The organism is Lysinibacillus sp. NPDC047702, assembly GCF_050272555.1.
Taxonomy (GTDB): domain Bacteria; phylum Bacillota; class Bacilli; order Bacillales_A; family Planococcaceae; genus Lysinibacillus.
On record NZ_JBNNMG010000016.1, the window covers coordinates 1 to 57,671 of the forward strand.

Consider the following 57,671-nt stretch of genomic DNA (forward strand, 5'->3'; position numbering starts at 1 on the left):
TTTAATGATGGTGAGTAACATACTTTTACTTTACTTTTGAAGGAAGAAAATATTTAAAGTTCTACACTATTGCTGATTGGAGTGCAAGGCTACTCAACTCCCGTGGGATAGCGAGACAGACGAGAATCTGAGGCCACAACACGATGTTGGTCACGAAGGCGTTGTCACAGGACTTGACGCACTTAGTCTTCGTTCCTCAGCGTATGAAGCGGCTCGTCGCTCGCCCACAGGAAGCCTTGCTCTGTGCGAAAGCGAAGCGTCAGCGGCAAAGCGAGTAGCCTGGAACGGAAATACCTTCATTTGACTTAGTAGGTGTTCACAAAGAGTCCCTTGACCATTTAGTTTTTCAACACGATATTTATATTTAGTTTGATTACTAAATATAAATTTCTCAGCTTGACGATGTTCTCGCTCTTTAGACATAAAAACACCCCTTTAGACCAATATAATCTAAAGGGATGTTTCGTCGTAACTTTATTTTAAACATCGCAACTTTATTTCAAATCTACAGTAGAGTTAGAAAAGGATAAGGTTCTAACTTTAAAAAGGTTAGTACCTAGGTTGAGAAATTATTTTCTCAACCTTTTTATTCGGTGTTTTTTTATTTTCACTCAATATCTACATTTAAACACTTAGTTTCACAGTAATAGCCTTTGCCGCCAACATAAACTTTTTCTATTTTATTCTTGCTATTGGTTGCTAATTTAACTAATATTTCGGAAGGCGAGTGTAAAGAATAACCTTGTTCAAATACATAGACTTCTTTTTGCAAGTATTGCTGTTCATAAAGGTAGCAAGCTAATGCACCGTTTGAAGTTCCAGTCGCTGCTTCTTCATTGATGTCGTATAGTGGAGCAAAATTTCTGCATATAATTCGATTGTCATTAAAAGTATATAGATGCATCCCGACAACATTATAATACTTGCTGATTTCTTTAATTTTTTCAAAATTAGGTTGCAGTTCATGTAATCGTGTTTCGCTTTTTATAGGAATTAAAATATCTTTTAAGCCCGTGGAGACAATTTGAATTGGGTATTTATTGTCTATAGCTTTAATGTCAAAACAGTCGATGAACTCGTTTGGAGATACAACATCATAGAATATCGGTTTGTTTTGTTCCATGAATATGATGTCATCTTTTATGGTAATAGTAAGAACACCGCTGTTCGTTTCAATCGTATAGCGATTCCTGAAAAGTTTATTTAAATGCATCAGTATCGCGAAAGAGCCAATTGTGGCATGACCACATAAATCAACTTCTTCTTTTGGTGTAAAATACTCAAATTTATAATCAGCAATTTTAGATTCTGATATAAATGCGGTTTCAGCATAGCCCAGTTGTTTGGCTATTGCCATTTTTTGAGTAGTGGTCAATGTATTCTCAATAAATACCACTCCTGCTTTATTTCCGCCTTTATGATCCTTGCTAAATGCACTTGCAACATAAACGGATATTTTCATAAGATACCTTCCTTCCTCACTTATAGTAAATTGTAGCATAGAAAGCACTACGTCAACACTTGTCGTTTATATAACTTGTAAATTTGGTTTTAACGTTTTAGTAGATTACGTTGCTTATTGTACTCTTTCTCTCTTTGTTCCATCATGTACACTACCAAATTAAAATTAGTAATGTACATTTTCATAATATGTGCAGCATTATAAAAAAGTAATTATGAAATAAATCATCATGTACAATTACTTATCTTTAATGTTACATAGTAGGGCACTTTTTTCTATTATATTGAAACTAATAAAGATGTTATTACGACTATAGTGTGACTGGGATTAGGAGGTGTTTGCTTGAGTGAGCATTTAGCAGCAATTATGGATGAGCATGGTGAATATTGCCTACGAGTGGCTTATCTTTACGTGAAGGACTGGGCTATAGCGGAGGAAATCGTTCAGGATGTATTTTTCGCCTATTATCGTCAACAGGAGCGCTTTGAACAACGATCCTCATTGAAAACATATTTAGTAAAAATAACTGTACATAAAAGTCATGACCATTTACGAAGCTGGAAAAATAAGCGACATATATTATTAGAAAAATTACATATTGGCGTGAGTAGGCGAACACCTGAAAAAGAATTAGTAGAGAAGGATGATCGTCGGATTTTGGCAACAGCTTTGTTTGAACTTTCATTACCTTATAGGGAAGTACTAATTCTTTACTATTATCAAGAATTAAAAATACGAGAGATAGCAGATATCCTAGCATTAACTGAAAACACAGTAAAAACTAGATTACGTAGAGCTAGACAAATGCTACAAGAAAAACTAGATAAAAATGATTGGGAGGTGTTAGGAGATGACATCCTTTAAGGACAAATTGGATAAAGAGCTTGGTGAAGTGCCACGGTTTTCACAACCATTACAAAAGCGTATTTTACAGCATGTTAAGCACAAAAAAAGAAGAAATCGGCAATATCCAACGATAACTTTTGGGGCAGTTGTGGTGACACTACTATTGTTATTCGTTATGGGTCCTTGGGGACAAGTGGAAACTACAAAACATGCTACGATAGTTGAATTAGCACAACAGGAAGCCATTAAACAGTTTACTATGGCACAAAATTGGGATGAAGATTCCTTTAAAGCCGGAAGAACTGGTTGGATTATAGGACAGCAAGTGTTTAAAGAAGAATCAGCAAGAGATATGCTGAAACAAATATTACAGCAGGCTACCGTTACACTGAAGGATAATAATTTTATCACTTTTGCGAAGAGTGATATATGGGTTGAGTTTGATAATGGGCAAGTCATAAAGCTGAAGATGTGCTTAAACGATACCGAATTAGTTTTCACTGATCAACAGACAAACATATCTTATAAAGTGAAGGATGAAAACCTAGCATCTGCTTATAAGAATTTTGTACAGAGAAGTGAATTCAATATTAATAGTTCGGATTTAATTACCTTTATAGTTGTTATTATCTTTATCGGGTGGTTAGTTGATAAACTTTTGCGAAGGAAGTTTAATATTCCAAAGGAGCCAAAATACGTAAGCTCAGGTCATCAGCGCTCCACATATATCGTGAAATTTCTGAATGCAATTTTTATTTTGGTATTTACAATAAAACAATGGTTTTTGTATACAATCGCTCTAAGTATATCGTTAGCAGTAGTAATAATAATTTCTACTATGATTGAGTATTACTATGGCCGCGAAGAGAAAAGACATTATGTATCAATTATTTCTTCCATTGTAATGCTTTTATTATTATTTATATTCCTTATGTATATTTAAAGTAGTATGCCATAAGCAAAATAGAAGATGAGCTAGTATTGAGCTCGATTGGAATCGAGCTCATATGTTTCTACTATCCATATTTTCAGTTTGAAGCAAGAATTGGGCTATACAAGAGATCATAAAGCTAACGGCTAGACCATATAAAAAGTTAAAGTATAATCCAATACCGATACCAATGACTATAGAAAGAAATAGTGCAAACCAACTATGCTTATGAATCGTTCTGTTTGTAAATAAAAGAATAATGATAAAGGGCAACATCGTGATATGAAGAAAGGCAAAGGTGTAAATAACGCCTAAAATTGTCATATCAATAGATAAAAACAAGGTAAGCAAGATTAGTATAAGACCTATCAAATAGTAATAATAGGGTTTTTTTGCGGAAAAGAAGCGTTTCGTTGCTCGCATTTCAACAAGTAGGGTAGTCACAATAGCTAAAAGTGTAAAGACAAAAAAGGCAAATGTAAGGAAACCCGGCTGTACCTCATATAAAAATGTAAGGACTAAAATTTGAAACTGTCCATAGGAGCCACCGTATAGGGCGATCATTAAGATAGCGGTAAATGATAGTGTTAGTAGAGCTAAAATAACGCCTGCAGAAAATAAACTCCGCCGTATTTTTTTAGGTTTAATAAAGGCAATTAGATACCATGTTGATTTATCAAACAATACTTGTCCTAAAATCGCTAATTGTAATACAACATAGAACAATAAGATTTCACTGTTTTTAAAATAAAACAAATATGGATGATATAATCGAATCCCTTCATATACAGTACTGGCACCATTTTGTACAAAATAAAAGATGGGGATAAAAATAAGAAGCGAAAAAAGCATGATGATAAATAGAATATCCATCCATAATATCCCTTTTATTGAAAGTACTCGATCCAATAATAACATGCCAATCAAAAACAGTGTCAGTGTTATCGGGACTGGTATATTTAACATAATAGTTGATAGTACACTAACGCTTATTAATTGTATAAGCCAAATTTCGATGCCTGTTATTAGATAGAATAATTGGATGAATTTTAAATTAATTCCACTTAATTTTTCCTGCATTTTCAGAATCAAAAAGCTTTGTTTGTTTTGGCTTTGTGTAAAGCCGCTTCTCTTTAAAAATGAACCAAGCACGATAAATGATATGGCTGTTGCTAGTGTGTAACAAATGCCCGCCATAAAACCATAGGAAATAAGGGCAGAAGGAGAGGACAATAATAAGTTTCCATTAATCCATCTAGCTAACAGAATAATGACCCCTGCTGCTGTGCTTAAACTTGCGAACGGTATGAGCAATGAATATTTCTTTAACATACAATCAATACCCTTTACTCATTTTAGAGGTTCTATATTGACGAGGTGATTGATTATATTTTTTCTTAAAAGCTACACTAAAATAGTGCTGACTATTGAATCCACAGCTCTCAGCAATTGCAGACATACTCGCGTCTAGATTCTCATTTATTTTCTTGACGGCCATCTCTAACCGATAATTATTAATATACTCATTAATGCCAATGGATTGCTCCTCCAAAAATTTGCGGCTTAAATAGCTTGGATTCAAATGAATCTTTTCAGCAATAATATTTAAACCAAGTTTTTCATGATAATTTTCATGAATATAAGAAAGAGCGCTTTGAATGGCATCGTGGTTAGAGCTCCATACTTTATATTTTTCCACAATAGCATCTAATTCACTAGCGATGACAGGCTTTGTAAGATAATCCTTAACCCCGATACGTAATGCTCGTTGGGCATATTCGAAGGTCTGATAAGCTGTTACCATAATAATATCTACTTCATAAAGTTCTTTTAGTTCCTTGCTCAGAGTGATTCCATCTTTCCCAGGCATTTGAATATCCAAAAAGGCGATAGTCATACGGTGCTTTTTAGCTAATTGCAGAGCTTGTGAGGCATCCTGAGCAGTATGGAATGTCCAATTAGGGAAATGCGGTTTTAATAAATAAATCATTTGCTCAAGCTCTAACGGCTCATCATCTGCGATTAATATATTCATGGTGAGATTCTCCTTTCACATTCAAATTTGTAGAAAGCCTAAGCGGGAACATGGATCGTAACAGTGTAAAACTGTTCATTATTTTGAATCGAGAATAAAATATTTTCGAGTCCATAAATAAGTTCAAGTCGTTTTTTAATATTTTCAAGACCGTAGCCTTGCTGCAATTCATCTTCTACCTGTTCAACAACAGTTTCTATTTTTTCCGATGGCTGTGTATTTTTAATTTCTATTAATAAAAACTTGTCCATTTTTTTGATAAAAATGGATAGCTCCGCAGGTCCTATATGTTTTTCAAAGCCATGTTTATACGCATTTTCAATAATGGTCTGGAGAATAAATGGAGGTATTTGCACGGATAGGGCTGCTTCATCAACATACTTGTGAATCGTTAAACGATGCCCAAAGCGTAGTTGTTGAATATTTAAATAGCTATCGACAAATTGCACCTCGTTTTTTAAAGCGATTAAAACCTCATGATTATTGTATTTAAATTTAAAAAACGTTGCTAAGGCCTCAATGCCCGCAACCAAATCTTCCTTCCGATTGATGCGGGCTAGGCTCAGTAATGAATTTAAAGCATTAAAAAAGAAATGCGGCTGTATTTGCTGATTTAATTGCAGAATATTGGCTCTTTGTAAATCTTGCTCAAGCTCTAAATGCCTTTTTTCTTCCTCAAGGCTGTCGATTTGTTTTTCAAAAATAAAAATAAACGTAAGCAGAAAAGCTCCAATAATTGGAGCAATTACACATAGGAGAATATATATGTTGAAGGTTTCTAGTTGTAACATAACGACCTCTCCATTTATTTTATAAGTGTAAGTTACATTAAACTAAATTTTCTGCAAAATGGCAAGCTACCTTATGCGTTGCAGAAATTTCTCGTAATGCTGGAACTTCTGCTTTACATTTATCTGTTGCGAATGGGCAACGTGTGTGAAAGCTACAGCCAGTAGGAGGATTAAGTGGGGAAGGCAGGTCTCCCTTCAAAATAATGCGCTCCTTGCGATGGTGCTTATCGATCACTGGAATCGATGAAAATAGTGCTTTTGTATAAGGATGATGTGGCTGTGTGAAAAGTGAATGCTTATCAGCGATTTCTACAACCTTTCCAAGATACATGACCATGATTCGGTCTGAAATATGGCGAACGACACTTAAATCATGAGAGATAAATAAAAAGGTTAAATCTAAATCTCTTTGTAGTTGCTTCAGTAAGTTTAAAATCTGTGCTTGAATGGAAACGTCTAAGGCAGAAACCGATTCATCACAAATAATAATTTTAGGATTGACAGCAAGGGCTCTCGCAATACCAATACGCTGACGCTGTCCACCTGAAAATTCGTGCGGATAGCGCTCTAAGTACTCAGGACGTAATCCCACAAGCGACATTAACTCAATCATGCGTGCCTCTTGCTGCTCAGGCGGTACTATTTTTTGAATAGACATGGCCTCCATCAACATTTTACGAATCGTTCGTCGCGGGTTGAGAGATGCATAGGGATCTTGGAAAATAATTTGTATGTCCTTGCGCGCAGCTCGAAGCTCTTTTTTGTTCATATTCACTAAATTTTTGCCAAATAATAATACTTCTCCATCGGTAGGCTCATCCAATCTTAAAATTGAACGACCTGTCGTTGATTTTCCACAACCAGATTCTCCAACAATGCTGAGCGTTTCACCAGGCATAATATCGAAGGAAACGCCATCCACAGCTTTAACAACCTGCTGTGGACCAAAGAGCTTTTCTTTTTTTAAGAAAAAATGCTGTTTTAAATTATTTACTTCTAATAGTGGTTGCTGCTTTGTCGTCATACTGTCATCTCCTTCATAAGTGTTTCTCCTTGCCACTCTTTGCTGTACATCCAGCATCGTACTTTTTTCTCCAGTTCGACAGTAAGGAGCTCAGGCTGTTTTTCATGGCATACATCTGAAGCAAATGGACAGCGTTCTGCATAACGACAGCCAGTTGGGTAATTATATGGACTTGGAACGGTACCATGAATAGTAGATAATTCTTCTTGATCTTCATATAGCTTTGGTAATGATTGAATTAATCCATTTGTATAAGGGTGTAACGGTTTTTCAAAAAGACTTTCTGTTGTGCCTTCCTCTACAACCTGCCCCGCATACATAACGGCAATTTTATCGCATATTTCTGCTACAACACCAAGGTCATGGGTAATGAAGATTATACTCATCCCTAATTGTTTTTGCAGATTTTGAATAATATCAATTATTTGAGCCTGAATGGTAACATCTAGAGCAGTCGTCGGTTCATCAGCGATTAACACATCTGGTGTACAGGCTAGTGCCATCGCAATCATAATGCGTTGGCGCATTCCGCCACTTAGCTGATAAGGCTCTTGTTTCGCTCTTTTTTCAGGTGCAGGAATCCCTACAAGGCGAATCATATCTACAGCCTTTTGCCATGCTTCTTTACGTGATAAGCCTTGGTGCAAACGAATGGATTCAGCAATTTGCTCCCCAACAGATAACACAGGGTTTAAGCTTGTCATCGGCTCTTGGAAAATCATTGATATTTTATTGCCCCGTATTTTGCATAATTCCTCATCTGATAATTTCAAGATATCTGTATTATTTAAGAGAATTTCACCATTGATAATTTTACCAGGGGGTGAAGGTACTAAACGAAGTAATGATAGGGAAGTCATTGATTTTCCACAGCCTGATTCCCCAACAATGCCTAACGTTTCCCCTTTTTGAAGTGTAAAGGATACACCGTCAACTGCTTTGGCGACTCCCTCACTCGAATAAAAATAAGTTTGTAAGTTTTTTACTTCCAACACTGTTTCTTGTTTCATCTGTTTTCCCTCCCTAGTTTAAATCCATTCGCTTATTAAAGAATCGGTACAAAATGTCTACGAAAAGATTAATGAAAACGAATATTAATGAGGCGACAAGAACGCCACCCTGAACGACTGGTATATCGCGTGTACGAATAGCATCTACAATCATTCGTCCTAATCCATTAACAGCAAAAACAGATTCTACTAAAACTGTTCCTCCAAGTAAACTACCAAACTGTAAGCCTACAACTGTAATAACTGGAATCAAGGCATTGCGTAATGCGTGCTTTAAAATGATAATGTAACCCTTTAAACCTTTCGCTTTAGCAGTACGAATATAGTCTTGGTTTACAACCTCCAGCATACTAGAGCGCGTCATACGGGCAACAATGGCAGCACCACCAGCACCAAGTGTGACAGCAGGCAGAATTATATGTTTGGCACTATCCCAACCTGCCACAGGAAGCCAGTGTAACTGCACCGAGAAAACATACATTAATAAAATACCTAACCAAAAACTTGGTAGGGAAATCCCTAATAATGCAACGACCATTAATCCAACATCCATAAATGAATAGGGACGAATTGCAGATATGATGCCGGCAATAAGCCCTAGAACAATTGTGATTAAAATACTATAAAAGGCTAGCTCAATTGTGATAGGTAAACGAGCAGTAATTTCTTCAAATACAGGTTGGTTATTTTTTAACGAGTTACCCATATCACCTTGTAGCAGATTTTTAATGTAATCTGTATATTGAATAGCTAAAGGCTTATTGAGCCCTAAATTTTCACGTAATTCTGCCACAGTTTCTTGTGAAGCGCCTTCGCCTGCTAAAATTATCGCTGGGTCGCCAGGAATCATCTGCATAATTAGGAAAACAACAAGCGTTACACCAAGCGTCACAGGAATAATTTGAGCAAGTCGTTTTAAGATAAATAATGTCATGTGTTTTCTCTCCTTTAATTTTTCATTCTAGGGTCTAAAGCATCGCGTAATCCATCTCCAAATAGGTTAAATCCTAGTACAAGTATAGAAATCATAATACCTGGGAATAACGCCATATAAGGAGCAGTAAACAGGAAATCTCGACCATTTGACAGCATAGCACCCCATTCAGGAGATGGTGGCTGTGCACCCAATCCTAAGAATGATAGCCCTGCTGCCGATAGAATAGCAGTCGCTAAGCGCATAGATGCTTGAACAATAATTGGTGATAAAATATTCGGAAAAATATGCTTGATTAATATGGTCATATCATTGGCTCCAAGAGTTTTGACCGCATCAATATATTCCAATTTTTTCACTTCCATTGTCGATCCGCGTACGATACGTGCAAACATCGGAATAGAGAAAAAGCCAACTGCAATTGTTACATTAATAAGGCTTGGTCCTAATGCACTGACAATAGCTAGAGCTAGTAAGATACCTGGAAAGGCTAGCATGATATCTAACATACGACTAATAATAGAATCAACCCATTTTCCATAGTAGCCAGAGATGAGCCCTAAGAGTGTTCCAATTGTCCCGCCAAACAACACAGCTGAAATACCAACACCGATAGATAAACGCGAGCCATATAATATACGACTTAAAATATCTCGTCCTTTGTCATCGGTACCCATTAGATGGTTTAAACTCGGTCCCTGTAATTTTTGATCTAACTGTACGTCGAAGGGATCATAAGGGGCTATAATTGGCCCGATGAGAAACATCAATATATATAGAAGAATGATAATGCCTCCTGCGACAGCTGCTTTATTTTTTTTGATTTTATTTAGGAATGAAACAAGATTCTTTTTTCTAGATGCCTTGCGTGCATTCACTAAAACAGAATGATCGATAGTAGTAGTTATTTTATCCATACCGAATGCTCCTTTTCTATTTGATGTGATTTCAATTTAGTGAAAAGCGTAAAGAATGTAAATATTATAGTGGCTATTAGTCAGAAAATTTAAAAAACACGTAAAAATTTTAAAAAACAAGTGAATTTTATTTCTTTATAATTCGAAATGTAAGTATCAAATCACACAAGGAGGAAATGTTTATGAAGAAAATGAAGCTGCTTTTATTCATGACACTAATTACTGTTCTAGTTTTGCAGGCATGCTCAACTGCTAGTAATAAAAGTGCAGAGGGTTCCAAAGAGGGAGCAAAAAGTGTAGGAGGAGAATTGGTTATTTTACGGGCATCAGATGCGACAAGCCTTGATCCTCACTTTATTACAGATATTCCTTCAGCGAATATTATTCATGGCAAGGTATATGAAACACTTGTTGCTTTTGATAGAGATCGCAAAATTACTCCATTACTTGCAAAAGAGTGGGAGCAAAAAGATGATGCTACTTGGACATTCAAATTGAATGAAGGCATTAAATTCCATGATGGAGCAGATTTTAATGCAGAGGCTGTAAAAGCTACATTCGATCGAATTTTAGATCCTGCAACTGGATCTCCACAGCGTGATAAATTATCAATGATTAACGAAGTAGTGGTAGATGATGAGTATGTTGTAACGTTGAAATTAAAAGAACCGTATGCACCGCTTCTATCTATTTTAGCGAGTCAAGAAGGCAGTATGATAAGCCCGAAAGCCATTGCTGAATCGGCTGATAAGTTGGCAACACATCCAGTAGGGACAGGTCCATTTGTATTTGAATCTTGGAAATCTGGACAAGAAATTACATTAAACGCAAATAAAGACTATTGGGGTAATGTACCAAAAGTAGATAAAGTAACATTTAAAGTTGTACCAGAGGATTCTACTCGCTTAGCAATGATTGAAAGTGGAGAAGCCCATATTGCTGAGCAAGTACCAGTAACAGAAATTAATCGCATTGAAAATTCACCGTCAATGAATCTTTTCCGTGCAGAAGGGCTTGCAGTAGAATTCATCGGTTTCAATGTGAAAGACGCATTATTATCTGATGTTAAAGTACGTCAAGCAATAAGCTATGCAGTTGACCGTGAAGCAATTATTAGCGGTATTTATGATAATGTAGGGACACTTGCGAATTCAGCGATGAGTCCAAAGGTGATTGGCTATTCAAGTGAAACGAAGGCGTATGATTATGATGTTGTCAAAGCAAAACAGCTTTTAAAAGAGGCCGGAATTAAAGAAGGAACGAAAATCAAATTACTAACAAGTGATCGTAAAGAACGAATTAATATGGCAGAGGTTGTGCAATCTCAATTAAAGGGCATTGGCTTAGATGTAGATATTCAAGTTATGGAGTATGGTGCATTTATCTCAGAAATCACGAAAGAACAGCATCAATTATTTATTAGCGGCTGGGGCAATGCTACTGGTGACGCTGATTATAACCAGTACAATCTGTTCCATTCAGCTTCTATGGGCGCACCAGGAAATCATTTCTATTACGGTAATCCTGAAATAGATAAGCTGATTGAAGAAGGACGCTCTGAATCAGATCAAGCTACTCGTAATGAAATCTACAAAAAAGCAATGCAAATGGAGTTAGAAGATGCTGTGTATATTCCAGTTCGAAACTATGAGCATTTGGCAGTCTACAGCAATGCTGTGAAAGGTTTCTGGTTAGATGCATCTAACTACACAATGATCAGTGGCGTTGAAATTGTAGAATAATCAAACTTGGTGATCGATAAAAATACAAATTAGGGAGGAAACTATGCGTAAACTACTGCTGAAAAATGTGAGACTAGAAGAAGCTTATGAGTACGAAAACGAACATATTGTCGGAACTCGTACAGCTATTTATGATGTCCTAATTGACGATGGACATGTCCAACAAGTGGATAAGAATATAGTGGTTGATGGAGATGTAGAGGTTTTAGATGCTAAAAAGCAACTACTGGTTCCTTCATTCCGAGAAATGCATATTCATATCGATAAAACTTATTTTGGTGGAGAATGGCAGGCACCAAGACCGATTACAAAAGGTATATTAACGCGTATTGAAGAAGAAAGAGCGCTATTACCGAAACAATTGCCAACAGCTGCCTATCGAGCAGAAGAAATGGTCAAGTGGCTCATTTCACAGGGACATACACATATTCGTTCCCATTGTAATGTTGATCCACAAATTGGGACAAAGCACATTGAAATTACGAAACAAGTTTTAGAAAAATATCAAGATCAGATCACCTATGATATTGTGGCTTTTCCACAACATGGCTTACTACGCTCCAATGTGGAAGGACTAATCCGTGAGGCGATGGCAATGGGGGCAACGCTCGTTGGGGGCGTTGATCCATCCATTGTTGATCGAGATATTGAAAGATCACTACAAACAACAATGCAAATTGCACAAGACTATAACGCTGGTATCGATATTCATATTCATACACCAAATACATTGGGAGAATTTGAATTTTATAACTTGATTGATTTGACAAAACAGGCCAAAAAAGAAGGACAGGTCACAATCAGTCATGCGATGGCACTAGCTGATTTACCACAGCCACAGCTAGAGAGTCTAGTACAAGCGATGGCTTCTGTACAAATGGATGTGACAACGACAGTGCCAGTCGCTATTAATCGCTCTACAATTCCAATTCCCTATTTATATGACAATGGGGTAAACGTTTCGGTAGGTCATGATAGCTTAACAGATCATTGGTCTCCTTATGGTACAGGTAACACAATTACAAAATTAAATATTATGGCAGAAAGATTTCGTTTCATGGATGAATACTCTTTAAGTCGTGCATGGAAATATGCCTCTGGCGGTATAACACCTCTTAATGATAAGGGTGAGCGTGTATGGCCGAAGGTTGGTGATGCTGCGAATATGCTTTTAGTAGATGGCGTGAGCTCAGCCCATGTTGTGGCTAGAAGATGCTCTATCTCTACAGTTATTTCACAAGGCAAATTGATTCACCAGCAGGAAGTGGGAGAGTTGAAAGGAGAATTCAGATGAAGCAATGGCTTACAAACGTTCTACTTGAAACAGGAGAGTATGTAAAAGATAATGATACAGTTGGCACAAAGGTTGAGCTTTTTAACCTTGAAATTACTGATGGTTTTATCTCACAAATTATATCTGCAGCACAACCCATTGATTCTTCACAACAGCTTACAGATATGAAGGGCAAATTACTCTTACCTGCTTTTAAGGAAATGCATAATCATTTAGATAAAACCTATCTTTCCTTACCTTGGAAAGCTGTAGTACCAGCAAAAAACCTAAAGGATCGGCTAGAGCAAGAAGCAAGAGAGCTGCCTATTTTAGCTGCTACAGGAAAACAGCGTGCTCTTGCTATGTTTGAAAAAATTATCAGCAATGGTACCAATCATATTCGTACACATGTCAATATTGATCCATATATAGGGTTAAAAAATTTAGAAGGTGTACTGGCAGCCTTAGATGACTATAAAGATGTTGTGACAGCAGAGGTCATTGCCTTTCCACAGCACGGCTTATTACGAGATGATGTGCCGAAGTTACTGCGTGAGGCATTACGTAACGGTGCTACGATGATTGGCGGGCTTGATCCAGCAGGAATAGATAATACCATTGAACGTTCTCTTTACGAGACAATGGATATTGCACATGAATTTAATGTTGATGTTGATATTCATTTACATGATGGAGGACATGTCGGCTATTATACAATTGATAAATGGATTGATATTGTCGAAGAGGCGAATTACCAAGGGCGAACAGCAATAAGCCATGCCTTCGCATTAGGAGATGTTTCTGTAATGGAGCAGCATACTATTGCTGATCGACTCGCACAGCAACAAGTAAAAATCATGTCAACCGTACCATTTAATATCAATCGTGTTATGCCGCCAATTGATTTATTATCAGAACATGGCGTCGATGTTCATTTTGGTTGTGATGGATTTTATGATTCATGGAGTCCATATGGTTCTGGAGATGTATTGGAAAAAGCAACTACTTTTGCAGATATAACTAGAAAACTAGATGAACGCTCCATTCGCCAAGTATTGAAATATATTACAAATGGTATTACGCCATTGGATACAGATGGTCAAATGGTTTGGCCAAATGTTAAAGACGAAGCGAGCTTTGTATTCTTTGACGCGGTATCAAGTGCTGAGGTCATTGCAAGAAGACCTTTAGATCGAGTTGTGATGTCTAAAGGGAAATTTATTCGCTAGAAATGTTGGAACTGCATATCGTGTAGTTGCCATTCAAATTATCCCCCCTTATACAAATTTATCTTCATTCAGCAGAAGACTCTCACCTCTACAGTTGGAGAGATGAATGCGGTTGATTCTTTTACAGTGGGTGTCCAAACACCTACTGAATGAAGATAAAGCCTCCAGCGGATGTCACGGATTTTCAAAGGAATGAATTGTGCGGGCACAATTCAAAATCCGGACGCAATTACGCCAAGGCGAAATTGATATAGATGAAAATCCGCTTACATTCCGTGCTTACGTTTCGCTTTCATTTGATTGCGCTACTTTGCACGGGAAGCAAAGCGGGTTTTTTCCATTGAAGCAAGTATTTTGACATTATCATGTGGAAGGTGCAACAAATGAAACAATTAACGACATACATGATTTTATTTAGTTGTGTATTTTTTTGGGCAAGTAATTTTATCATTGGTTCTATCCTTATTGAGCATTGGGAGCCCATAGCAATAGCCATTTACAGACTAATGATCATTGTTCTTTTTTTAGGGTGTATTCATTGGCAAGCAATTGTCCATGTAACATTTACACGTAATGATTTTATATTATTAATGATTGCAGGCATTTTGGGTGTTGCCATTAATCACTATAGCTTTTATGCAAGTCTTCAGCATACTTCTCCCATTACAGCTGCCCTTATATTAGCCTGTGCACCGATTGTTACGTCACTACTTAATAAAATGATTTATAAAGAATATCGAAACCGCATTTTTTGGATAGGTGCTATTATTTCGTTAATGGGTGTATCACTGATTATTACAAAGGGAGCATTGATTGTCATTTCAATTGGTAAAGGAGAGATACTAAGCTTGGTGACAATGCTAAGTTTCGCCCTGTTCCTTATTATTGTGAATCATCTTAGTCTAAAAATTACGGCTGAGGCCATTACGTTTTATACAAATTTAATAGGATTAATTGTGCTGACGCCATTTGGTACATCTATATTTATGCAGAAGAATATGCAAGTGGAATTTCCATATTGGGTACTTTTAGTCGTATCAGCCATAATTATTCATGGAATTAGTAATTTAATGTGGAATAGAAAAATGAAAGACATTGGTTCCACAAATGCATCACTTTTGTTAAATTTTGAACCAGCTATAGCTATGATTTTAAGTGCCATTGTTTTACATCAACTGCCTTCTATCATTCAGATCTACGGCTCTTTATTGATTCTCTTAGGTATTCTTCTATGTGTTTATTATAAAGAAATAAAAACATTTTCTTTTATTAAAAGAAAAGCGGGCTAAAAAGATGCTTGAATCGTTTCAGTGCATCTTTTTTGCTCGCTTAGCTTTGAAGTTTTTTGTGTAATGTGTAATTTAAAAAAGCGATATATAGTATAGGAAGAAGTATGGTAATCATAACAATTCCCTGCCATTTAAAATGCAGCCAGATTGGGCTGAGCAAAGTACTTCCGGATGCAACGCCAATATAATAAGAAACGAGATATAAGCTTGAGGCAAGCCCCTTTTGATGGATAGCTGTCCGACTAACTGTTGCAGAGGTTAAGGCATGAGCGGTAAAAAAACCTAAGCATGCAATACAGAGCCCAACAACAATCATAGTAAGAGAGGAACTTAGCGTTAATAAAATCCCAAATACTAATAAAAGCACCCCAAATGTTCGAATTTTATTGATACCGACTTTACCTGCAAGGGAATTAGCAATTGGCGAACCAATGATTCCTAAGCCGTATGCTAAAAAAATAAAGGAAATCGTTTTCAATGATAATAAAAATGGTGATTCAGCTAAATAGTATGGGATAAATGACCACATCCCTGTAAAAGATAGCTGCAATATGATCCCAAGCCCAAAAAGAATAAGTAAATTTGGATTTTTTAAATGGAGCCAAAAACCATGTAAATCCTTTTGAATGGTACGTTGGTGAACTGAAAAATTCCTTGATTTTGGTAGGGTAAGCCACACTAGAATGAAAATGACACCACCCAAAAGTGCTAAAGAGAAAAATGCAATCTCCCAAGATTTATATTCTGTTAGATAACCCATCATTAGGCGTCCAATTGTCCCACCTAGAGCATTACATGAAATATAAAGTGCTGTCGCAAACCCCATTGATTGCTGATTAATTTCTTCACTTATATAGGCAAGTGCAGCTGCAGGTACACCAGCAATCGCAAAGCCTTGGATAAAACGTAAAAGAATAATCATAGAAAAAGAATCTGTTAAGGGCATTAAGAGAAAAGGGACAATCGTTAGAATGATGGAAAATAGGATAAATGGTACTCGGCCATAGCGATCAGACAAAAATCCTAAAACGATTAACCCGATAATCACGGAAAGAGTTGTTACAGACATGGTCAGACTTGCAGTGGGAACAGAAATTTGAAATTGCTCTGTAAAGAAGGGGAGCAGGGGTTGTACCGAATACATTGCTGCGAATACAAACACCGAAGCTCCTCCCAAGCTAATCACGATTGTCCAAAATTGGCGGTCCTTAATCGAATATCTCTTTGTAAATGCTTCCATAGAGATGCCCTTATTTCATTTGCTCTGGTAACCAAAGTGATAATTGTGGCAGTAAAACCACTAAAGCTAAGAAAATAATCATTAAAACAATAAAAGGAATGACCCCTTTGACAACTTCTCCAAGCTTTTCTTTAGCAATCCCACTTACGACAAAGAGATTAAGTCCAACTGGCGGTGTAATCATACCAAGCTCCATGTTAATCGTCATAATAATGGCAAAGTGAATCAGGTTAATATCGAAATGTGCTAGAATCGGTAATAGAATTGGTAAAGTAATTAGAATAATGGATACAGCCTCTAAGAACATTCCCATAACAAAGAATAGAATATTAACAATTATCATGAATATCCATTTGTTCATATCACTTTCGGCAATCCATGCACCAACCTGCTGAGGTACTTGTGCATTTGTTAAATATAGTCCAAACAATGAAGCGGCACCGATAATTAGGAAAATCATAGCTGTAATATTAATGGATTCTACTAATACCTCACGGAAATCCTTTAGCTTCATTTCTCGGTAAATGAACAGGGATACGATAAGACCATAGAAAACGGCAATAACGGCTGATTCAGTTGGTGTTACAACCCCTGAATAGATTGTTCCTAAGATTAAGAATGGTAAAAATGCACCCCAAATTGCTTTTAAAGATTTACGACTACGCTCATTCCAAGAAGCTGGTTCATCTCCTTTAAAACCATTGCGTTTCGCATAGACGATAGCTGCCACAATTAATATTCCTGTTAATGCTAGTCCTGGAATAACACCAGCCATAAATAACTCACCAATAGATTGCTCTGAGGTAATACCATAAATGATTAACGGTACACTTGGTGGAATTAAAATACCTAATGTACCACCAGCGGCAACAAGACCCATAGAATAGCGCTTTTTATAGCCTGCAGAAATCATCGCAGGAATCATGATAGAACCGATCGCAGCTGCCGTTGCAGGTGAAGAGCCTGAAATCGCTGCGAAAATAGCACAGGCGATAATTGTTACAACAGCAAGACCGCCTGGGAGATGACCAATCCATGCACGTAAAGCTTCAATAAGATATTTTGAAATCCCACCGCGTGCCATTAATACCCCTGCAAGGACGAAGCCTGGAATTGCCATCATCGGGAAGGAATCCAGTGCAGTAAAAATACGCTGAGGAATCATATTCATATTAAAATCAATTTGGAAGAACACAAGAATTGTCGATAGTGCTAAACTAATCGCGACTGGTACTCGTAAAAATAGTAATAAAAAGAAACTAAGTAAGAGGATTAGCATATTCTTCGTCCTTTCCTCGTAGAATATTGATTAATCTTTCTACGAATCGTAGTAAAAATAAAACGCCTGAAATTGGTAAAACTAAGTATACAACCCACATTGGTATCCCAATATCAAGTGATACCATGCCTGATGTATAACGATTTTCTACTAAAACAAAGCCGTAATACGTATAAATCAAACAAAAGGCAATGCTTAATCCAGTTGCCACTATATCCAGTACACGTTTCATAGAAGGCTTTAATTTATCATATAAAATATCTACTTGAATATGTTGATTGTGGCGCAGAGCTAAGCCAAATCCTAGAAATGTACCCCAAATAATTGAATAACGTGCTAATTCCTCTACCCATGCCTGCGGTTCATTGAATATGTAGCGCATAATTACGCCATAAAAAATAAGAACTACACCAGCTACGAAAAAGATTCCAGCTAGGATTTCTTCTAAGTAGCCCCAGATTTTATGTAAGGCTTTCATTCAATTGCCTCCTTCAAGTGAATTTGAAAAGGGAATGATGATTATTCATCATTTAAATACAAACGGGTGCTGACTCTCTCACTATAGTAATGTTGCTGCTTGTAGTGAGCGTCTTAGCACCCGTTCGTACAGATTTCATGTAAGTGATTTACTAAATTTGATTCAGTTTACCTACAAGGCTCATCTATCCTATGAACCTTGTAGCTTATCCATGGAAATGAGCGAATTCTTACGTTAAACTATTTAATTCCCCGAATAGAAAGGTTTTTAATAACCCAAAGTTCGTTATTTTAGATCACGAATACCATTAATTAATTCTTCTGTGATAACTTCACCAAACTCTTCATACACTGGTTCAAGCTTTGCTTTAATAGCTTCTTTTTGCTCAGCCGTTAACTCAAGAACTTCAATACCAGAGTTTTTGATGTTCTCAAATGATTTTGCGTTTTCATCTGAAGCTAAATCCCAAGCTAGCTTCGTTGCTTCATCTAAAGATGCTTCCACTGCTGTTAATAGTTCAGCAGGGATTTTCTCCCAGAATGACTTGTTGACAAAGATTGCATAGTCAAGGCGACCATGTTCAGATACTGAGAAATATTTTTGAACCTCTTGATATTTTTGTGTATCAAAGTTGTTGAATGTATTTTCTTGTCCATCAACTGTTCCTTGTTGTAGGGCAGCGTATGTTTCACCAAATGCAATTGTTGCAGAGCCAGCATTTAAAGCTTTAAATTGTGCTTCTAATACTTTACCTGCTTGTGCACGGAACTTTAAGCCTTTAAAATCTTCTACTTTTTCAAGTGGATGCTTGTTATTTGAGAAATGCTTAAAGCCATTTTCCCAGAATACTAAACCTTTAATATCATTTGCTGCTAATTGATTAGATTCAAGAATTGTTTTTGCTACGTCAGAAGTAAAGAATTTACGTGCATGCTCTTCGTTTTCAAATAGATAAGGCATATCAACATATTGCCAACGTGGGTCGATTTTAACCATTTTTGTAACAGAAGGAGCAATCATATGAACATTCCCAGAAACTAGTGCATCTAGTTCATCATTATCCCCGTATAATTGAGAGGAAGGGTAAACTTCAACTTTTACTTTACCTTCGGTTTTTTCATCTACTAATTTCGCAAAAGCATCAGCTGCTTTTCCTTTTACACTATCGATTGATGTTACATGTGAAAATTTAATGACAAGCGGTTTATCCTTTGTATACCCACCATCACCCTCAGCTGCTGGAGCAGATGTTTCTTTTTTGTCGCCACCGCAAGCTGCAAGTGCTAGAACTAACACAGCCATAAGTGACATGAAGAGCCATTTTTTCATTACATATCCCCCTAAATGTTATGATTATAGTTAAAAGGTTAACCTTTTTAACCCATGCTAGTGATGTGATTGATTTTTAGGAAGTGCTTGGATATATCTTTTCCCATAGTTATCTGCATAATAGCGATAAACAGGCTCAAATGCAGATTCCCATTCTTCCTTCTCTTCATCCGATAAATTGTAAATTTTGATGCAATCACATGCTTTCATTTCTTCAAGTCGCTCTGCTGTTAAATTTTCTGCAAGCTGCCATTCCCATTCTTGAACTTCCTCTAGTGTTTCTATGAGCAGGGTTTGCACATCTTCAGGAAGTGAATTCCAAAATTCATGATTCATCAGCAGTAAATAACCAAGATAGCCATGGTTACTAATTGTTAAGTAGTCTTGTAGTGAATGTAGATTTTTGCTTGTAATGTTTGTCAGTGTATTTTCCTGACCATCGACATTGCCTCTTTGCAGTTGATGAAAAACAGTATTGAAGTCAATGCGTTTTGGATAGGCTCCAACAATGGAAAATTGTTCGGCTAATATATCACTTGGCATAATCCTCATACGCAAGCCATTCAAATCCTGAACAGCTTCTATAGGTCGAATACTATTGCTAAGCTGCTTAAATCCACTATCCCAAACACCCATGGAAAATAGATTATGGGCATTTAACTTTGTCATTAACGATTGACCAACATCACTGTTGACATATGTATGCACTTCATCTGCATATTTAAATGCATAAGGTAAATCCATAACTGACCACTCTGGTACAAGCGTTGTAATTTTAGAAATAGCAGGTGCAATCATTTGAATATCACCGCGTAATAAGGCATTCATTTCTTCTCCATCTTTATAAAGAACCCCGTTTGGAAATACTTGAATCTCGACGTGACCATTACTACGTTCTTTGATTAGCTCTGCAAATTTTACCGCTGCCATTCCTTTTGGTGTGTTTTCACCAACTACATGTGAAAATCGAATAACGATTTGCTCCTCATGACTTAATTGCTCATTGTCGGTAGGGTAAACGTCTTCCTGACATGAAACTAACAGAATTGTTATAAAAATGAGAACGCTAACAAAACTGCGTGCAAAACGATTACTCCACATACAAATTCACCCCTAATCTCTATAAGTTGTGAACGATTTTCATTGTAAATCATTTCAATAAATACTCAATATTATGGTTTTAATGGACATTTTGGTATTTATGGTATATAACAATTTATTATTTTAATAAACTGTTACAAAACAGATGTCCCGATGGATAAAAGTAAATGCTTATTAAAAATCTGTAATAGAAAAAGAATCTGCCTTATTCCTTGATAAAAGGGAATAAAATATATTTCAGCCTTAAGCAGGGACTGATATATACTCGTGGAAAGGGCAGATTCTTGTTATTTAGTTATTGAACTAAACCTTATTCTACTTAATGGTATAGTATTTCGTTGGACGACCAACAGTCCCATACTGTAATTCAATTGAGACAGTCCCCTTAGTAGCCAAGAAATCCAAATATTTACGCACGGTTACTCTGGCCATTCCGACATTTTGAGCTAGCTGCTCTGAGGTAATAGCTGCTCGGTGTGTCATTAGATAATCAAGAATCTGTTGCATTGTTATTGTGTTTAGTCCCTTGGGAAGCTCCATTGTTTCATGCTGTATTCCAAGCCATTTGTCGATGTCCTCTTGATTAAATGCCTGTGAACTTTGTAACTTTTTTGTAGAGCTTTTATATTGCTGCAATGCTTTTTCAAAGCGTTCAAAACGAAATGGCTTAATGAGATAGTCGATGGCTCCCAGTCGGAGGGCCTCCTGTACTGTAGGTGCATCTCTTGCAGCAGTAATCATAATAATATCCGAGGGGACACGCTCTGCACGAAGCTTTAAGAATAATTCCATGCCTGTCATATCTGGTAAAAACATATCTAGTAAAATTAGATTTGGTTTCTTTCTTATAATTTTGTCATAGGCATCACGTCCATTGACTGATTCACCCACGAGCTGAAAACCATTCAATTTATTTAAAAAACCTTTATTTACTTCAAGTACCATTGGATCGTCTTCTACGATAAACACTGAAAGATTACTCATTGTTCTTCAGTCACCCCTACTTCTATTGTAATGATTGTTCCAACATTCACGGTTGATTCTACTTGAATAATTCCATTGTTTGATTCCACAATCTGTTTCACAAGGGCAAGTCCAATACCATGACCATCCTTTTGCTTTGTACTAAAGCCATAATCGAAAATACGATTTGGCAGACCAGTAATTCCCTTACCACTATCCTGTACTTCAATGAATAAATGATGTTTATGACCAATCAAGGTAATATGAACATCTTTATGAGCGCATTCAAAGCATGCCTCCATCGCATTGTCCAATAAGTTACCTATAATAGTCACCATGTCTCCACTGGAAAAACCACTCATAAAATCAATGAGCTTTGAATCCTCATCAATTGTCAGCTCCACACCAAGTTCTTTCGCCCGTGAGAATTTACCAAGTAATAATCCTTGAATGGAATAGTCATGAATTTTATCATGCAAGCTTTGGATTATTTCTTCCTCATCTGTTATTTCATCAATAATCAAGCTTAAGGCATCGTCATCCCGTTCCAATTGTATTAATCCTGCAATACTATGTAAGCGATTCATATATTCGTGTTGCTGGGCACGTAATGAATCCACGAGTATTTTTATGCCCGTTAATTCTTCAGCTAACATATTCGCTTCTTTTCGGTCGGTCAGCATAATAAGGTAGCCAGCATTTTGTTCCATGATACGAATAGGAAAGGTGCGTACTAAGTACATTTGCTCAAACATCAATAGAGGTCTATATACTTCATGCTGTTGCAGTGTATCCTCTGCTAGCCAGGTGCCTTTAAACAAAGCCTTTCTAGAAATTTTATGTCCGAAGAAATGTGTATATTGCCTTGCTAAACGATTAATAAAGGTCACATTACCGCTTTCATCAGTTGCTAAAATGCCGATGTCCATCGCTTGAATAATACCAGAGCGTTCTTCTACTAAACGGGCTATTTCGTATGGCTCTAAATTAAAGGTTTGCCGTTTTAAATGATTGGCAACCCAAACGGACCCGCCTAAGCCGATTATTAATCCCCAAAAAAGAGACATGAGGATATCAAATTGATATTCATCTACAAGGTTATACCATTTTGGTGCAAGTAATCCGACTGTAATAACACCAACTTGCTTTGTACCTTCTTCATTCATAATAGGTACAAATGCTCTTATAGAATAACCTAGAACACCTCGTGCCTTCGATATATACTCATGCTGAGAAAAGGCCTCTATTTCGTCTCCACCCTCAAAGACTGTACCTAGCTTACTTTCTGAGGGGTGTGAGTAACGAATGCGATTCATATCAATAATCACAATATAATCTACATCAGTTGTTAAGCGAATGCGCTCTGCAATTGGTTGAATAATTTCAAAACCAGCAGGCTTGCCCACATTATTTTGAACATCTGTAAGCTGTGATACAGTTCTTGCAATAGCGATAGCTCGTGCACCAAACTCTTTTTCGAAAGCACCGCCAAGATTATGAATCATGATGGCTCCGCTTGTGGCAATCGAAAAAATAACAATTATGAACGAAAAAATGAACATTTTGAGTCGTAAAGAAATATTTTTCATAAGAATGTGAAAGGAATAGGAATACTCCTTTAATGAATTCTCCACCTCTTTAAATAAGATAATTGTAAGACAAAGAATCTTAGATTAACGATCAATCCTTGAAAAAAATGATAAGAGTACACATGAGAACCAAACTAGGAATTTCATTCTATTATAAATTAACATAAATAAAAAGTTTGTTGTAATACAATATTAGTTGGAAAGTACTGTTTTCATTTGTGTACTATAACAAATTTACGGATATATTTAAACACAATGGTTTCTTATAGCTTTTATAGCATCATTTGGCTAGGAAAGAGCGAAGAACATCATCTGTTTTCTAAAGAAAAACATATATTTGAATAATAAAAATGTTTAAGAAAAGATTATTCAAAATGGAATATGCAAAACATGTATTACATTTATTTGGATATTAAACCTGTAAAAGGTGAAAGTGATATGTAGTTTTCTTTTTTTCTTTCACTTTGTGTAGATAAAAATTGTTTATTTTAGTTTTAAAATTCTCTTTCATTCTTAATATTTCTCTATGATAAAAATTTAATAATGTTGTTATTTGGTTGAAGTGTAGTCATTATTTGAATCAAAAATAGGCTAATATACATCATGGGAATGTGAAAGTATGCACAATTAAAATTATCTTTAAATAATTTTCGGGTTTGTAGATAATAGATTAGAAAAATATTATTATCTAAAATATGTTGTAGTTTTTCTTGAATAAACACAGTTTCACTTAGAGACTGTAGGATTTTTGGTAGAGATATAGTAAGCTAGAAAATAAAATACTTTTTGGAGAAATAATATTTTTTAGAAAAACATCTTGCATTTGAATAATTCTAAGTGGTAAATTGTTTTACATGGACGTTCATAGAATTTTCACAGGTAGCAAAAGAGGGGAGAAATGAGAATTTATGAATAAAAATAGATGGTTAATTGCATTATCTGCAATCGCTATTCACCTTTCAATCGGTGGGGCTTATGCATACAGTGTATACAAGCTACCGATTGTCACAGAGATGGGATGGAGTGAAACAAAGGTAACGGTTGCCTTTACAATTATGATGGGGCTTGCTGGTTTTTCAGCCGCATTATTTGGTAGCTTAGTAGAAAAATTAGGACCACGTAAATCTGCGATGGTAGCAGCTGTTCTATTTGGGGCAGGACAAGCTGGTGCTGGTGTAGCAATTTCAATGGATTCTGTAACATTGTATTGGTTAACATATGGCGTGCTTAGTGGATTAGGTATGGGAATTGGCTATATTGCACCTGTATCAACATTAGTAAAATGGTTCCCAGACCGTCGTGGCTTGGCTACAGGTATGGCTGTACTTGGATTTGGATCTGGAGCACTAATTACAGCGCCAGTAGCAGCTAACTTAATGGAGGCTGTAGGAATTTCTACAACATACTTTATTTTAGGGGCAAGTTATTTCACGTTAATGATTTTAGGGGCTTCATATATTGCACCTCCTGCACCTGGTTATATGCCAGCAAACATGAAGGCTGCTGCAAATAATGGCAAAGAGGTAGTGAAAAAAGATTTAGCAATTATGTCAGCACGTGAAGCTGTCAAAACAAAGCATTTCTGGATGCTATGGTCAATGCATTTAGTAAACGTAACAGCAGGGATTATGATGATTTCTGTCGCATCTCCAATGGCCCAGGAAATTGTGGGATTATCAGTTGCGGGTGCTGCGGCAATGGTAGGTATTATGGGGTTATTTAACGGTGGTGGTCGTTTAATTTGGGCGGCTGTGTCTGACTATATTGGTCGTTCGAACGTCTTTGTTATTTTCTTTACTGCACAGTTAATTACATTTATTGTGTTACCACATACGACGAACGTGATCCTTTTCCAAGCACTTATATTTTTAGTTGTTAGTTGCTATGGTGGTGGCTTCTCGAACTTACCTGCATTTGCAAGTGATTTATTTGGTACAAAGCAACTAGGCGTTATTCATGGTTATTTATTAACGACTTGGTCATTAGGCGGTATTTTTGGTCCGTTATTAGTAAGCACAATTAAAAATGCTTATGGAAGTTACATTCCAGTATTCTATGTATTTGCTGGGTTAATCGCAGCATCATTAATTATTTCGTTAACACTACGTGCAGATGTACGTAAACGAACAGCTTTAAAAGCAGCAGCACAAAATGTTGGAGACGTCTCCGCTACACAATAAACGTTACTTTCAATTCGCACTTGAAGGTACTAGATCTTGGCCATATAAGTGTCATTTCGCACATGACGCTTGTATGGTCTTTTTTTGTAGCGGTTGTTATATAACACTAGATTAATCTCTGTTTAATGTATAACAGCGGTTGTCTGATGTCAATAACATTATGGGAAATAAAGTGATTTCGCTACCAAAAGAGCAATTTTGTAACGAAAAGCAAATAGCTACTGTAAAAGTCAGGAGCAACGTCTGTGCTATTGTTGAAATTTTGAATCTTTTCTTCAGCTAAAGCGTATATAAGGTAATAAGGAGGAGATGAAAATGGGGAAATTTTCTTTACATGAGTTCATCAATAAAACGCAGCAGGATGATAATGAAAATGATTATTTTGAGTTAGAAACGGAGCGTGTACTGGAGATCAACTTAAACGGAGAGGTTTGGTCGAAAATGGGCGCGATGATTTCTTACATAGGCGACATTAAGTTTGAGCGAGAGCGAGTGCTGGAGCACGGATTAGGAAAAATGTTTAAAAAGGCATTAACAGGAGAAGGTACACAGCTAATGAAGGCAAAAGGTACAGGGCGGCTTTATTTAGCTGATCAAGGAAAAAAGGTTACGATCTTTGATTTGAAAAATGAAAGTATTTGCGTCAATGGCAATGATTTGCTTGCGTTTGAGCCAAGTATTGATTGGGATATTCATTTAATGCGTAAAATGGCTGGTATCATGTCAGGCGGATTGTTTAATGTAACTCTAAAAGGAACAGGGAAGGTAGCCATTACCACTCATTTTGAACCTTTAACGCTGTTAGTACGTCCAGGTGAGACTGTATATACTGATCCTCATGCCACAGTAGCATGGTCAGGTAATTTAGCACCTGAGTTTAAAACAGATATCAGCTTCCGTACATTTATCGGCCGAGGCAGCGGCGAATCCATTCAAATGGCATTTTCAGGTGAAGGCTTTGTCATTATCCAGCCATTTGAGGAAGTTTATATGTCTAGCGAAAGCTAAAAAAACGTGTCCTATTTCCAGGACACGTTTTTCAATGATAAGAAGTGCCTTAATCATGTGATAAATGATTAAAGTCCTGCATTCATTCCAGCGATACGTCCAGTAACAAGCGCAGATGTAATATTATAGCCTCCTGTATAGCCATGAATATCTAGGATTTCTCCGCAGAAGAATAAACCATTCTTTTTCTTAGAGGCCATTGTCTTGGGCTCTATTTCCTTAATAGAAATACCCCCGCCAGTGACAAATGCCTTTTCAAGTGATTGTGTACCACTTACAGTCATTGTAAAATTGACAAGCAAACGAGCTAAATGACGGATTTTTTCCTGTGCTATTTCAGTGCCTGTCATCTGCACATCTATGCCAGCACGTTCACACAAAAACAGTAGCCATCGTTCAGGGGCTATCCCTTTCCACACATTTTTAACTGCCCTTTTTGAATCCACTTTCCATAGCTTATTTAAGTATTGCAGACATGTTTCTTCATTATAATGCACAAGCGTGTGAATACGGATTGTCACTGGTTCATAACCTGTTTTCATTAATTCTTTTACGATAAATTGACTACAGCGTAAAATAGCAGGACCACTTAATCCGAAATGAGTAAAGAGCATGTCCATTTGATGGGTTACGAGCACTTTGCCTTTTTTATTTAAAACAGAAACAGCAACTTCTCGTAAAGCCAATCCCTGAAGCTCACGATTTTGTATAAAGTCCTCCTTCGAGAGCACAGGAACCTCGGTAGGGAATAGCGTTGTAATTGTATGACCCGCTCTCTCTGCCCATGGATAACCATCACCAGTTGAGCCTGTCTGCGGAACAGCTTTCCCACCTACAGCGACTATTACAGCCTCACTACGGACTTCTAATCCGTCTTCAAGGCGAACACCAAGAATTTTTTCATCATCCATTAATAGCTTACTGACAGGGGTATTTAACCGAACTTCTACATGCAAACGCTGTAATTGACGAATTAATGCGTCAACAACATCTTGCGCTCGATTAGACACAGGAAACATACGCCCGTGATCCTCCTCTTTTAGAGCAACGCCTAGCCCTTCGAAAAAGGAAATAATATCCTCATTATTATAAACTGTAAATGGGCTATATAAAAACCGCCCATTACCCGGTATATGTTTAACAATTTCTTCTATAGGTAAACGATTTGTCACATTACAGCGACCCCCGCCAGAAATAGCAAGCTTTTTACCAAGCTTATTCCCTTTTTCTACTAGTAATACTTTCTTTTTTCGTTCTCCAGCAGCGATTGCAGCCATTAAGCCTGAGGGACCTCCACCAATAACAATTACATCATACATATATAGAAACTCACTTTCTGTTCAAATTAGGAATCCTTCCTATTATACATGAAGTCTATATATAGGGGCTTCTTTCGCATTGAAAATAATACGAAAGTGTTTTATAATTCCTTATCTCATCTAAACAGATGGAAAGTTGGTTTTTTGATAGATAGAAGAATCGGTGTACGATTATTCATGTAAAATAGGCTACCCGATGAAAGTTTTTCTTTATCTGTATTGTCAGCATGAAATGAACGTCTATTCGTGCTATTATGGAAAAGGTTATGCACTAAATTATGAGGTGAAAAATAGAATGTGCGGATTTATAGGCTATATTAATGGAACAAATGTAATTGATCATCATCAAACGATTGAAAATATGATGAATACAATTATTCACCGTGGACCAGATAGCGGTGGTATTCATAGTGACGATAAAGTAACGTTAGGATTCCGACGATTAAGTATTATTGACTTGTCAGATGTGGCAAACCAACCATTGTACAGTGCAGATGGTAACATTGTTCTTGTATTTAATGGAGAAATCTTCAACTTCCAAGAGCTGCGTGAAGATTTAATTGCAAAGGGACATACATTTAAAACACAATCTGATAGTGAAGTTATTATTTATGGTTATGTGGAGTATGGTGTAGAGTTTGTTAAGCAATTACGAGGTATGTTTGCATTCTGTATTTGGGATAAAAAGAATGATTTACAATTCATTGCTCGTGATGGCTTTGGTATTAAGCCATTGTATTACTCAGAAAATACAACAGATAGTACCTTTATTTTCGGTTCAGAAATTAAGTCCTTCTTACCCCATCCATCCTTTATAAAAGAATTAAACAAAAATGCTCTTCGTCCATATTTAACTTTCCAATATTCATCAATGGATGAAACCTTCTTTAAAGGTGTTTTTAAACTACCACCAGCGCATTATATGTTAATTCAAAGTGGGAAAAAGAAAATTGTGCAATACTGGGATAAAAAATTCCATGCGAAAGAGGCACCAATTGAAAAATATGTAGAGGACATTCGTTCTACAGTAAGAGAATCAGTTGAGGCACATCAAATCAGTGATGTAAAGGTTGGTTCATTCCTATCAGGGGGAATTGATTCAAGTTATATTACGGCATTACTGTGTCCAGATAAATCCTTCTCTGTTGGTTTTTCTGACTATGAAGATATGTTTAATGAAACAAACCTAGCAAAAGATTTATCAGATACATTAAACATTCAAAATGAGCGTAAATATATAACAGCTGATGAATGCTTTGAGGCATTACCAAAAATTCAATGGCATATGGACGAGCCGCAATCTAATCCATCTTCTGTACCGTTATACTTCCTTTCAGAGCTTGCTTCAAAGGACGTAACAGTCGTCCTTTCAGGTGAAGGCGCGGATGAAATTTTTGGCGGCTACTCATGGTATCAAAACTCAGGGAAAATGCAACAATACGAAAAAATTCCTTTTGGTATTCGTAAAGCATTCCGAGGTATTGCAGAAGCATTACCTAAAAATCAATACACAAGCTTCCTTGTAAAAGGCGGTCAAACTGTGGAAGAACGTTTTATAGGTGAAGCGGTTGTCTGGGATGAAGAAGATGCATTAAATGTATTAAAGCCAGACTATAAAAATGGTCCATCTGTTAAGTCCATTACAAAACGTATATATGATGAAGTACCTGGCGATGATGACGTAACAAAAATGCAGTATTTAGATTTAAATCTATGGATGCCAGGCGATATTTTATTGAAAGCAGATAAAATGAGCATGGCGCATTCAATTGAATTACGTGTACCATTTTTAGATAAAGAAGTAATGGAATTAGCCAAGGACATTCCATCACGATATCGTGTCAACGACATTGATACGAAATATGTACTTCGTCAAGCAGCTCATCAGGAATTACCAGAAGAATGGGCAAAACGTCCAAAGCTGGGCTTCCCAGTGCCAATCCGTCATTGGCTGCGTGAAGAGAAATACTACAACATGGTAAAAGAGATGTTTACAACTGATTTTGCCAATAAATTCTTTGATACAAAGCAATTAGTAGGCTATCTCGATGAGCATTATGAGGGTAAGGCAAATCGAGGACGTTATATTTGGACTGCCTATGTATTCTTAGTATGGTACAAACAATTTTTTGTGGACATGTAATAGCTTTTGAGTCGGTGGAGGTTTTTTAATCTCCACCGATTATTTTGAGCATTTTATTCTTAGTGGGTAGAAACTTACTGTCTTTTTGATGGAATCGTCTATAGATAGAACTTTTTGATGGAATAATGCGTCTGTTTACCTATAAATATGTTAAGATTACAATTGGTTTACTTATATTGTGCTTATAATTTATATTTGACAGCGTTTGCATGCTGCTAAAGAAGTGGAAATTGCTTGAGATTGAGTAACCTGCTCAGGTAACCAGTAAATCTGCTCAGTTGACTGGCAAAACTGCTCAGGTACCAAGTAAATCCGCTCAGTAGACAGTCAGAACTGCTCGGGTACCAAGTAAAACTGCTCAGTAGACAGGCAGAACTGCTCGGGTACCAAGTAAAACTGCTCAGTAGACAGTCAGAACTGCTCGGGTATCCAGTAAACTGCTCAGTCTACAGTCAGAACTGCTCGGGTATCCAGTAAACTCTCTCAGTGGACTAGTAGAACTGCTCGAATACCAAGTAATATCACTCAGTAAGCAGCTAACTCGCTTAGATACCAATAAATCTGATTATAGTGAATATTTTCCAAATGTTATTCTGTGTGTTACGATGAAATTATTGATTTTACGATGAATGGATGGGTACAATGTCCAATTTAATGAAAGGTACTGCGATATTAACAATGGGGATGTTTTTATCGAAAGTACTCGGATTAATTTATATTTTTCCGTTTTATGCAATTGTGGGTGAGGAAAATATTGCACTCTATCAATATGCATACATTCCCTATTCGATTATGCTGGCAGTAGCCATCTCGGGAGCGCCAATTGCTGTATCTAAGTTTGTTTCTAAATATAATGCCATTGGTGATTATCAATCAGGTCGCAAGCTTATGAAATCAGGCATACTGATTATGATGATAACTGGTCTGGCCGCATTTACTGCCCTTTTTATATTAGCTACACCAATAGCGGGTCTTGTCATTAAAAGTGATGAGCAGGCATTTACAGTCGAGCAAATTGCTTCCGTTATTCGTTGGGTTAGCTTTGCTTTAATTGTTGTACCATTTATGAGTCTTTGGCGTGGATTTTTCCAAGGTTATGACAAAATGGAGCCTACAGCAGTTTCACAATTGGTTGAACAAATTGTTCGTATTGTTGTGTTATTAGGTGGATCATTTCTAGTAGTAGTTGTCTTTAATGGCAAACCACAAACAGCCGTTTCCTTTGCAGTATTCGCTGCCTTTATCGGGGCTATTGGCGGATTGATGGTGCTCTATTATTATTGGAAAAAATATCAACCTGAATTTAACTTATTGCGCAGTCAGAGTGTTACATCTACCCAACTGCCAATGTCCAATATTTATAAAGAAGTTATTACGTATTCCATTCCAATGGTATTCGTAGGTATTGCCAATCCATTATTCCAACTAGTGGATATGTTAACGTTTAACGGTGCAATGACATCCATAGGCTTAGCAGAGGTAACCGATAAGTATTTATCAATGATAAACTTTACAACACATAAGGTTGTGATTATTCCGGTTATGCTAGCAACAGGTTTTTCGATGGCGTTAGTACCGACGATTACTAAGTATTTTACACAGGGTGAATATTTATCACTGCGACATGCAATGGATAAGACCTATCAAATATTAATTTTTATTACATTACCTGCTGTAGTAGGTATTTCGTTGTTAGCGAATGAAATATACTTTATGCTCTATTCTGAAAGTGAAATGGGGGCTACTATTTTAGCTCACTATGCGCCTGTTGCTATTTTATTTGCATTGTTCCAAGTAACAGCAGCTTTATTACAGGGAATTGACTTCCAAAAATGGATTGTCTTTAGCTTATTATCGGGTATTTTTGTCAAGCTAGCGATTAACATTCCTTTAATTCGATGGATTGAGGCTGATGGAGCCATTCTTGCCACAGCAATTGGCTATGGTGTTTCAATTATTATTAATATGTTAGTACTAAGAACAGCACTAAATTACAAATCAGAGATGGTTCTTCGCCGTGTCATGCTCATCTCTATTTTGACTCTAGCAATGGTAATAAGTGTATTGATCGTGCATAAGCTGTTAGGCTTAGTGATGGGGCCAGTAGATGGAAAATTCTCTGCATTTGTTTACTCAGTTATCTGTGCTGGCGTAGGCGTTGGGGTATACGGTTATTTATCTTTACGTCTAGGCTTAGCTCAGAAACTACTCGGTGAACGACTAACAAAAATTACGAACAAACTTGGAATTAAATAGGAGGATTTATGCGTTTAGATAAATTGCTATCAAATATGGGGTATGGGTCACGCAAGGAAGTGAAGCAGCTTCTTAAGCAAAAGGCAGTAACTGTAGATGGTGCATATGTAAAGGATGCAGCATTACATGTAGACCCTGAAAAACAAGATGTTTCCGTTTTTGATGAACGTGTTGTTTATACAGAATTTGTATACTTTATGATGAATAAACCTCCTGGCGTTATTTCTGCAACAGAGGATGTACAAGATGACACGGTCATTGATTTGTTAGAGCCCTTACATCAACATTTTAAGCCTTTTCCAGTTGGGCGTTTAGATAAAGATACAGAAGGATTACTGCTACTAACGAATGATGGTCAGCTAGCGCATAATTTATTATCACCCAAAAAACATGTGCCTAAAGTTTACTATGCACAAATAGCAGGACTCGTGACAGAGGAAGACTGCAAAAAATTTGCACAGGGTGTAGAGTTGGACGACGGTTATATGACTAAACCAGGGGAGCTCAATATCTTAAAATCTGATCTTCAATCGGAAATCGAGCTAACCATTCAAGAAGGTAAGTTTCATCAGGTGAAGCGTATGTTTGAGTCAGTTGGTAAACGTGTTACCTATTTAAAACGTTTATCAATGGGAAGTCTAAAGCTTGATGACAATTTAGCTTTGGGAGAATATAGAGAATTAACTACAAAAGAACTAGATGACTTACAAAATAGGGATTAATAAGTACCTTGATGCTAACACAAATTAGTATCGAGGTATTTTTATATACATTCATAAACCAGTCACTGTATAATATAATGTAACCTTTAATAAGTTTATTATTTAGTCTTTAGAACTAATTTCAAAAAACTTCAGAAAAATGATTGTGGGAAAATAATAGAGGATACGTGCATGAAAAACCTTAGAATTAAATTATTAATCTCTTTAATTGCCTTTGCCCTAATATTGGTTGCAGTGATTTCTTATGTAAACAGGCAAATACTAGTGGCAGATATCGAACAACAAGAATTCATGAATAGGGCGTTAATTGAAAATCATATTTTGACTGATATGCAAACTGTAGATAATGCGCATTTTTATTTTGATCAAAATCTCTCAGATAAGATGGAGCAAGTACTCCGAAAGCTAGTTACATATTATGAAGAAAATCCAAAAGTGGCAACATGGGATTTACAAAAAATAAAAAACGAGAATGGCATGGATGTATACATAATTGATCAATCCAATACGGTTATTTATACAACTTTTGAAAAAGATAAAGGATTAAACTTTTCCTTATGCTGTAAACGATTTTCTACTCTACTAGATGAGCGTCGAACGAGTGGAGAATACTATAATGATGGTATAGATATCTCGACGACTACTGGAGGATATCGGAAGTTTGGTTATTTAGCGACACCTGATAAGAAATATTTATTAGAGCTAGGCATTGATTTATTAAATGATCCTGTCTTTCAAACCTTTAATTTTGGGAAGACCTCGAACTATTTAGTTGATAAATATACGGATTTAATAGAAGTGCAAACAATAAATGCGGGTGGCGTTTTCTTTGACGATTCAAAACCCGCTAAAATTACGGTGAAGGATCAAACAGCAATATTTCAAGAACATTTTGAGCTAGCTAAAAAGTCGATGAAGCCAACAAAATTTCAAAAGAAATATTCAAATGGCTATATTGAAAAGTATCGTTTTTTACCATATGAAGCCGAAACAATTCGTGGTGAATCTACGAAAAGGATAATATATGTAAAGTATGGGAATTATACAGAATTAGAGGCACTATCTAAAAATACGAAGCAGTTTTGGCTATTGCTTTGTATTGCGTTAGGAACTTCATTTATTATGCTTATAGTCATTAACAAAATCCTTTCTAAAACTATCCATCTTGCAACATATGATCCGCTAACAAATGTCTTTAATCGAGCTACTTATATTAGAAAAATGGACAATCTTTTAAGGAAACGAAAGGAGAATCAACCAGGCCTATTGTTGATAGATTTGGATAATTTCAAGCTAGTGAACGATCAGTTTGGACATGGCGCTGGCGATAAAATCCTGATCGATACTGCAAGAATTTTAAAACAGGAGGTGGGAAATAATGGCATTGTTGTGAGGTTTGGCGGAGATGAATTTGCAATTGTTTTGTATGACACAAAGACAGAAAATATGCGTCAGTTAGCCAATTCGATATTGGACAAGTTCCGTCATTATAAGCATGTAGACAATGCCAATATCGATCAATGGTCTGTCCTCTCAGTCAGTATGGGGGGAGCCATTTGTTATCATCCAGATGAGTCAGAAAGAAGCTTGTTTGAGCGTGCGGACAAGGCGTTATATCAGTCAAAAAATGCTGGTAAAGATCAATACACGAGCTTTGAAGAAGCTGAAGAGAGCTACGCTAAAGTTTAATAGTATAAAAAATGCTCCATAGCTTTTGTTAGTAAATCCAAAGGGTTCACTTCAAGCTATGGAGCGTTTTTATTGTGGCTTCAGCTTAGATTTATAGAAGAAGCAACTACATAATACAAGTGCAGCAATTACTACAAACAATGCGTTGATATAATGCGTTAACAGCCATCCACCGATAATTGGTCCAAGAAAGCCTCCTAAATTTTTGAATTGTGCAGCTCCTAAATAAGTTGCCTTTTGTGTATCAGGTGCAATCTCATCAATCATGACATTCATCGTTGGGAAGGCAAAAATTTCACCAATCGTAAAGATAATCATCGCAATAATATAAAGCGAATAGTTATTGGAGAAGCCGAACAATAATAGTCCGAATGTAAAGAACAGAACGCCTACTAAAAGAGTAGCAGTGGATGAAAAACGTTCTGATACAATACTAATTGGTAATTGGAGTAATAAAACAACCGCTGCATTTAGCGAGATAAGTAGCGAATAGAGTTTGGCACCGTCTTCAATTTTAAGCTCAATAACTTGTGGCAATGTTGAATCGAATTGAGAATAGCCAATATTGATTAAAATGGCTCCAAAAATAAAGCTTAGTAGAACACGATTTGTTAATAATAATGAAAAGGTTTGTAGTATTTTTGTTTGTGTTGTAGCTTTTGGCTGTTGCATTTCGTAACGATTCAGCACGAAAAATAAAAATACAGCATAAACAATATACATAATTCCTGTTAGCATAAATGGAATACTTGGACTAGACAATTGAGCAATATAAACACCAATGATCGGACCAATAACCGCTGCTATGTTAATAGCCGTATAGCGAAGAGAAAATAATCTTTTTCGTTTGTCAGCAGGTGTAAAATCAATCATTAATGCTTGTGTCGAAGGTTCAAAGAAAGAACGGCAAAGTCCATTCAAAGCATTGAATAATACAAAATACCAAACTGCATGAGCCGTTGCAAAGCCAAAGAATACAAGACTCCAAATAATAATCGTCAGCAGAATAACACTTTTTCTACCAAAACGATCTGTTAGGTAACCACCAAAAAATCCGCCAATAGTAGAAATGAGTGGAGCAATACCAATTGTCAACCCGATTTGTAAAGGGGAGGCTTCAATTTCATTATGTAAATAGATTGCTAAAAAGGGCATTGCCATAAAGCTTGCAATACGTGTGAAAATCGTTCCGCCAAGAATAATCCAAACTAATGGATGAAACATCTTAGACAATTTCATATTAAATCCTCCTCTCAACATGTAGAATGTTTCGAGTTTAACGGATTGTTAAGCAACTGTAAATAGTCAAAATAATGAAGGTGAGGATTGATGGTAAGAAACGTAAGTGAAATGGGAATGCTTTTGTTTTCAGATAGTTGAGTGGAATGAGGCTTTAATTGAACATTCCTTTCTCATAATTGAGCAAAAAGAGGAGTTTTCAATTGTCTAAAAAATGACTAACAAAAAAGAATGACCCCGACGAAAGGCCATTCTTTTTCCATACTCAATGCTTTACGTACTCAACGTAAAACTAAGACGTCATTTTAACTTTTTTCTTCGTCGTTGTCCATTTGCCTCGACTTGGACTCATTACCAAATCGTTAAAGGCTAACACGTTCAAATCTCTTTGAACGGTGCGAGGAGTGATACTAAACTCTTCGACTAAATCCTGTGTAGACACGGTTCCTTTGTCTAAAATAAACATGTACACGTCTTTAATACGATTAAGCATTCGATCAGTAGTTGGTTTCATTAAATGAACCACTCCTTCATCTTAATTCTCTTGGCAAAGACTAGCGGACGACAATATGTGCGGAGTGCACTTAGGCTGATAAGTAGCTGCCTTAGACATCCCCTTTTCTATTTTTATATTCAGAACAATTATTCTGATAACTTTATTATATAGAAAAATTAGTTGATTTTCTAGTGAATGCAAGAGAAATTTACAATAAAAACAAAAAATTTATACTGTATTTTGTGGGAATGCGTGAAAAACATGCTATATGTGGTAGTCTTAGTAGTTGATACTGAAAATAGTTGTCAGAAAGATGATTGTTCTATATGTTGTAAGGTGTAGAATAATGTTTAACTTGATTCAGCAAATCTTTACTGTGCGAAAGTATAATGACAGCAGCAGATCTTTACTGTACGAAAGCGTAGCGACAGTAGCAGATCTTTACTGTACGAAAGCATAGCACAGGTACAGAATACTCCCACCTCTAAAGGCGGCGAGATAAATGCTGTTTTATTACGCTGGGGCGTAATTGATAATTTGGAGGAGGTATATCATATGGATTGGTTACAAGTTGCAAAAGAAAGGCAAGATGAATTAATACAAGAGTTACAGGAGCTTGTGCAAATTAATAGTGTTTTGGATGAGGAAACGATCACTTCTGAAGTTCCTTTTGGTGATGGTCCACTTAAAGCACTGGAATGGTTGCTAGCTAAAGGTCAGGCTGAAGGGCTATTAACGAAAAATGTCGATAATTATGCTGGACACATTGAAATGGGTACTGGTGAAGATGTATTAGGTATTTTATGTCATGTTGATGTTGTCCCTATTGGGGATGAAGCTGATTGGACATACCCGCCATTTAGTGGCACCATTGCAGATGGAAAATTATATGCTCGTGGTGCGATTGATGATAAAGGTCCAACAGTAGCTGCGTGGATGGCCATAAAACTTGTTAAGGATGCAGGTATTCAGCTTAATAAAAGAGTGCGTATGATTATTGGTACGGATGAAGAAACAGGCTTCCGCTGTGTCGACCACTACTTTAAACGGGAGGAAATGCCGTCAATAGGTTTTGCACCAGATGCGGATTTCCCGCTCATTAATGCTGAAAAGGGCATTGCAGAGCTTGTGTTCTCTCAAAATAAAATAGGTGATGCAACGAAAGAACAGCTACTACTATTTAATGCTGGAAAGCGCCCAAATATGGTACCTGATTTTGCAGAAGCGAAGGTTCAGTTTGTTTCTCAACGGTTCGAACTGAATTTTCAAACATTTTTAAGCAAAAATCAGCTAGAAGGCACTTTATTAATAGAGGGTTCTCGCTATATAATAACTATCAAAGGTAAAGCAGCCCATGCAATGGAGCCAGAAAAAGGTGTCAATGCAGCTGTTTATCTTGCAGCATTTTTACAACAAGAATTGACGACAGAGGCAAGTAAGCAATTTGTCGACTTTATCGCAGATGTTTTTTACCAAGACCATTATGGTCATCAATTAAATTTACAATTTGAGGATGAAATGTCTGGGAAAACAACATTAAATCCAGGTATTGTAAGCTATGATGTGGCTAAAGGCGGCAGTTTGGTAATCAGTATGCGTTATGCTGTCACATATCCATTTGAAAAGAAAATTACGGCTGCACAACGCTTCACTGTGACGAAAGGTTTTTCATTGGATATTCGGGATGACTCGAAACCTCATTATGTAAGTGAAAATGATCCATTCATTCAAACACTAACGGAAATCTATAGACGTCAGACAGGTGATTATGAAACACCACTGCTTTCTACAGGTGGCGGTACGTATGCACGTGTGATGAAAAAGGGTGTAGCATTCGGTATGTTATTCCCAGGTGAACCTGATGTAGCGCATCGTGCGGATGAGTTTGTTGTCGTTGAAAACCTAGTCAGAGCAGCAGCTATATATGCTGAAGCAATTGTTGAACTTGCAGGAAGAAAATAACTCAAATATGAAAAGGATGAGCGAAACATGGCATATTCATTATGGAATGATCAAATCGTTGAAGAAGGATCTATTACAGTATCACCAGAAGATAGAGGTTACCAATTTGGTGACGGAATTTATGAAGTAATCAAAGTTTATAACGGAAACATGTTCACAGCACAGGAACATATAGATCGTTTCTACGCAAGTGCCGATAAAATTCGTCTAGTCATTCCTTATACAAAAGATGTATTACACAAATTATTACATGAACTTATTGAAAAAAATAATTTAGACACAGGTCATGTTTACTTCCAAATCACACGTGGTGCAATTTCTCGTAATCATATCTTCCCAGATGCAAGTGTTCCAGCAGTATTAACTGGTAATGTAAAAGCTGGCGAGCGCGCCTATGAAAATTTTGAAAAAGGCGTAAAGGCAACTTTTGTTGAGGATATTCGTTGGTTACGTTGTGATATCAAATCATTAAATTTACTTGGTGCAGTATTAGCAAAACAAGAAGCATCAGAAAAAGGCTGCTATGAAGCTATTTTACATCGTGGAGACATCGTAACTGAATGTTCTTCAGCGAATGTTTATGGTATTAAAGATGGTAAGCTATATACACACCCAGCAAATAATTTCATTTTAAACGGTATTACACGCCAAGTGATTTTAAAATGTGCTGAGGAAATTAATCTAACAGTGATTGAAGAGCCGATGACGAAAGCAGATTTATTAACAATGGATGAAATCATTGTATCATCAGTATCTTCTGAAGTTACTCCTGTTATTGATGTGGATGGCAAGCAAATTGGTGCTGGAGTTCCGGGTGAATGGACTCGTAAATTACAGCAAGCTTTTGAGGCTAAATTACCACTTTCAATTAATGCTAAGTAAATATTTCGAGAGAACTACCCTGATTTTGGTTTATACCAAGCTATTAGGGTAGTTCTTTTATCTTGATTCAGCAGATGTCATAGATTTTGAGGAAGAACTATTCGAGCGAGCTCAAAAAAATCCAGACGCAATTACACTGTGGCGTAATTTATTTTTCGTAAAAGGTATAGGTGTGGGAAAAGTGATCGTTTGCTGATTGAAGTTTTACATTATAGAGCAAATTATGGATGTTTTCTCCTGTACCGTCATGTAAAATAAATAAGATAGATTAAAACTATAGAGATTTATATTTGGAAAGCAAATGTCGATGTAATAAAAGCGAAGCGATTAACTTCCTTCATTCAAAAAGGAATGATTACATAGAGGGCAAGTAAGAATGGAGTGACCGTAAAATGGCACAATTAGTGAAATTACAAGATTATATTTCACGTTATCAAATTGACTTAGCAAGATATCCCACACAATTTGTGCGTTTAAAGAAAAATCAGTGGGAGCGTGTCAAAAGACAGTGGGAGCTTGGAGAAGATATTACTGAATGGCAGCATACTGATTCTGTTGCTGAACAAGAACCCTTTGAGGAAAAAGAACGCTTTTCTTTATTAAAAAAATTATTTGCTGGACGTCACAAGGAAGAAAAAGAAGATATTGAACAACTCGAAATTTCAAATGAATTAGTCAGTGATGAGGACAGTATTCCAGAAGAAGAAACAACATTAACATTTGAACCGAAAATTGTCTATGCACCACAGTCTATCCATGAACTAAAACGAATGTTTATCGATCAATTTTTCCATTTTCAGATGAAATGGGCGAGTTCAACATTACGTGAAAAATCATATGTCGATCCTCGTTTTATGCGTGATTCCTTACTACGTAATTTGTTGCAGCAATTACCTGATAATTATTTACTTTTTTATTACCCGATTTTACAAATAAGAAAAGCACCCATAGAACTTGATGTTGTCCTAATGTCACCAACAGAATGTATTTGTATTACTGTATTAGAAGCGGAGAATCAGGCAGTTTACGTGGGAGGCAGTGATCGATTCTGGATTAAAAAGGTAGGAACAAAGGATTCTAAGGTCCTGAATCCAACGATTAATTTAAGTCGTATGGAATCTGTATTAACGCAATTATTTAAGCAGGACAATATTGACATGCCAATTCGTAAAGTTGTTTTAACACGTAATGGTTATTTTGACTATCCGGGATCACCATATGGTATACAATTTATTGATTATCGTAATTATGGAGGATGGATGGAGTATTTAAAAAAGGTATCCTCTCCAATGAAGCATATGCAAATTCGTGCTGCCCAAACGATTTTAAATAATGTACAAACGACATCCTTTAATCGGGATATTTGGCAGCAATCTTCTCAACAAACTGAGGATTAATGCATGCAAGTATTATTTATTGTGAATGAGGCAGCAGGTAATGGAAAAGGTAAGAAGGTTTGGCGTCAGCTTCAACGTCATTTAACAATCGGCTATCAAGTTGTCTTCACAGAATATGAAGGACATGGACAAAAACTTGCAAAGCAATGGGCTCAAAATGCGCAAACAAAAAAACTATTGGTTATTGTTGGCGGTGATGGCACGATACATGAGGTTGTTAGTGGTGTTGTACATAATGAATATATAATTATTGGTGTTGTGCGTGCTGGCTCTGGGAATGATTTTGCTCGATATTTCACAACATTTCAAAATGCTCTACAAATTGAAACTTATATACAGGCAAATATGTCTAGCCTTTCGATGGATGCTGGTACCATTCAGCTTGGAGCACTTCAGCGTGAGATATTTGTTAATAATGCGGGTGTAGGCTTTGATGCTTTTGTTACAAAGCACATTAATAAATCTCGTTTGAAGTTTTATCTCAATAAAATAGGGCTTGGAAAGTTATCCTATGCTGCAGCTGTAGTTAGAGGATTATTTAGCTTTGAACGCTTTGATGTAACTATTCGTACAAACAATCAACAATGGCAGTTCCAGCGGACATGGTTTGTCGCGATGAGTAATCATCCTTATTTCGGAGGAGGCATGAAAATCTCTCCTTGCTCCAAACCTAATGATGGGAAAATAGAACTAACAATCGTTCATGGTATTTCACGTCTTAAGTTATTACTTGTATTTATTACTGTATTTTTTGGTAAGCATACTAAATTCAAAGAAATCACATTTTTACAAGGCAATGCATTTGAAATATTGCTGCAATCACAGCATGTTGATTGTCATACAGATGGTAACTATATTGGGGAAATTGATCATGGAACAAACATCTATTGTGCTGTTCAACGTGAAGCTTGGCATGTTGTAGCAGAAAAAGCTAATAATATCATTTCGCAATAATTTCATGCGAATTTTATAGTAATACGTTATACTATAAAAAATCAATAATTTTACATGAAAGAAATGAGGAAGAAAATTGAGATTAAGAAATAAGCCTTGGGCGGAGGAAATGATTACAAGTCATCCAGAGGTGATTGTTCCAAATCCTGAAGACTTTAAAGGAAATTGGCAGACTGTTTTCGGCAACGACAACCCGCTGCATATTGAGGTAGGTACTGGAAAAGGACAATTTGTTACTGGTATGGCCTTACAAAATCCTGATATTAATTATATTGGCATTGAGCTTTATGACAGTGTCATTGTATGTGCTTTGGAAAAAATTATAGAGGCTAAATCTCCAGCGAATTTACGATTATTAAAAGTAAATGGCGCAGATTTATATAAATATTTCGTAAAAAATGATGTAGATCGTGTGTATCTGAATTTCTCAGATCCTTGGCCGAAAACGCGTCATGCAAAGCGACGTTTAACGCATGGGGATTTTTTGAAATTATATGAGTCGATTTTAGTGGATAATGGGGAGATCCATTTTAAAACGGACAACCGTGGTTTGTTTGAGTATTCATTAACTAGTATTTCTGAATATGGTATGTTGCTAAAGTATGTATCACTCGACCTACATGCGGATATGCCTGAGGATAATGTTATGACTGAGTATGAGCAGAAATTTTCTGCTAAAGGACAGCCAATTTATCGTCTAGAATCGCAATTCATTACTAAATAGGGGGAGTATGGATGGATCAGTTACAGTTTCACAATATGTCATTATCATGGCTAAATGGGGGTGTCACTTGCCTTGATGGCGGTGCTATGTTTGGAGTCGTGCCAAAACCACTTTGGTCACGCAAATATCCAGTAAATGAAAAAAATCAAGTTGAGTTACCAACTGAGCCAATTTTAATTCAATTTGAAGGTAAAAATTATCTTGTTGATACAGGTGTTGGCTTTAACAAATTAAATGAAAAGCAGCTTCGTAATTTTGGTGTTACTGAAGAATCAACATTATTGGATAGCTTACAGGAGCTAGGATTAACAACGGCAGATATTGATGCAATATTAATGACGCATTTGCATTTCGATCACGCTGGCGGTTTAACGCGATGGGAAGATGATGTACTTGTACCAACTTTCCCGAATGCCAAAATTTTCGTGACGAAAATTGAATGGGATGAGATGCGAGAACCAAATATGCGCTCAAAAAATACGTATTGGAAAGAAAACTGGGAGCCTGTTCAGCATTTAGTTGAAACGTATGAAGGTACGCTTGAGGTAGTGCCTGGTATAGAAATGATTCATACTGGCGGTCATAGTGATGGACATGCTGTTATTAAATTAACTCAAAATGGTGAAGTGCTGCTGCATATGGCAGATATCATGCCAACACATGCACATCAAAATCCATTATGGGTTTTAGCGTATGATGATTATCCAATGGCAAGTGTCTTTGCAAAGGAACGTATTATGAAAGAAGCACTAGCAAATGGTTATGGTTTTATTTTCTATCATGATGCATATTATCGTATGATTAAGTGGGATGAAACAGGTAAGGAAATAGTTGATAAACTTGAGCGTAGCAGACAAGCTGTCATTACATTTTAATAAGTAAAGAGCGTGCAAACTTAACCGTTTGCACGCTTTTTAATTTATCTTGATTTAACAGAATACTCTTACCTCTATTTCAGTGGGATAAAACACCTGCTGAAATAAAGGAACTGAGGCTAAAATCTTCACGCCTGGGTGACCAACATCGTGTTGCTGCCGCTGCGTTAGCACTACGCTTTCGCACAAAAAACATCTGTTGGCCTAAAGTCTCTAGAGGATGTCACAAATTTTGTAAAGGAGCCTTTCAAGCGAGCTCGATAAAATCCAGATGTAATTACGCTGGGGTCTAATTAATTGGAATGAATAGTTTTTCTCCTTGCGTCCTGTTTAAATAGATTTCTACAAAGCGAATAATGGTAGGATTTATTATGTCGAAGTATTGGTGATTAATTGTCTATACCTTGCTTTTTTGACCTTTTTCCGTGAACATTTTGGAAAATATGATACACTTAAAAACGATACTAAAACATAAAAGAGAGTTGAAATTACATGGCAATTGAGCAACCATTTTTACCGATATTATTAGGGTCAGATATGAATGCATACGGTATGGCACGAGCATTTTATGAGGCATATGGCATAAAGCCACTTGTATTAGGACGTTCACATTTAACAGCTACACAAGATAGTCATATTTTAGATTTTCAGGAGATAGACCGCTTAAATGAACAGGATGTATTTGCACCCGCCCTTGAACAGGTAGCAAAAAAATATGCTAATAAAAAGCTACTACTATTAGCCTGTGGTGATGATTACGCAAAGCTTATTATTAAAAATAAGCCAGCACTGCAGGAGCATTTTACAGTGCCTTATATTGATGAATCGCTGATGGATGAAATTTTGTTAAAAGAAAATTTCTACAAAATGTGTGATAAGTACAATTTTAAGTACCCAGGTACTACGACAGTTACAGCTGATAATTATGAAAATTTTACACCACCATTCGATTATCCGATTATTCTAAAGGCTTCGAATTCGGTTGAATATTGGGCATGTAAATTCCCTGGTAAGAAAAAAGTTTTTGTTGCATATGATGAAGATGAAAAAACAGCTATTTTAAAAGCAATCTATAGCTCAAGCTATCAGGATACAATGATCATTCAGGAATTTATTCCAGGTGATGATTCGTATATGCGTGTATTAAATGCCTATGTTGGCAAAGACGGCAAAGTTAAGCTAATGTGTTTAGGTAATCCAATTTTAGAAGAGCACTCGCCAGAGGGAATTGGCAGTTACGCAGCCATCGTTACCACATATGATAAAGAGTTACTGGATCAGGTACGTTCCTTCTTAGAGGATATCGGTTATACAGGCTTTGCTAACTTTGATATGAAATACGATGTTCGTGACAAACAGTATAAGCTTTTTGAAATTAACTTACGTAATGGACGCTCAAGTTATTATGTAACAGCAAGTGGTCATAATTTAATGAAGTATGTAGCTGACGATCATATGTTAAATATTGAGCAGGATTTAACATATGTACAGGACAAGCATTTATGGATGATTATTCCTAAAGGGGTATTATTCAAGTATGCATCCAATGAAAAGCTTAAGCTAGAAGCGAAAAAATTAATTCGTGAAGGAAAATATACAAATTCTCTCTATTTTAATGAGGATTTGAATGCCAAGCGTTGGGTCAAGCTAACGTTAAATAATTTGAATTATTATCGAAAGTATAAAAAATACTTTAATAATAAAGGACTATCCGAGTAAAACAAAGAAGCCATCTCATTCAACTGAGATGGCTTCTTTGTGTAAAAGAGATGGCTATACTTCTATTAGGTCTACCACTACACCAGAACGGGCATCCGCGGCAAATTCAAATGTTTGCATTTCTCCCGCATGCATACGAGAGATTCCTCCACGATATACTGGTATTGTCATAATGCCATTTGTGAAATCGTCTGTTTTCATATAAATCCAAGACCCATCGATGGGTGCATCTTTTTTAAATTCCTTTTTTATGTTTTCAAGTACTTGTCCTGCGGGTACATATGGAGAAACTTTTTCACTTGCTTCTTTAATAATGACTGCGGCAGCTAGACCAGTTGCGACACCAATTAAAAAATCACGTAATTTCATGCTTCTTTCCTCCTTTTTCTATATCTTCATTTTAGCATAGGACAGGGAGTGAATGCACGTTCACACTTTAGCGGTTTTAGTAAATGTATCAATATTTCGAAATCGGAAATAAATATGATACAATAGGCAAGGAAGAATATTCTACTTCGTGGGGAGAGAGTCATCATGAATGAGGAAACAAAGAATTTATTTAAAACATTAACAGAATTGCCAGGTGCTCCTGGGAACGAGCATGCTGTTCGTGCGTTCATGCGTACTGAGTTAGAAAAATACTCGGATGAAATCGTTCAGGACAATTTAGGGGGTATATTTGGTGTAAAGCATAGCGAAATTGCTGATGCACCAAAAGTATTGGTTGCTGGTCATATGGATGAAGTAGCATTTATGGTTACGTCGATTACAGATAATGGCATGATTCGCTTTCAAACGCTAGGCGGATGGTGGAATCAGGTAATGCTGGCACAACGCGTTGAAGTGTTTACGAAAAATGGAGCAATACCTGGTGTAATTTCATCGATTCCACCACATCTATTAACAGATGCTGAGCGTTCAAAGCCAATGGAAATTAAAAACATGCTAATAGATGTTGGTGCTGATAATAAAGAAGATGCGATTGCTCTAGGTGTTCGACCAGGACAATCAATTATTCCTATTTGTCCATTTACACCAATGGCTAATCCAAAAAAAATTATGGCAAAGGCATGGGATAATCGCTATGGATGTGGATTGGCAATCGAGTTAATGAAGGAAGTTCAACATGAAAAACTTGGAGTCCATTTATATTCTGGGGCGAACGTAATGGAAGAAGTTGGCTTACGCGGTGCTCAAGTATCTGCAAACATGATTAAACCTGATTTATTCTTTGCCTTAGATGCTTCTCCAGCGAATGATATGTCAGGAGAAAAAAATCAATTTGGTCAATTAGGTAAAGGGACTTTATTACGTATTCTTGACCGTACAATGGTTACTCATCGAGGAATGCGTGAATTCATCTTAGATACAGCTGAATCTAATCATATACCGTATCAGTATTTTGTGTCACAAGGAGGCACAGATGCAGGTCGTGTGCACACAGCAAATGACGGAGTGCCAAGTGCAGTTATTGGTATTTGCTCACGTTATATTCACACTTCTGCTTCTATTATTCATATTGATGACTATGCTGCTGCAAAGGCTCTAATTGTAGAATTAGTGAAAAAAGCAGATCGTTCGACATTAGAGACGATCCGCGCTAATGTATAATATAGGATGAAAAGATGCCTTAAAGGGCATCTTTTTCTATGTAAAGAAAGAGGTATTTAGACATGTATATCGCTATTGGTACAACAAACAAAGCAAAGATAGAAGCCGTTGAAATAATTGTTAGAAAACATTTAGATAATCCAACGTTTACTTATATTAAGGCTGCATCACAAGTGTCTAATCAACCTATGACTCATGAAGAAACAAGATTAGGTGCAATCAATCGAGCTAAAAATGCAATGATTGAAACTAGTGCTCAATTATCATTTGGCTTAGAAGGCGGCGTAACAGAGATTGATGGTTTAATGTATGTTTGTAATTGGGGGGCCCTTGTTGTAGCAAATGGCACAACCTATACGGCTGCTGGTGCACAAATACTATTACCAGAATCGATTGCCCAGGAAATAAGAGCAGGTAGAGAATTAGGTCCTGTGATGGAGCAATTTACTCAGCAAAGAGATATTCGTCAGGGTGTAGGCGCGGTGGGTATTTTTACACAAGGGTTAGTAAGCCGCCAGGTGATGTTTGAACATATTGTCTCTCTTTTGATTGGTCAATATTTGTTCACATTAGCACATAAATAGTTCGAGAGAATTAGTGATAATGGAATAGTGAAGTTGCAACTTTGCAAGAATTTTTTTAAAATAGAGAAAAAGTTTGCAATGAAAGGAAGAGAGACATGTCTCATACATGGCTACGTGCAGCAGGATTAATGCTTGTGCTGTTGGGACTTTCTGGCTGCAATCAGTCTGTTGATGACCAAATTAGCAATGGGCTTCAAATAACAGAAACAGTTTTTGCAGAGGAGCCTGCGGAGCATACAGATAAAATTGGGAATGTAGAATTATACTTACCTTCTCACTTTAAAGTTGAAGATAGCTCAGATTCATATAATATATTAATAGCAAAGGGAAAAGAAAGTTTTATTCTGTTCATTAATGACCGTGAAGACACGGATAGTAAACTTTATTATAATCTGCTAAAAGAGGATAGTTCGAGAGAAATTATTAAAGAAAATACCTATGAAAAGAATGGCATTTTCGGTTTCTCTGCTGTTTCTAAAACTGATAATGAGAATGAATTTGAGCTAATTGTAAGCAGTGGTGGTATAAAAATGACAACTATTTCTCAGGCAAAAAGTATAGAAGAGAATTTATCAGAGATGACGAAAATCGTGCATTCGGTTAAGATTAAATAATTGGATAGTTTTGAACAGTACGGTTCACAAACAGGTGAACCGTTTTCATTTCGATTTCCTAGAGCTTAAGAGGCAAGGAACAAGAAGGTATTATCTGTTTAACTATAGCAATTACACTAAATGAAATGTAGAGAAGGATGTGAGCAAGGTGAAACAGATTAAATCGGAGCAACTTGTCTCCCTATTAAAACAACGTTTAAATGAAGAAAAATTCGATTTTGAATTTAATAAGAAGCATGATAAATTGCGCTTGAACCATAAAAAAACTGGTAAAGGAATGGAACTATCTCTTCCAGGTATTTTAGCGAAGTATAATGAAAAGCAGGAAGCTGCAATCGATGAAGTTGTTTATACAATTGAGCAAACCTTCCAGGCGATGGAGCAAGAAAAGGTACAAGGATTCCAAGCAACTACTCAAATTTATCCTGTCATTCGCTCCACATCCTACCCCAAAGCTTCAAAAGAAGGACATGCATTCATTACTACTGAGCATACAGCTGAAACACGTATTTTTTATGCGCTTGATTTAGGAAAAACCTATCGTTTTCTAGATGTATCCATGTTAGAGGTATTAGAATTAACTGAGGAACAGATACGTGAAATGGCACGTTTTTCTGTGAAGACACTACCGACTGTTTATAAGAAAGATGAAGTGGCAGGAAATATTTTTTATTTTGTCAATGCCAATGATGGGTATGATGCAAGTCGCATCTTAAATGAGAGCTTTTTAATAGAAATGAGCACGAAAATTGAGGGGGATATGACATTATCTGTGCCACATCAGGATGTCCTAATTATAGGTGATATTCGGAATGAAACAGGGTATGATGTATTAGCACAGATGACAATGCATTTCTTTACTGTCGGAACTGTCCCGATTACCTCATTATCTTTTGTCTATGAAGATGGGGAACTAGAACCAATTTTTATATTAGCAAAAAACAGAGTGAAAAAGGAGCAAGAAAAACAATGAACGTATTTTATAACAAAGAGCATGTTGGCGATGTATTGTTAGTCCAGTTAGCAACGGAGGCAATTGTAAAAACAGAAGTAGAGCGTGCTGGTGATATTGCTATTTTAAAAGAAGCCCAAACAGGCGAAATAAAGGCATTTAACTTATTTAATGCAAGCAGCTACGTACAAACAGATGCTAAGGGTCTTGTTGAAGTAACACCTGAATTAGTAGCACAGATAGAAGCTGCTATTACTAAAAATGGGGCTGCTATTAGCTTAGATGTAGATTTTACGCCAAGATTTGTAGTGGGTCTTGTAGAAACAAAGGACAAACATCCAAATGCTGACAAATTAAGCGTTTGTACTGTAAATGTAGGTGAGGAGACATTACAAATTGTCTGTGGAGCACCGAACGTGGAAGCAGGTCAGAAGGTTGTGGTCGCAAAAATTGGTGCAGTGATGCCTTCTGGAATGCTTATTAAAGAAGGGAATTTACGTGGTGTGGATTCACATGGAATGCTGTGCTCAGCGCGCGAACTTGCTATACCAAATGCCCCTTCAGAAAAAGGGATTTTAGTGTTGCCAGAAGATGCAACAATTGGTAGTGCATTTGAAGCACCGACACGTTAAAATAAAAGATATATTCGTAAAATCGTTTTGCTGCTAAAAATGCTGGCAGCATAACGATTTTTTTGTATGGAGAGCCTCTAAATACAAGTTTCTATACCACTTTTATGGTATGCTTTTTGATATAGACATTGTGTTAGTTTACATAGACGATGCTATAAATGAAGTGTATGAGAAATGAGTGAAACAGAGTGAATTGGTTTAAAAAACAAATTAATAAATTTATAAATAAAGAAGACAGTGAATACGAATATGAGTATGAAGAAATGTATGAAAACTATGATGAACAGACTGAACAGCATGTGAAGGAAGCACCTGCATCAAAACCAAAAACTTTTCGTTTCCCGTTAATTGAGGATATGGAAACGTCACCTTCACCAACATCAACACCACAACCAAAAGAAGCATTTAATCAAATGGAAGATGATTATTATGGACAAATCGAAGACTTATCATTGCCAAAGCATTTAAATAATCATATTGTTGATTCAAGTGTTTATGATGTGGAGGTTTCTGGCATTCGGGAATTATTGGCTAATCGTTCAAAGCGGACTGGCAGAACTACCATTACAAAAAGTCAGCCTGAAGAGGGATACCGCTCAAAAGCAAGTCTTGTTTTTCGAGATGCACAAAATGAACAGCCAATACCTAAACCAAAAGAGAATAATATTTCACCTGAAAGAACGGTAGAAAATAGTATGCCTGCTAATCGAAAACGTTTTGTGCCGAGTGATGTACCATCGCCGGTTTATGGTTTTGCAAAGCCTAGTCCTATCGAACAATTATTGGATAAACGCAAGGAAGAACTCGATAAAAAGGAGTTTTCAATTCCTGCAGAACCTAAGGTTTTAAAAGAAACGACAACAAATCAGGCTTTCGAAAATATACTAGAAGAAAAAGAGCCAATTCGCCCAGTTCAGCAAGATGTCTCTGAACGATTTGAAATGCCAGATACCTTTGAAACATCAACGAAGCAACCGATTACGTTTGATGAGGATTTTTCACAAGAAATAAGCGATCCAAACGAAGTGGTGAAAGCAGAATTGCCCCTTCCGCAAACAACCTCTTTTGCTGTTGCCTTCGAAGATCAAGTAAAAGAAGCCGTTCAGCATGAATTGGATGTCGAGCAACTTACTGCGGACCAATCAGAAATTCATGTAAAAGAAGTCATTGTGGAGCAGGTTCAAATTGAAAATTCTACAATTCATATAGGTGAGGTAACAGTAGTTCAACCGGCAGTAAATGAAGTTATTGGGCAGGAAATGTTAGAAGGTCAATCATTTGACGCTATCCCTAAGCAAGATAGAAGTCGTATTCCTTTTAATGTATTAATGTTAAAAACGGATAAAGAGAAATGGCGAATTCAACAACAATCCAAAAATATAAAGCCATCTACGGTAGTTGAAAAAAAACAAGATGAGCAAAAGGAATCTTCTGAAACGATAGTTTTAGATGATGAACATCCATTGATACCATTCATACAAGAAGAAATAAAAGATGCAGTTTCTACTCAGATTATTGGATTAGAGCTAGAGGAAGAAGAAGTAACATCTCAACAGGTGGAGAAAAATGAGTCATCTATTCAAAATTCTCCAATCAATGCTTCATCAGATAGTGTCTCTGTTATTACAATGTCACCAGTAGCAACAGTGTCCAGCGTATCGACCTTAGAAAAAACAGCTATCGAAATAGATAGCCGTCATGAAATTTCAGCAACTACTGATTTGGAGGCAACATCCATCACTGAACATGAGTATCACAGTGAAAATGTTGAGTTGCTACTAAAGGAAGAGCCTGTTGAAGCGGATGATCAAGAGCAGTCTTCAAATGAAACTCTCGAAGGACAAGAGAAGGAAAATCCTCCAAAGCCTGTTCATGTGTATCAAAAGCCAACGGATGAATATTTAGAGCTACCTGAGGAAAAAACACAGGATACAGAGTGGATGGAGCAGCAGGGAGATACTTTAGTTGAAGCACTTTCTTATTTCCAAGTGTCCGCTCAAATCGAATCCATCATGCAAGGACCTGCCGTCACACAATTTGAAATAACAGTGAGTCATGGCACAAAGGTTAGTAAAATCCGTAATTTGGCAGATGATTTAAAGCTCGCATTAGCGGCGAAAGATATCCGTATCCAAGCGCCTATTCCTGGAAAGAGTTCAATTGGGATTGAGATTCCGAACCGTGTATCTCGTGCTGTTCGATTATCAGAAGTAACAAATAGTGCCTCTTTCCTTGAATCAGAATCACCACTAGAGGCTGCTTTGGGGCTGGATTTAACTGGGAAACCTGTAACCATTGATTTACGTAAAATGCCTCATGGTTTAATTGCAGGGGCAACCGGCTCAGGAAAATCAGTTTGTATAAATTCGATTTTGGTTAGTTTGTTATATAAAGCTGCTCCACATGAATTAAAGCTAATGCTAATTGACCCTAAAATGGTCGAGTTGGCACCGTTTAATCATATTCCTCATCTAGTTAGCCCTGTTATTACTGATGTTAAGGCTGCTACAGCTGCATTAAAATGGGCAGTGGAGGAGATGGAGCGGCGTTATCAACTATTTGCTCATGCAGGTGCGCGTGATATTACACGTTACAATGCATTAGCAGATAAAAATAATGAACATAGCCTTAAATTACCTTATATGCTTATAGTCATTGACGAGTTGGCTGATTTAATGATGATGTCTCCAGCAGATGTTGAGGAAGCAATTTGTCGTATTGCACAAAAGGCACGTGCATGTGGTATCCATTTAATTGTTGCGACACAAAGACCGTCCGTCGACGTGATTACAGGGCTTATTAAATCAAATATTCCTACACGTATTGCCTTTGCAGTATCTTCACAAATAGATTCTCGTACGATTTTAGATGGGCAAGGAGCGGAAAGATTACTTGGACGAGGCGATATGTTATATTTAGGGAACGGTATGTCTGCACCGGTACGATTACAGGGAACATTTGTGACTGATGATGAAATCGAGTCGATTATAGAACACGTCCGTGAGCAAGGTGAGCCTGATTATATTTTTGATCAGGAGGAGCTTTTGAAGAAAACGGAGATTTCTGCAGAGCAGGATGATTTATTTGAGGAAGTTTGCCGATTTGTGTTTGAACAGGGAGGAGCTTCTACGTCCCTTATTCAGCGTAAATACCACATTGGCTATAATCGTGCTGCCCGTTTAATTGATATGTTAGAATCTCATGGCTTTGTATCCGAGGCTAGAGGCAGCAAACCACGTGAAAGTTATATTACAGAAGAAGATTTAATTACTATGTTTGAATAAGAATTGCATGGATTTCGTATAGATTATCTGATTTACGTCGAAATTAGTATTTTTAGAAAAGTTACACATTTATCCTTGTGCATAAATAGTGCTATAATAGACAAGATGTGATGACAAGTACGTATTTTTTAGCACGTTTAAAGGTATTAATACCTAATAATTGGTGAAATAATACGGTACACTTAATAGATGATAGATGGGATATTGATATTCCCGGGGGGTTTAATTAATGACAGTTTTTCATTTCACAGGCATTAAAGGTTCTGGCATGAGTTCACTTGCACAAATCTTATTTGATGCTGGTGAACAAATACAGGGCTCAGATGTTGATAAATATTTCTTCACAGAACAGCCGTTACGTGATCGAAATATTCCAATTTTTACATTTAATTCAGAGAATATTAAAGAAGGTATGACAGTTATTGCAGGAAATGCTTTCCCTGATGACCATCCGGAGTTAGTGCGTGCACGAGAAATTGGTGTAGAGATTATACGCTATCATAAGTTCCTAGGAGAATACATCGGAAATTATACATCAATTGCCATTACAGGTGCACATGGTAAAACTTCTACAACTGGCTTAATGTCACATGTTGTTGGAGGATATAAACCAACTTCATATTTAATCGGTGATGGAACAGGAGCCGGACATGAAAATGCCGACTTCTTTGTGATGGAAGCATGTGAATACCGCCGTCACTTCTTAGCATATAATCCTGATTATGCTGTGATGACTAATATCGATTTTGACCATCCAGATTATTTCGCTAATATTGAGGATGTTTATTCTGCCTTTCAATCATTAGCTTTACAGGTAAAAAAAGCAATTATTGCTTGTGGTGATGATGAACACTTACAACGTATTCAAGCAAAGGTACCAGTTGTTTATTATGGCTTTGGAGCAGAGAATGATTTTGAGGCACGTAATGTTGATAAAACAACAGAGGGAACTAAATTTGATGTTTTTGTGCGCAATGAATTTTACAGTACATTCTTTATCCCATTGTTTGGGGATCATGCAGTTTTAAATACATTAGCTGTTATTACACTTTGTCAGTATGAAGGTATCTCACCAGACATTATCCAGGAACGTTTAAATAGTTATAAAGGTGTAAAAAGACGTTTTACAGAAACGGATATTGGCAATAATGTTTTAATAGATGACTATGCCCACCATCCAACTGAAATTCGTGCAACGATTCAATCAGCACGTCAAAAATTCCCAGAGCGTGAGCTAGTAGCTGTTTTCCAACCACATACATTTACACGTACACAAGCTTTTTTACAGGATTTTGCGGATAGTCTAAGTCTTGCAGATACAGCATACTTATGTGATATATTTGGTTCTGCAAGGGAAACACAAGGTGCTCTATCAATCCATGATTTGGCGTCGTTAATTGAAGGCAGTGCAGTGATTACCACTGAAGGAATTGAAGTTTTAACAAAGCATGAGGGCGCAGTATTTTTATTTATGGGCGCAGGCGATGTTCATAAATTCCAAGATGCTTTTGAAACTGTGTTAAAAAACAACGAAACAGCTTAGTCCGTAAGGAATAAGCTGTTTTTTCTCAAAAATTGAGAAGGAATTCAGTTTTTTTTGTCGAAGATAGGGAAAGTAATAGTAAAGAGAATTTTACTAGCAGGAGGTCATTTTATGGAAGTAATTTTGTATATTGCAGCGATTATAGCAGCAATCGGTTTTTTAATTTTATGTGTGAGTGTCGGAATGACATTATTCTCGCTAAAATCCATTTTAAACAGCTTAGCAGGAACTTTATCGGGTATTGAAGGACAAATGGAAGGAATTACACGTGAAACAACTTCCTTATTAACCAAAACGAATAGTTTGGCAGAGGATATTCAGCAAAAATCAGAACAGTTAAATTCTGTTGTTCATGCAGTCAAAGGAATTGGTGACTCAGTGAACGGTTTAAATACGTCTGTACAGCATATTACTTCCTCTATTTCAAAAAGTGTAGAACAAAATGAGGAAAAAATCGCACAGGTTGTTCAATGGAGTAATGTTGCAATGGGTATTGCTGATAAATGGAAGAAGCGTAAAGTAATTGATCAGGCTCAAGAGTTGGTTTCAGAAGACAGTTATGTTTTTGAGGCCGAGCAATCAGAAAAGCCAAAAAGAAAATGGGGTCGTAAAAAGTGATTATTATTCAGTAGACATTTCGTGTCATCTGAATAAAAATAAAGCCTTAGACATAAGTTGAAGATGCATCAACAAAAGTAGATGGACAACCAGTCTAGGCACTTGAATATAAGATGGGAGGAATTGTTGCATGACAACTCAAAAGCCAAATTTTAATGAAGTGAAGGAACAACAGCTTGAAAGTTCATTACCGCAGCTTTATCATCCGCAAGAGTCTATTTATGAAGAGGAGCGTGTGAACATGAAAGATTTTGTTATTGGCGCATTAGTTGGGGGTATAGTTGGTGCGGCTGCTGGCTTATTACTAGCTCCAAAATCAGGAAAAGATTTACGGAGCGATGTAGCTGTACAAGCTGTAAACCTGAAAGATAAAAGTGCGGATTTTTCAACGACAGCAAAAGATAAGACGGTTCAATTATCTAAACAAATTCAAGAGCAATCTACACAATTAGTAGAGAAAGTAAAAACGTTAAAAACTGCAAAAGCACCAACTGTTTTTGACGATGGCACTGTTTCTTTCGAGGGTGAAGAACCGTTAGAGGATTATGTTTCTAATGAAGAGCCTAAAGCAGAAGAGACAGCTGAAACAAAGGAACAAGCCGAAGAAAAAAATGAAGAAGTTCGCGCTTAAAGCTTAGAAAAAAGGTATGATACGATCCCTTAAAGGACATATCATACCTTTTTGTTTTTTAGAAGATAATTGCCTCCTCCAATAAAATTTCTAACTTATCGCCGCCGAAAATTTCCATGTCAAAGCTAGCAGATTGTCCATTTCGTAATATTGTAAAGTTGCCTTTAAATGTCGTAGGTAGCTGCCAGTTAGAGAAACGGAAGACATCTTGGTAAATCCAACGACTTCGATCCTTCTCCATAAATGAAACTGTCGCTCCATTTGGAACCGTTGACAATGGTGAAACCACACTATTGTTGACGAGAATTTCATTGGCCATCTTTTTCAGCTCCAGCACCTCGTTCTGGAAATGAATGATGATTTTATCCTCTAATAATATATTCATTTGATCGGCTATTCGTTGTACGGTTGGTAATGTTTGCTGCTGAAAGGTAATCATGTCTTCATCCTGCACTGCATATGACAATTTAGCTGGCTTATCATTAATCATTAACTGTGCGGAAAACTCAGGTAGGTAAAGTGGTTTTCCATCTACTTGAATATAAAAGGATTCAAATTGCTTTAATAAGGCCCAATTATTTGTAAGCTTAAATATTTCTTCAACTGTATCTGCGATTTCAAAAGCAACAATATCTCGATCATTTAAAGCACTATCGAGAGAGGCAGGAGAACCATTAATTGTAATTTTAGGTTCAATAACATATTTTGTATGTTGAATGAGTATTGTTTTGATAGCTGCATTGTCAACAATATCCCTTACGGTTGCTATTGCAGGTTGACCGTCTTGACCTTCAATTAGTTGGATGGCGTCTCCTGTTTTAATCATCGTTTTAGTAGAGGCTTGTTGTCCATTTACTAAAATTTCCGCAGGCTGACCGTGACCACCAGGGATGAAAATATCTTGTCCATTCACGCTAACTGACAATCCAAGCCCTGGTTTTCCATATAATTGTTTTGCACGAATATTTGCTGCTAAAAAAGCATCAGCAACTGTCATTTCTTTTAATTCAAAAAGACGGACCACTTGATCATTAACAGTAAGGCTCATGTATTGAATCGGCATTTTTTTTGCCGCAATGGCAATGCCTATTGGTGTCACTAATTCGGGTGATGCTTTAATATGTTCTTCCTTCGTCAGGTTTTGTATGGCATCTATTCCTCGAACGGCAATTCGATTTGCTGGTAAGTCTAATACTGCTCCAAGTTCAGTTGGTAGGTTTGGTGTTAAGCTTCCACCGCCAACAAGCATGACGGCCTTAGGAGCAGTACGATTATTAAGACGTAATATTTCTTCCCCAATGGCCTTAGCAAGTTGTTTGACAGCAGAATCAATTGCTTTAAGAACCACTTCTTTTGAGAAATACTGATCAAAGCCTAATATATCCTGAATTAAAATTTCTTCTTCTGTTTGCAATTGCCTTTTTGCTTTTTCAGCCACTGGGAAGTCGAGTAAATAATGATCACTCAATGCCTCAGTAATTTCATCTCCAGCCGTAGGCACCATCCCATAGGCAACAACCGTGCTTTTATCAGTGATGGCAATATCAGATGTCCCTGCACCGATATCAACAAGTGCCACATTTAAACGGCGCATTGTCGGTGGAATAAGCACATTAATGGCAGCGATTGGCTCCAAAGTGAGTGCGTCCATTTCTAAATCAGCACGTTTCAATGCAGCAATAAGAGATTCTACAACCACTCGAGGTAGAAACGTGGCAATCACCTCAATTTGCGCCTCATCCCCTTGCTGATCAAGCAAGCTACCAATTTCTTCACCATCTAATCGATAATATAAAACCGAATAGCCTACACAATAGTAGTGGCTTATTTTTGCATCCTCTTTCTGTTGTAAGAGTTGCTGTTGTGCTTGTTGTACAGCTTGTAGCTCTAATCGGCTTATATCCTCTTCTGTAAAAATTGGACGATTTCGTATATTGATGGTTACACTCGCTTGTTCTGTTTTCAATGAGCGACCAGCTGCAGCTACACTTACCTTCGTTAAGCTGCCATGCTTATCTTCAAGCTCATGTTTAATTTCTTTGATTAAATCTGCCACATACATGACATTATGTATTTGACCATCGACCATAGCACGTTCTTTATGTTCTTTCACTAAAATATCTTCGACATGAAAATGGTCATTATTTTCAGTTAAGATTATGCCAACAACAGAAC

48 protein-coding genes (1 of these 48 running past the window's edge) are annotated in these 57,671 nt (G+C 36.7%); 28 read left to right on the forward strand and 20 right to left on the reverse strand.

The window, feature by feature from the left end; all coding sequences use genetic code 11:
• Positions 1 to 607: 607 nt before the first annotated feature.
• The gene (locus tag ACQKIM_RS10200; protein ID WP_427542896.1) at positions 608 to 1,462 is read right to left on the reverse strand and encodes a PhzF family phenazine biosynthesis protein; all 855 of its coding nucleotides are present in this window, start codon (positions 1,460 to 1,462) and stop codon (positions 608 to 610) included.
• 342 nt (positions 1,463 to 1,804) lie between these two features.
• Here ACQKIM_RS10200 and ACQKIM_RS10205 point away from each other — a divergent pair, with 342 nt between their 5' ends.
• Both ACQKIM_RS10205 and ACQKIM_RS10210 read left to right on the forward strand, forming a co-directional pair.
• Positions 1,805 to 2,326, forward strand: coding sequence for a sigma-70 family RNA polymerase sigma factor (locus ACQKIM_RS10205; protein WP_427542899.1), 522 nt, complete (start codon positions 1,805 to 1,807; stop codon positions 2,324 to 2,326).
• On the forward strand, positions 2,313 to 3,251 hold the full coding sequence (locus tag ACQKIM_RS10210) for a DUF4181 domain-containing protein (protein ID WP_427542902.1): 939 nt from the start codon (positions 2,313 to 2,315) through the stop codon (positions 3,249 to 3,251). Before ACQKIM_RS10205 ends, ACQKIM_RS10210 begins: the two co-directional genes overlap by 14 nt.
• Positions 3,252 to 3,311: 60 nt before the next feature.
• Here the strand turns inward: ACQKIM_RS10210 and ACQKIM_RS10215 are convergent, their stop codons facing one another.
• From ACQKIM_RS10215 to ACQKIM_RS10245, 7 genes are read right to left on the reverse strand one after another with little or no spacing between them, the layout of a single operon-like run.
• Positions 3,312 to 4,571 carry a permease gene (locus ACQKIM_RS10215; protein ID WP_427542905.1) on the reverse strand — a complete coding sequence of 420 codons (1,260 nt, stop codon included), beginning with the start codon at positions 4,569 to 4,571 and terminating at the stop codon, positions 3,312 to 3,314.
• 4 nt (positions 4,572 to 4,575) lie between these two features.
• On the reverse strand, positions 4,576 to 5,274 hold the full coding sequence (locus tag ACQKIM_RS10220; RefSeq protein ID WP_427542908.1) for a response regulator transcription factor: 699 nt from the start codon (positions 5,272 to 5,274) through the stop codon (positions 4,576 to 4,578).
• A gap of 38 nt (positions 5,275 to 5,312) precedes the next feature.
• On the reverse strand, positions 5,313 to 6,065 hold the full coding sequence (locus ACQKIM_RS10225) for a sensor histidine kinase (RefSeq protein ID WP_427542911.1): 753 nt from the start codon (positions 6,063 to 6,065) through the stop codon (positions 5,313 to 5,315).
• Between the two features lie 37 nt (positions 6,066 to 6,102).
• The gene (locus ACQKIM_RS10230; RefSeq protein WP_427542914.1) at positions 6,103 to 7,089 is read right to left on the reverse strand and encodes an ABC transporter ATP-binding protein; all 987 of its coding nucleotides are present in this window, start codon (positions 7,087 to 7,089) and stop codon (positions 6,103 to 6,105) included.
• Positions 7,086 to 8,099 (reverse strand): ABC transporter ATP-binding protein, encoded by a 1,014-nt coding sequence (locus ACQKIM_RS10235; protein WP_427542916.1) that lies wholly within the window; start codon positions 8,097 to 8,099, stop codon positions 7,086 to 7,088. The genes ACQKIM_RS10230 and ACQKIM_RS10235 overlap by 4 nt, the downstream gene beginning before the upstream one ends.
• Positions 8,100 to 8,112: 13 nt before the next feature.
• Positions 8,113 to 9,033, reverse strand: a complete 921-nt coding sequence (gene nikB / locus ACQKIM_RS10240) for a nickel ABC transporter permease (RefSeq protein WP_427542919.1) — start codon at positions 9,031 to 9,033, stop codon at positions 8,113 to 8,115.
• Positions 9,034 to 9,047: 14 nt separating this feature from the next.
• On the reverse strand, positions 9,048 to 9,950 hold the full coding sequence (locus ACQKIM_RS10245) for an ABC transporter permease (protein ID WP_427542922.1): 903 nt from the start codon (positions 9,948 to 9,950) through the stop codon (positions 9,048 to 9,050).
• 182 nt (positions 9,951 to 10,132) lie between these two features.
• Between ACQKIM_RS10245 and ACQKIM_RS10250 the strand changes: the two genes are divergently transcribed.
• The 4 genes from ACQKIM_RS10250 (at position 10,133) to ACQKIM_RS10265 (ending at position 15,483) form a co-directional block, all read left to right on the forward strand.
• Complete coding sequence (locus ACQKIM_RS10250) at positions 10,133 to 11,692, forward strand: glutathione ABC transporter substrate-binding protein (RefSeq protein ID WP_427542925.1); 1,560 nt, start codon at positions 10,133 to 10,135, stop codon at positions 11,690 to 11,692.
• Positions 11,693 to 11,735: 43 nt separating this feature from the next.
• Complete coding sequence (locus ACQKIM_RS10255) at positions 11,736 to 12,986, forward strand: amidohydrolase family protein (RefSeq protein WP_427542927.1); 1,251 nt, start codon at positions 11,736 to 11,738, stop codon at positions 12,984 to 12,986.
• Positions 12,983 to 14,194 carry an amidohydrolase gene (locus ACQKIM_RS10260; protein WP_427542930.1) on the forward strand — a complete coding sequence of 404 codons (1,212 nt, stop codon included), beginning with the start codon at positions 12,983 to 12,985 and terminating at the stop codon, positions 14,192 to 14,194. Before ACQKIM_RS10255 ends, ACQKIM_RS10260 begins: the two co-directional genes overlap by 4 nt.
• Before the next feature lie 383 nt (positions 14,195 to 14,577).
• Positions 14,578 to 15,483, forward strand: coding sequence for a DMT family transporter (locus tag ACQKIM_RS10265; protein WP_427542933.1), 906 nt, complete (start codon positions 14,578 to 14,580; stop codon positions 15,481 to 15,483).
• A gap of 40 nt (positions 15,484 to 15,523) precedes the next feature.
• On the opposite strand, the gene ACQKIM_RS10270 is transcribed toward ACQKIM_RS10265, so the two are convergent.
• From ACQKIM_RS10270 to ACQKIM_RS10300, 7 genes are all read right to left on the reverse strand, one after another.
• On the reverse strand, positions 15,524 to 16,723 hold the full coding sequence (locus ACQKIM_RS10270) for an MFS transporter (RefSeq protein ID WP_427542936.1): 1,200 nt from the start codon (positions 16,721 to 16,723) through the stop codon (positions 15,524 to 15,526).
• A 10-nt stretch (positions 16,724 to 16,733) separates the two neighbouring features.
• Positions 16,734 to 18,002, reverse strand: a complete 1,269-nt coding sequence (locus ACQKIM_RS10275; protein ID WP_427542939.1) for a TRAP transporter large permease — start codon at positions 18,000 to 18,002, stop codon at positions 16,734 to 16,736.
• Complete coding sequence (locus tag ACQKIM_RS10280) at positions 17,983 to 18,480, reverse strand: TRAP transporter small permease (RefSeq protein ID WP_427542942.1); 498 nt, start codon at positions 18,478 to 18,480, stop codon at positions 17,983 to 17,985. Before ACQKIM_RS10280 ends, ACQKIM_RS10275 begins: the two co-directional genes overlap by 20 nt.
• 285 nt (positions 18,481 to 18,765) lie before the next feature.
• Positions 18,766 to 19,809, reverse strand: a complete 1,044-nt coding sequence (locus ACQKIM_RS10285) for a DctP family TRAP transporter solute-binding subunit (RefSeq protein ID WP_427542945.1) — start codon at positions 19,807 to 19,809, stop codon at positions 18,766 to 18,768.
• A gap of 57 nt (positions 19,810 to 19,866) precedes the next feature.
• Complete coding sequence (locus tag ACQKIM_RS10290; RefSeq protein ID WP_427542948.1) at positions 19,867 to 20,910, reverse strand: DctP family TRAP transporter solute-binding subunit; 1,044 nt, start codon at positions 20,908 to 20,910, stop codon at positions 19,867 to 19,869.
• 315 nt (positions 20,911 to 21,225) lie between these two features.
• Positions 21,226 to 21,894, reverse strand: coding sequence for a response regulator (locus ACQKIM_RS10295; RefSeq protein WP_427542951.1), 669 nt, complete (start codon positions 21,892 to 21,894; stop codon positions 21,226 to 21,228).
• On the reverse strand, positions 21,891 to 23,378 hold the full coding sequence (locus ACQKIM_RS10300) for an ATP-binding protein (RefSeq protein ID WP_427542954.1): 1,488 nt from the start codon (positions 23,376 to 23,378) through the stop codon (positions 21,891 to 21,893). Before ACQKIM_RS10300 ends, ACQKIM_RS10295 begins: the two co-directional genes overlap by 4 nt.
• Positions 23,379 to 24,370: 992 nt before the next feature.
• Between ACQKIM_RS10300 and ACQKIM_RS10305 the strand changes: the two genes are divergently transcribed.
• Together ACQKIM_RS10305 and ACQKIM_RS10310 are read left to right on the forward strand one after the other, a co-directional pair.
• A complete protein-coding gene (locus tag ACQKIM_RS10305) occupies positions 24,371 to 25,642 on the forward strand; it encodes an L-lactate MFS transporter (protein WP_427542957.1) in 1,272 nt (423 codons plus the stop codon).
• Positions 25,643 to 25,957: 315 nt separating this feature from the next.
• The gene (locus ACQKIM_RS10310) at positions 25,958 to 26,650 is read left to right on the forward strand and encodes an AIM24 family protein (RefSeq protein ID WP_427542960.1); all 693 of its coding nucleotides are present in this window, start codon (positions 25,958 to 25,960) and stop codon (positions 26,648 to 26,650) included.
• A 68-nt stretch (positions 26,651 to 26,718) separates the two neighbouring features.
• Here ACQKIM_RS10310 and ACQKIM_RS10315 read toward each other — a convergent pair whose 3' ends face one another.
• Positions 26,719 to 27,969: an NAD(P)/FAD-dependent oxidoreductase gene (locus tag ACQKIM_RS10315; protein WP_427542962.1), complete on the reverse strand. Its 1,251-nt coding sequence runs from the start codon at positions 27,967 to 27,969 to the stop codon at positions 26,719 to 26,721.
• 295 nt (positions 27,970 to 28,264) lie between these two features.
• On the opposite strand from ACQKIM_RS10315, the gene asnB reads away from it, so the two are divergent.
• The 4 genes from asnB to ACQKIM_RS10335 all read left to right on the forward strand — a co-directional run bounded on the left by asnB (position 28,265) and on the right by ACQKIM_RS10335 (position 34,779).
• Positions 28,265 to 30,112 carry an asparagine synthase (glutamine-hydrolyzing) gene (asnB, locus tag ACQKIM_RS10320; protein ID WP_427542965.1) on the forward strand — a complete coding sequence of 616 codons (1,848 nt, stop codon included), beginning with the start codon at positions 28,265 to 28,267 and terminating at the stop codon, positions 30,110 to 30,112.
• Between the two features lie 642 nt (positions 30,113 to 30,754).
• The gene (locus tag ACQKIM_RS10325) at positions 30,755 to 32,368 is read left to right on the forward strand and encodes a putative polysaccharide biosynthesis protein (protein WP_427542968.1); all 1,614 of its coding nucleotides are present in this window, start codon (positions 30,755 to 30,757) and stop codon (positions 32,366 to 32,368) included.
• Between the two features lie 8 nt (positions 32,369 to 32,376).
• Positions 32,377 to 33,090: a pseudouridine synthase gene (locus ACQKIM_RS10330; protein ID WP_427542971.1), complete on the forward strand. Its 714-nt coding sequence runs from the start codon at positions 32,377 to 32,379 to the stop codon at positions 33,088 to 33,090.
• A 171-nt stretch (positions 33,091 to 33,261) separates the two neighbouring features.
• The gene (locus ACQKIM_RS10335; RefSeq protein WP_427542974.1) at positions 33,262 to 34,779 is read left to right on the forward strand and encodes a GGDEF domain-containing protein; all 1,518 of its coding nucleotides are present in this window, start codon (positions 33,262 to 33,264) and stop codon (positions 34,777 to 34,779) included.
• A gap of 69 nt (positions 34,780 to 34,848) precedes the next feature.
• Here ACQKIM_RS10335 and ACQKIM_RS10340 read toward each other — a convergent pair whose 3' ends face one another.
• Together ACQKIM_RS10340 and ACQKIM_RS10345 are read right to left on the reverse strand one after the other, a co-directional pair.
• On the reverse strand, positions 34,849 to 36,018 hold the full coding sequence (locus ACQKIM_RS10340; RefSeq protein WP_427542977.1) for an MDR family MFS transporter: 1,170 nt from the start codon (positions 36,016 to 36,018) through the stop codon (positions 34,849 to 34,851).
• 292 nt (positions 36,019 to 36,310) lie between these two features.
• Positions 36,311 to 36,532, reverse strand: coding sequence for a DeoR family transcriptional regulator (locus ACQKIM_RS10345; RefSeq protein ID WP_036118795.1), 222 nt, complete (start codon positions 36,530 to 36,532; stop codon positions 36,311 to 36,313).
• 537 nt (positions 36,533 to 37,069) lie between these two features.
• On the opposite strand from ACQKIM_RS10345, the gene pepV reads away from it, so the two are divergent.
• The 7 genes from pepV (at position 37,070) to ACQKIM_RS10380 (ending at position 45,027) form a co-directional block, all read left to right on the forward strand.
• Positions 37,070 to 38,476 carry a dipeptidase PepV gene (gene pepV / locus ACQKIM_RS10350; protein WP_427542980.1) on the forward strand — a complete coding sequence of 469 codons (1,407 nt, stop codon included), beginning with the start codon at positions 37,070 to 37,072 and terminating at the stop codon, positions 38,474 to 38,476.
• 27 nt (positions 38,477 to 38,503) lie between these two features.
• The gene (gene dat, locus ACQKIM_RS10355; RefSeq protein ID WP_427542983.1) at positions 38,504 to 39,358 is read left to right on the forward strand and encodes a D-amino-acid transaminase; all 855 of its coding nucleotides are present in this window, start codon (positions 38,504 to 38,506) and stop codon (positions 39,356 to 39,358) included.
• Between the two features lie 392 nt (positions 39,359 to 39,750).
• Positions 39,751 to 40,755, forward strand: a complete 1,005-nt coding sequence (locus ACQKIM_RS10360) for a nuclease-related domain-containing protein (RefSeq protein ID WP_427542986.1) — start codon at positions 39,751 to 39,753, stop codon at positions 40,753 to 40,755.
• Positions 40,756 to 40,758: 3 nt separating this feature from the next.
• Entirely contained in the window at positions 40,759 to 41,709 is a 951-nt protein-coding gene (locus ACQKIM_RS10365) for a diacylglycerol/lipid kinase family protein (RefSeq protein ID WP_427542989.1), read from the forward strand.
• Between the two features lie 76 nt (positions 41,710 to 41,785).
• Complete coding sequence (trmB, locus tag ACQKIM_RS10370) at positions 41,786 to 42,433, forward strand: tRNA (guanosine(46)-N7)-methyltransferase TrmB (RefSeq protein WP_427542992.1); 648 nt, start codon at positions 41,786 to 41,788, stop codon at positions 42,431 to 42,433.
• An 11-nt stretch (positions 42,434 to 42,444) separates the two neighbouring features.
• On the forward strand, positions 42,445 to 43,308 hold the full coding sequence (locus tag ACQKIM_RS10375) for a YtnP family quorum-quenching lactonase (protein WP_427542995.1): 864 nt from the start codon (positions 42,445 to 42,447) through the stop codon (positions 43,306 to 43,308).
• 492 nt (positions 43,309 to 43,800) lie between these two features.
• Positions 43,801 to 45,027, forward strand: a complete 1,227-nt coding sequence (locus ACQKIM_RS10380; protein WP_427542998.1) for an ATP-grasp domain-containing protein — start codon at positions 43,801 to 43,803, stop codon at positions 45,025 to 45,027.
• 54 nt (positions 45,028 to 45,081) lie between these two features.
• On the opposite strand, the gene ACQKIM_RS10385 is transcribed toward ACQKIM_RS10380, so the two are convergent.
• Positions 45,082 to 45,396 carry a hypothetical protein gene (locus tag ACQKIM_RS10385; protein ID WP_427543000.1) on the reverse strand — a complete coding sequence of 105 codons (315 nt, stop codon included), beginning with the start codon at positions 45,394 to 45,396 and terminating at the stop codon, positions 45,082 to 45,084.
• A 165-nt stretch (positions 45,397 to 45,561) separates the two neighbouring features.
• Here ACQKIM_RS10385 and ACQKIM_RS10390 point away from each other — a divergent pair, with 165 nt between their 5' ends.
• The 9 genes from ACQKIM_RS10390 to ACQKIM_RS10430 all read left to right on the forward strand — a co-directional run bounded on the left by ACQKIM_RS10390 (position 45,562) and on the right by ACQKIM_RS10430 (position 55,496).
• The gene (locus ACQKIM_RS10390; RefSeq protein WP_427543003.1) at positions 45,562 to 46,638 is read left to right on the forward strand and encodes a M42 family metallopeptidase; all 1,077 of its coding nucleotides are present in this window, start codon (positions 45,562 to 45,564) and stop codon (positions 46,636 to 46,638) included.
• Between the two features lie 62 nt (positions 46,639 to 46,700).
• Positions 46,701 to 47,222, forward strand: coding sequence for a DUF84 family protein (locus ACQKIM_RS10395; protein ID WP_427543006.1), 522 nt, complete (start codon positions 46,701 to 46,703; stop codon positions 47,220 to 47,222).
• Positions 47,223 to 47,317: 95 nt separating this feature from the next.
• Complete coding sequence (locus ACQKIM_RS10400; RefSeq protein ID WP_427543009.1) at positions 47,318 to 47,836, forward strand: hypothetical protein; 519 nt, start codon at positions 47,318 to 47,320, stop codon at positions 47,834 to 47,836.
• A 148-nt stretch (positions 47,837 to 47,984) separates the two neighbouring features.
• A complete protein-coding gene (locus ACQKIM_RS10405; protein ID WP_427543012.1) occupies positions 47,985 to 48,809 on the forward strand; it encodes a DUF1444 domain-containing protein in 825 nt (274 codons plus the stop codon).
• Positions 48,806 to 49,420, forward strand: a complete 615-nt coding sequence (gene ytpR, locus ACQKIM_RS10410) for a YtpR family tRNA-binding protein (RefSeq protein ID WP_427543015.1) — start codon at positions 48,806 to 48,808, stop codon at positions 49,418 to 49,420. The genes ACQKIM_RS10405 and ytpR overlap by 4 nt, the downstream gene beginning before the upstream one ends.
• 188 nt (positions 49,421 to 49,608) lie before the next feature.
• Entirely contained in the window at positions 49,609 to 52,704 is a 3,096-nt protein-coding gene (locus ACQKIM_RS10415; RefSeq protein ID WP_427543018.1) for a DNA translocase FtsK, read from the forward strand.
• A gap of 229 nt (positions 52,705 to 52,933) precedes the next feature.
• The gene (gene murC, locus ACQKIM_RS10420) at positions 52,934 to 54,247 is read left to right on the forward strand and encodes a UDP-N-acetylmuramate--L-alanine ligase (protein WP_427543021.1); all 1,314 of its coding nucleotides are present in this window, start codon (positions 52,934 to 52,936) and stop codon (positions 54,245 to 54,247) included.
• 111 nt (positions 54,248 to 54,358) lie between these two features.
• Positions 54,359 to 54,865 carry a DUF948 domain-containing protein gene (locus ACQKIM_RS10425; protein WP_427543024.1) on the forward strand — a complete coding sequence of 169 codons (507 nt, stop codon included), beginning with the start codon at positions 54,359 to 54,361 and terminating at the stop codon, positions 54,863 to 54,865.
• Between the two features lie 130 nt (positions 54,866 to 54,995).
• Complete coding sequence (locus ACQKIM_RS10430; protein ID WP_427543027.1) at positions 54,996 to 55,496, forward strand: YtxH domain-containing protein; 501 nt, start codon at positions 54,996 to 54,998, stop codon at positions 55,494 to 55,496.
• A 58-nt stretch (positions 55,497 to 55,554) separates the two neighbouring features.
• Here the strand turns inward: ACQKIM_RS10430 and ACQKIM_RS10435 are convergent, their stop codons facing one another.
• Positions 55,555 to 57,671, reverse strand: the 3' portion of a protein-coding gene (locus ACQKIM_RS10435) for a cell division FtsA domain-containing protein (protein WP_427543030.1). Its footprint extends 37 nt past the window's final position; only the last 2,117 of its 2,154 coding nucleotides appear in the window; its start codon lies off the right edge, out of view; its stop codon occupies positions 55,555 to 55,557.

Bases quoted from the DNA above. Each gene is read 5' to 3' on its own strand.
- ACQKIM_RS10200 (WP_427542896.1), bottom strand. From the start codon at position 1,462: ATGAAAATATCCGTTTATGTTGCAAGTGCATTTAGCAAGGATCATAAA.
- ACQKIM_RS10210 (WP_427542902.1), top strand. From the start codon at position 2,313: ATGACATCCTTTAAGGACAAATTGGATAAAGAGCTTGGTGAAGTGCCA.
- ACQKIM_RS10215 (WP_427542905.1), bottom strand. From the start codon at position 4,571: ATGTTAAAGAAATATTCATTGCTCATACCGTTCGCAAGTTTAAGCACA.
- ACQKIM_RS10220 (WP_427542908.1), bottom strand. From the start codon at position 5,274: ATGAATATATTAATCGCAGATGATGAGCCGTTAGAGCTTGAGCAAATG.
- ACQKIM_RS10225 (WP_427542911.1), bottom strand. From the start codon at position 6,065: ATGTTACAACTAGAAACCTTCAACATATATATTCTCCTATGTGTAATT.
- ACQKIM_RS10230 (WP_427542914.1), bottom strand. From the start codon at position 7,089: ATGACGACAAAGCAGCAACCACTATTAGAAGTAAATAATTTAAAACAG.
- ACQKIM_RS10235 (WP_427542916.1), bottom strand. From the start codon at position 8,099: ATGAAACAAGAAACAGTGTTGGAAGTAAAAAACTTACAAACTTATTTT.
- nikB (WP_427542919.1), bottom strand. From the start codon at position 9,033: ATGACATTATTTATCTTAAAACGACTTGCTCAAATTATTCCTGTGACG.
- ACQKIM_RS10245 (WP_427542922.1), bottom strand. From the start codon at position 9,950: ATGGATAAAATAACTACTACTATCGATCATTCTGTTTTAGTGAATGCA.
- ACQKIM_RS10250 (WP_427542925.1), top strand. From the start codon at position 10,133: ATGAAGAAAATGAAGCTGCTTTTATTCATGACACTAATTACTGTTCTA.
- ACQKIM_RS10255 (WP_427542927.1), top strand. From the start codon at position 11,736: ATGCGTAAACTACTGCTGAAAAATGTGAGACTAGAAGAAGCTTATGAG.
- ACQKIM_RS10260 (WP_427542930.1), top strand. From the start codon at position 12,983: ATGAAGCAATGGCTTACAAACGTTCTACTTGAAACAGGAGAGTATGTA.
- ACQKIM_RS10265 (WP_427542933.1), top strand. From the start codon at position 14,578: ATGAAACAATTAACGACATACATGATTTTATTTAGTTGTGTATTTTTT.
- ACQKIM_RS10270 (WP_427542936.1), bottom strand. From the start codon at position 16,723: ATGGAAGCATTTACAAAGAGATATTCGATTAAGGACCGCCAATTTTGG.
- ACQKIM_RS10275 (WP_427542939.1), bottom strand. From the start codon at position 18,002: ATGCTAATCCTCTTACTTAGTTTCTTTTTATTACTATTTTTACGAGTA.
- ACQKIM_RS10280 (WP_427542942.1), bottom strand. From the start codon at position 18,480: ATGAAAGCCTTACATAAAATCTGGGGCTACTTAGAAGAAATCCTAGCT.
- ACQKIM_RS10285 (WP_427542945.1), bottom strand. From the start codon at position 19,809: ATGAAAAAATGGCTCTTCATGTCACTTATGGCTGTGTTAGTTCTAGCA.
- ACQKIM_RS10290 (WP_427542948.1), bottom strand. From the start codon at position 20,910: ATGTGGAGTAATCGTTTTGCACGCAGTTTTGTTAGCGTTCTCATTTTT.
- ACQKIM_RS10295 (WP_427542951.1), bottom strand. From the start codon at position 21,894: ATGAGTAATCTTTCAGTGTTTATCGTAGAAGACGATCCAATGGTACTT.
- ACQKIM_RS10300 (WP_427542954.1), bottom strand. From the start codon at position 23,378: ATGATTCATAATCTTGGCGGTGCTTTCGAAAAAGAGTTTGGTGCACGA.
- ACQKIM_RS10305 (WP_427542957.1), top strand. From the start codon at position 24,371: ATGAATAAAAATAGATGGTTAATTGCATTATCTGCAATCGCTATTCAC.
- ACQKIM_RS10310 (WP_427542960.1), top strand. From the start codon at position 25,958: ATGGGGAAATTTTCTTTACATGAGTTCATCAATAAAACGCAGCAGGAT.
- ACQKIM_RS10315 (WP_427542962.1), bottom strand. From the start codon at position 27,969: ATGTATGATGTAATTGTTATTGGTGGAGGTCCCTCAGGCTTAATGGCT.
- asnB (WP_427542965.1), top strand. From the start codon at position 28,265: ATGTGCGGATTTATAGGCTATATTAATGGAACAAATGTAATTGATCAT.
- ACQKIM_RS10325 (WP_427542968.1), top strand. From the start codon at position 30,755: ATGTCCAATTTAATGAAAGGTACTGCGATATTAACAATGGGGATGTTT.
- ACQKIM_RS10330 (WP_427542971.1), top strand. From the start codon at position 32,377: ATGCGTTTAGATAAATTGCTATCAAATATGGGGTATGGGTCACGCAAG.
- ACQKIM_RS10335 (WP_427542974.1), top strand. From the start codon at position 33,262: ATGAAAAACCTTAGAATTAAATTATTAATCTCTTTAATTGCCTTTGCC.
- ACQKIM_RS10340 (WP_427542977.1), bottom strand. From the start codon at position 36,018: ATGAAATTGTCTAAGATGTTTCATCCATTAGTTTGGATTATTCTTGGC.
- ACQKIM_RS10345 (WP_036118795.1), bottom strand. From the start codon at position 36,532: ATGAAACCAACTACTGATCGAATGCTTAATCGTATTAAAGACGTGTAC.
- pepV (WP_427542980.1), top strand. From the start codon at position 37,070: ATGGATTGGTTACAAGTTGCAAAAGAAAGGCAAGATGAATTAATACAA.
- dat (WP_427542983.1), top strand. From the start codon at position 38,504: ATGGCATATTCATTATGGAATGATCAAATCGTTGAAGAAGGATCTATT.
- ACQKIM_RS10360 (WP_427542986.1), top strand. From the start codon at position 39,751: ATGGCACAATTAGTGAAATTACAAGATTATATTTCACGTTATCAAATT.
- ACQKIM_RS10365 (WP_427542989.1), top strand. From the start codon at position 40,759: ATGCAAGTATTATTTATTGTGAATGAGGCAGCAGGTAATGGAAAAGGT.
- ACQKIM_RS10375 (WP_427542995.1), top strand. From the start codon at position 42,445: ATGGATCAGTTACAGTTTCACAATATGTCATTATCATGGCTAAATGGG.
- ACQKIM_RS10380 (WP_427542998.1), top strand. From the start codon at position 43,801: ATGGCAATTGAGCAACCATTTTTACCGATATTATTAGGGTCAGATATG.
- ACQKIM_RS10385 (WP_427543000.1), bottom strand. From the start codon at position 45,396: ATGAAATTACGTGATTTTTTAATTGGTGTCGCAACTGGTCTAGCTGCC.
- ACQKIM_RS10390 (WP_427543003.1), top strand. From the start codon at position 45,562: ATGAATGAGGAAACAAAGAATTTATTTAAAACATTAACAGAATTGCCA.
- ACQKIM_RS10395 (WP_427543006.1), top strand. From the start codon at position 46,701: ATGTATATCGCTATTGGTACAACAAACAAAGCAAAGATAGAAGCCGTT.
- ACQKIM_RS10400 (WP_427543009.1), top strand. From the start codon at position 47,318: ATGTCTCATACATGGCTACGTGCAGCAGGATTAATGCTTGTGCTGTTG.
- ytpR (WP_427543015.1), top strand. From the start codon at position 48,806: ATGAACGTATTTTATAACAAAGAGCATGTTGGCGATGTATTGTTAGTC.
- murC (WP_427543021.1), top strand. From the start codon at position 52,934: ATGACAGTTTTTCATTTCACAGGCATTAAAGGTTCTGGCATGAGTTCA.
- ACQKIM_RS10425 (WP_427543024.1), top strand. From the start codon at position 54,359: ATGGAAGTAATTTTGTATATTGCAGCGATTATAGCAGCAATCGGTTTT.
- ACQKIM_RS10430 (WP_427543027.1), top strand. From the start codon at position 54,996: ATGACAACTCAAAAGCCAAATTTTAATGAAGTGAAGGAACAACAGCTT.